The organism is Ruegeria sp. BC1 (genome assembly GCF_056539305.1).
This window is the reverse complement of record NZ_JBQFUT010000015.1, coordinates 1-55,970: the sequence shown is the minus strand read 5'-3', so window position 1 is coordinate 55,970 and position 55,970 is coordinate 1. Positions and strand designations below refer to the sequence as shown.

36 protein-coding genes and 1 pseudogene are annotated in these 55,970 nt (G+C 57.2%); 21 read left to right on the top strand and 16 right to left on the bottom strand.

Annotated elements, in window-relative coordinates:
* Positions 1 to 187: 187 nt before the first annotated feature.
* Genes ACR0IY_RS21365 through ACR0IY_RS21350 form a run of 4 tightly spaced genes read right to left on the bottom strand, consistent with a single transcriptional unit; the run spans position 188 to position 4,499 of the window.
* Complete coding sequence (locus ACR0IY_RS21365; RefSeq protein ID WP_480676951.1) at positions 188 to 1,159, bottom strand: 2-hydroxyacid dehydrogenase; 972 nt, start codon at positions 1,157 to 1,159, stop codon at positions 188 to 190.
* Complete coding sequence (gene sucD, locus ACR0IY_RS21360) at positions 1,159 to 2,046, bottom strand: succinate--CoA ligase subunit alpha (protein WP_480676950.1); 888 nt, start codon at positions 2,044 to 2,046, stop codon at positions 1,159 to 1,161. Before sucD ends, ACR0IY_RS21365 begins: the two co-directional genes overlap by 1 nt.
* On the bottom strand, positions 2,043 to 3,242 hold the full coding sequence (locus ACR0IY_RS21355) for a malate--CoA ligase subunit beta (RefSeq protein WP_480676948.1): 1,200 nt from the start codon (positions 3,240 to 3,242) through the stop codon (positions 2,043 to 2,045). Before ACR0IY_RS21355 ends, sucD begins: the two co-directional genes overlap by 4 nt.
* A gap of 15 nt (positions 3,243 to 3,257) precedes the next feature.
* On the bottom strand, positions 3,258 to 4,499 hold the full coding sequence (locus tag ACR0IY_RS21350; protein WP_480676946.1) for a pyridoxal-phosphate-dependent aminotransferase family protein: 1,242 nt from the start codon (positions 4,497 to 4,499) through the stop codon (positions 3,258 to 3,260).
* Positions 4,500 to 4,717: 218 nt separating this feature from the next.
* Between ACR0IY_RS21350 and ACR0IY_RS21345 the strand changes: the two genes are divergently transcribed.
* The 3 genes and pseudogenes from ACR0IY_RS21345 to ACR0IY_RS21335 form a co-directional block, all read left to right on the top strand.
* Complete coding sequence (locus tag ACR0IY_RS21345) at positions 4,718 to 5,344, top strand: response regulator transcription factor (RefSeq protein WP_480676944.1); 627 nt, start codon at positions 4,718 to 4,720, stop codon at positions 5,342 to 5,344.
* An 87-nt stretch (positions 5,345 to 5,431) separates the two neighbouring features.
* Complete coding sequence (locus ACR0IY_RS21340; protein WP_480676942.1) at positions 5,432 to 5,575, top strand: helix-turn-helix domain-containing protein; 144 nt, start codon at positions 5,432 to 5,434, stop codon at positions 5,573 to 5,575.
* A gap of 9 nt (positions 5,576 to 5,584) precedes the next feature.
* A pseudogene (locus ACR0IY_RS21335) lies at positions 5,585 to 6,145 on the top strand (substrate-binding domain-containing protein); the annotation flags it as partial.
* A gap of 65 nt (positions 6,146 to 6,210) precedes the next feature.
* On the opposite strand, the gene ACR0IY_RS21330 reads toward ACR0IY_RS21335, so the two are convergent.
* On the bottom strand, positions 6,211 to 7,242 hold the full coding sequence (locus tag ACR0IY_RS21330; protein ID WP_480676955.1) for an AbrB family transcriptional regulator: 1,032 nt from the start codon (positions 7,240 to 7,242) through the stop codon (positions 6,211 to 6,213).
* A 110-nt stretch (positions 7,243 to 7,352) separates the two neighbouring features.
* Between ACR0IY_RS21330 and ACR0IY_RS21325 the strand changes: the two genes are divergently transcribed.
* Genes ACR0IY_RS21325 through tcuB form a run of 3 tightly spaced genes read left to right on the top strand, consistent with a single transcriptional unit; the run spans position 7,353 to position 10,496 of the window.
* Positions 7,353 to 8,033 (top strand): GntR family transcriptional regulator, encoded by a 681-nt coding sequence (locus ACR0IY_RS21325; protein ID WP_480676953.1) that lies wholly within the window; start codon positions 7,353 to 7,355, stop codon positions 8,031 to 8,033.
* 11 nt (positions 8,034 to 8,044) lie between these two features.
* Positions 8,045 to 9,439, top strand: coding sequence for an FAD-dependent tricarballylate dehydrogenase TcuA (gene tcuA, locus ACR0IY_RS21320; protein ID WP_480676940.1), 1,395 nt, complete (start codon positions 8,045 to 8,047; stop codon positions 9,437 to 9,439).
* On the top strand, positions 9,429 to 10,496 hold the full coding sequence (gene tcuB / locus ACR0IY_RS21315; protein WP_480676938.1) for a tricarballylate utilization 4Fe-4S protein TcuB: 1,068 nt from the start codon (positions 9,429 to 9,431) through the stop codon (positions 10,494 to 10,496). The genes tcuA and tcuB overlap by 11 nt, the downstream gene beginning before the upstream one ends.
* A 37-nt stretch (positions 10,497 to 10,533) precedes the next feature.
* On the opposite strand, the gene ACR0IY_RS21310 is transcribed toward tcuB, so the two are convergent.
* A complete protein-coding gene (locus tag ACR0IY_RS21310) occupies positions 10,534 to 11,310 on the bottom strand; it encodes a FadR/GntR family transcriptional regulator (protein ID WP_480676936.1) in 777 nt (258 codons plus the stop codon).
* Positions 11,311 to 11,645: 335 nt separating this feature from the next.
* On the opposite strand from ACR0IY_RS21310, the gene ACR0IY_RS21305 reads away from it, so the two are divergent.
* From ACR0IY_RS21305 to ACR0IY_RS21280, 6 genes are all read left to right on the top strand, one after another.
* Positions 11,646 to 12,695: a TRAP transporter substrate-binding protein gene (locus ACR0IY_RS21305; protein ID WP_480676934.1), complete on the top strand. Its 1,050-nt coding sequence runs from the start codon at positions 11,646 to 11,648 to the stop codon at positions 12,693 to 12,695.
* A 118-nt stretch (positions 12,696 to 12,813) separates the two neighbouring features.
* Positions 12,814 to 14,877, top strand: coding sequence for a TRAP transporter large permease subunit (locus ACR0IY_RS21300; RefSeq protein ID WP_480676932.1), 2,064 nt, complete (start codon positions 12,814 to 12,816; stop codon positions 14,875 to 14,877).
* A gap of 12 nt (positions 14,878 to 14,889) precedes the next feature.
* Positions 14,890 to 16,041: an alpha-hydroxy acid oxidase gene (locus ACR0IY_RS21295; protein ID WP_480676930.1), complete on the top strand. Its 1,152-nt coding sequence runs from the start codon at positions 14,890 to 14,892 to the stop codon at positions 16,039 to 16,041.
* Between the two features lie 18 nt (positions 16,042 to 16,059).
* A complete protein-coding gene (dld, locus tag ACR0IY_RS21290) occupies positions 16,060 to 17,754 on the top strand; it encodes a D-lactate dehydrogenase (protein ID WP_480676928.1) in 1,695 nt (564 codons plus the stop codon).
* 419 nt (positions 17,755 to 18,173) lie between these two features.
* Entirely contained in the window at positions 18,174 to 31,493 is a 13,320-nt protein-coding gene (locus ACR0IY_RS21285; RefSeq protein ID WP_480676926.1) for a hypothetical protein, read from the top strand.
* A gap of 18 nt (positions 31,494 to 31,511) precedes the next feature.
* Positions 31,512 to 31,991, top strand: coding sequence for an invasion associated locus B family protein (locus tag ACR0IY_RS21280; protein ID WP_480676924.1), 480 nt, complete (start codon positions 31,512 to 31,514; stop codon positions 31,989 to 31,991).
* A gap of 328 nt (positions 31,992 to 32,319) precedes the next feature.
* Here the strand turns inward: ACR0IY_RS21280 and glf are convergent, their stop codons facing one another.
* The 4 genes from glf to ACR0IY_RS21260 form a co-directional block, all read right to left on the bottom strand.
* Positions 32,320 to 33,477: a UDP-galactopyranose mutase gene (glf, locus tag ACR0IY_RS21275; RefSeq protein WP_480676922.1), complete on the bottom strand. Its 1,158-nt coding sequence runs from the start codon at positions 33,475 to 33,477 to the stop codon at positions 32,320 to 32,322.
* A gap of 72 nt (positions 33,478 to 33,549) precedes the next feature.
* The gene (locus tag ACR0IY_RS21270; protein WP_480676920.1) at positions 33,550 to 34,437 is read right to left on the bottom strand and encodes a hypothetical protein; all 888 of its coding nucleotides are present in this window, start codon (positions 34,435 to 34,437) and stop codon (positions 33,550 to 33,552) included.
* Entirely contained in the window at positions 34,434 to 35,234 is an 801-nt protein-coding gene (locus tag ACR0IY_RS21265) for a glycosyltransferase family 25 protein (RefSeq protein WP_480676918.1), read from the bottom strand. Before ACR0IY_RS21265 ends, ACR0IY_RS21270 begins: the two co-directional genes overlap by 4 nt.
* Positions 35,235 to 35,490: 256 nt before the next feature.
* The gene (locus ACR0IY_RS21260) at positions 35,491 to 36,246 is read right to left on the bottom strand and encodes a sulfotransferase family protein (protein WP_480676916.1); all 756 of its coding nucleotides are present in this window, start codon (positions 36,244 to 36,246) and stop codon (positions 35,491 to 35,493) included.
* A gap of 368 nt (positions 36,247 to 36,614) precedes the next feature.
* Here ACR0IY_RS21260 and ACR0IY_RS21255 point away from each other — a divergent pair, with 368 nt between their 5' ends.
* Complete coding sequence (locus ACR0IY_RS21255) at positions 36,615 to 37,682, top strand: sulfotransferase family protein (protein WP_480676914.1); 1,068 nt, start codon at positions 36,615 to 36,617, stop codon at positions 37,680 to 37,682.
* A gap of 37 nt (positions 37,683 to 37,719) precedes the next feature.
* On the opposite strand, the gene ACR0IY_RS21250 is transcribed toward ACR0IY_RS21255, so the two are convergent.
* Positions 37,720 to 38,775, bottom strand: a complete 1,056-nt coding sequence (locus ACR0IY_RS21250) for a phytanoyl-CoA dioxygenase family protein (RefSeq protein WP_480676912.1) — start codon at positions 38,773 to 38,775, stop codon at positions 37,720 to 37,722.
* Between the two features lie 93 nt (positions 38,776 to 38,868).
* Between ACR0IY_RS21250 and ACR0IY_RS21245 the strand changes: the two genes are divergently transcribed.
* From ACR0IY_RS21245 to ACR0IY_RS21235, 3 genes are all read left to right on the top strand, one after another.
* The gene (locus tag ACR0IY_RS21245; protein WP_480676910.1) at positions 38,869 to 41,727 is read left to right on the top strand and encodes a glycosyltransferase; all 2,859 of its coding nucleotides are present in this window, start codon (positions 38,869 to 38,871) and stop codon (positions 41,725 to 41,727) included.
* Between the two features lie 94 nt (positions 41,728 to 41,821).
* Positions 41,822 to 42,793 (top strand): glycosyltransferase family 8 protein, encoded by a 972-nt coding sequence (locus tag ACR0IY_RS21240; RefSeq protein WP_480676908.1) that lies wholly within the window; start codon positions 41,822 to 41,824, stop codon positions 42,791 to 42,793.
* A complete protein-coding gene (locus ACR0IY_RS21235; protein ID WP_480676906.1) occupies positions 42,783 to 43,919 on the top strand; it encodes a rhamnan synthesis F family protein in 1,137 nt (378 codons plus the stop codon). Before ACR0IY_RS21240 ends, ACR0IY_RS21235 begins: the two co-directional genes overlap by 11 nt.
* Positions 43,920 to 43,958: 39 nt before the next feature.
* Here ACR0IY_RS21235 and ACR0IY_RS21230 read toward each other — a convergent pair whose 3' ends face one another.
* Positions 43,959 to 44,354 carry an LbetaH domain-containing protein gene (locus ACR0IY_RS21230; protein WP_480676904.1) on the bottom strand — a complete coding sequence of 132 codons (396 nt, stop codon included), beginning with the start codon at positions 44,352 to 44,354 and terminating at the stop codon, positions 43,959 to 43,961.
* A gap of 425 nt (positions 44,355 to 44,779) precedes the next feature.
* On the opposite strand from ACR0IY_RS21230, the gene ACR0IY_RS21225 reads away from it, so the two are divergent.
* Both ACR0IY_RS21225 and ACR0IY_RS21220 read left to right on the top strand, forming a co-directional pair.
* A complete protein-coding gene (locus ACR0IY_RS21225) occupies positions 44,780 to 45,901 on the top strand; it encodes a glycosyltransferase domain-containing protein (RefSeq protein WP_480676902.1) in 1,122 nt (373 codons plus the stop codon).
* Positions 45,898 to 46,797, top strand: a complete 900-nt coding sequence (locus tag ACR0IY_RS21220; protein WP_480676900.1) for a glycosyltransferase family 2 protein — start codon at positions 45,898 to 45,900, stop codon at positions 46,795 to 46,797. Before ACR0IY_RS21225 ends, ACR0IY_RS21220 begins: the two co-directional genes overlap by 4 nt.
* Before the next feature lie 56 nt (positions 46,798 to 46,853).
* Here the strand turns inward: ACR0IY_RS21220 and rfbA are convergent, their stop codons facing one another.
* From rfbA to rfbC, 4 genes are read right to left on the bottom strand one after another with little or no spacing between them, the layout of a single operon-like run.
* Positions 46,854 to 47,732, bottom strand: a complete 879-nt coding sequence (rfbA, locus tag ACR0IY_RS21215) for a glucose-1-phosphate thymidylyltransferase RfbA (protein ID WP_480676898.1) — start codon at positions 47,730 to 47,732, stop codon at positions 46,854 to 46,856.
* The gene (gene rfbD / locus ACR0IY_RS21210) at positions 47,729 to 48,580 is read right to left on the bottom strand and encodes a dTDP-4-dehydrorhamnose reductase (protein WP_480676896.1); all 852 of its coding nucleotides are present in this window, start codon (positions 48,578 to 48,580) and stop codon (positions 47,729 to 47,731) included. Before rfbD ends, rfbA begins: the two co-directional genes overlap by 4 nt.
* A complete protein-coding gene (rfbB, locus tag ACR0IY_RS21205) occupies positions 48,577 to 49,638 on the bottom strand; it encodes a dTDP-glucose 4,6-dehydratase (protein WP_480676894.1) in 1,062 nt (353 codons plus the stop codon). Before rfbB ends, rfbD begins: the two co-directional genes overlap by 4 nt.
* The gene (rfbC, locus tag ACR0IY_RS21200) at positions 49,635 to 50,198 is read right to left on the bottom strand and encodes a dTDP-4-dehydrorhamnose 3,5-epimerase (protein WP_480676892.1); all 564 of its coding nucleotides are present in this window, start codon (positions 50,196 to 50,198) and stop codon (positions 49,635 to 49,637) included. The genes rfbB and rfbC overlap by 4 nt, the downstream gene beginning before the upstream one ends.
* Positions 50,199 to 50,584: 386 nt before the next feature.
* Here rfbC and ACR0IY_RS21195 point away from each other — a divergent pair, with 386 nt between their 5' ends.
* The 3 genes from ACR0IY_RS21195 to ACR0IY_RS21185 all read left to right on the top strand — a co-directional run bounded on the left by ACR0IY_RS21195 (position 50,585) and on the right by ACR0IY_RS21185 (position 55,800).
* Positions 50,585 to 52,372 carry an ABC transporter ATP-binding protein gene (locus ACR0IY_RS21195; RefSeq protein WP_480676890.1) on the top strand — a complete coding sequence of 596 codons (1,788 nt, stop codon included), beginning with the start codon at positions 50,585 to 50,587 and terminating at the stop codon, positions 52,370 to 52,372.
* A 534-nt stretch (positions 52,373 to 52,906) separates the two neighbouring features.
* Complete coding sequence (locus ACR0IY_RS21190) at positions 52,907 to 53,623, top strand: Hint domain-containing protein (RefSeq protein ID WP_480676888.1); 717 nt, start codon at positions 52,907 to 52,909, stop codon at positions 53,621 to 53,623.
* 194 nt (positions 53,624 to 53,817) lie between these two features.
* Positions 53,818 to 55,800, top strand: a complete 1,983-nt coding sequence (locus ACR0IY_RS21185; protein ID WP_480676886.1) for a DEAD/DEAH box helicase — start codon at positions 53,818 to 53,820, stop codon at positions 55,798 to 55,800.
* Positions 55,801 to 55,970 lie beyond the last annotated feature (170 nt).

Below are 55,970 nucleotides of genomic sequence, written 5' to 3'. Positions count from 1 at the left end.
CTCGATCTCGTCGCGCTGGCGCCCCAGCTCGGATGTGATCGAGCCAAAAAGCTCAGGATCGCGGTCCGAAAGGGACTGGGTGAAAAAACCGTTTGTACGATGCGGGGCGTTCACGGGGCAAATCTCCTGTATGGCCGACGCAGTCAATCCGGCAGCGTCGGCGTTCTTTTGTTGACGTCTTCCGGGTTCAGATCACTCTGTCCCGGGGTTCGCGGCCTTCGAAAAAGTCGTTCAGGTTATCGAGAACCCGGAAACCCATTGCTTCGCGCGCTTCTTTCGTGGCGCTGCCCAGATGCGGCAGCATCACGAGGTTGTCGCATTGCAACAGGTCCGCGCTGATGCGGGGCTCGCCGTCGAACACATCCAACGCGGCACCGCCGATCATGCCGAACATCAGAGATTGCACGAGCGCGCGCTCGTCGATCACTTCGCCGCGTGCGGTGTTGATTAAAAACGCGTCGGGTTTCATCAGGTCCAACCGACGCGCATTAATCAGGTGCCGGTTTGCGGCCCCTCCGGGACAATGGAGAGACACAAAATCGCTCTGCGGTAGCAGTTCGTCGATTGTGTCCACTTGTGTCGCGTTGCACTGGGCCAGAACCTCCGGAGAGACCCGGCTGCGGTTATAAACGCGAATGTCCATGCCGAACCCGTGATGGGCGCGGCGTGCCATCTCTTGCCCGATGCGGCCATACCCAACGATCCCCAGCGTTTTGCCGCTGACCTTGGTGCCAACCAGATGCGTGGGCCGCCAGCCGGTCCAGTTGCCAGCGCGCAGCTCTCGTTCACCTTCGCCCGCCCGGCGCGCGACCATAAGCAGCAGGGTCATGGCAATGTCGGCGGTGCATTCGGACAGCACATCTGGCGTGTTGGTCACGGTCATGCCCAGATCACGCGCAGACGGCTCGCAGATGTGACTGTAGCCGACACCATAGTTGGCGATAATCTTGGTTTGCGGTCCGGGTACATCCAGTGCTTCGGCGCTCAGCGTATCAGTGACTGTGGGTAATACCGCGTCATATGTTTTCAATGCCTGCCGGATTTCGGCCGGGGACATGGGCTTGTCCCCGGTGTTCAGTACCGCGTTGTAATTCTCGGCCAGCTGCGCCTCGACGGCGGCAGGCCAGCGACGGGTGACAAGGACCGAGGGTTTGACCATCACGCGGCCTCCATCACTCGGGCAATGGTTTCGCCGATGACAGCCGGGTTCTCAGCCACGGTCACCCCGGCGGCGGACAAGATCTCGACCTTTTCGCTGGCGCTTTCACCGAAAGCCGAGATGATCGCACCTGCGTGACCCATCGTCCGGCCCTTGGGGGCGGTCAGGCCCGCGACATAAGCGACGACGGGTTTAGAAATGTGATCGCGAATATACTCTGCGGCTTCAGCTTCCTGCGGGCCGCCGATTTCACCGATCATCGCGATGACATGCGTATCCTCGTCCTCTTCAAACCGTTGCAGAATGTCCTTGAAAGAGGAGCCATTGATGGGGTCTCCTCCAATCCCGACGCTGGTCGAAACCCCGATCCCGCGCTCTTTCAACTGCGCCGCAGCCTCATAGCCCAACGTCCCCGAACGCCCGATGATCCCAACGTGGCCCGGCAGGTAGATATGCCCCGGCATGATCCCCAACAGAGCTTTGCCGGGCGAGATCGTGCCCGCGCAATTAGGTCCGGTCAGAACCATGCGCTTGTCCTTGGGATAGCGGTACATGTACCGCTTGACCCGGATCATATCCTGCGCCGGGATGCCGTCGGTGATGCAGACGCAATAGCGGATACCGGCATCTGCGGCTTCCATGATCGAATCCGCCGCAAAAGGTGGGGGAACAAATACAAGGCTTGCGTCCGCGCCAGTAGCTTCCACGGCTTGTTTCACGGTGTCGAAGACCGGCACGCCTTCAACAGTTTCACCGCCTTTCCCCGGCACGACACCGCCCACGACATTAGTGCCATAGTTCAGCATGTCCTTGGTGTGGAAGCGCGCCATGCGGCCGGTGATGCCCTGCACGATAACGCGCGAGTTACGATCGAGAAGAATGCTCATTGCACGGCCCTCATCTTGGTGCCTTGGGTTAGGTCGTTGCGCCATGCGCCCACGGCGCGTTCTGCGGCTTCCATCAGTGTCGTGGCGCGAATGACGGGCAGGCCGGACTTGGCGAGAATTTTCTGCCCTTCTTCGACGTTGGTTCCCGCCAGACGCACGACGACAGGAATGTCGATATCTAGTTCTTTCAGAGCCTGAACGACGCCTTCAGCCACCCAGTCGCAACGGTTGATACCGGCGAAGATGTTGACGAGGATCGCCTGTACATTGTCATCCGACAGAACAAGCCGGAACGCTTTGGCCACACGCTCGGGCGATGCACCACCGCCGATGTCCAGAAAATTGGCTGGTTCGCCCCCGGCCAGCTTGATCGTATCCATCGTCGCCATCGCCAGACCGGCACCATTAACGATGCAGCCGATATTGCCGTCCAGCCCGACATAAGACAGGCCCCGATCCGCCGCACGGCTTTCACGCGGGTCTTCCTGGCTTTTGTCGCGTAACTCGGCGATCTGCGGGTGACGGAACATGGCGTTGTCGTCAAAGCTCATCTTGGCGTCCAGTGCCAAAACCCGGTCGTCGCCGGTGATGACCAACGGGTTGATTTCAACCATCGTGGCATCCAGGTCGCTGAAGGCCGCGTAGCAGCCTTGCAGGGTACGGACCATCTGCTGGATCAGCTTGGGTTCCAGCCCTAGCTTGAACGCGATTTCGCGGGCCTGAAATTCCTGCAGACCAACCGCCGGTTCAACGATAGAACGCACGATGCTTTCCGGGCGGTCGGCCGAGATGTCTTCGATCTCCATCCCACCCTCGGACGAGGCAACGATCATGACCCGTTGGCTGGAGCGGTCCAGTACGAACCCCAGATAAATCTCGCGGTCGATCGGCACGGCAGACTCGACATAGACACGATAGATGCCTTTGCCTTCAGGACCGGTTTGATGCGTGACCAGCTTGCGGCCGAACAGTTCATCGCAGGCCTCGTAGATTTCATGCTCGGAGTTGCACAGCTTGACCCCACCGGCCTTGCCGCGACCACCTGCGTGAACTTGCGCCTTGACGATCCACTTGTCGCCACCCAGTTCGCGGGCCCGATAGGCCGCCTGTTCGGGGCTATAGGCCAATGCGCCGGAAGGCACATCGACACCGAAATTGGCAAGGATTTCCTTGGCCTGATATTCGTGGATATCCATCTTTTCCGCTCCTGTTTATGCAGCGATTGAAGTGCCGTAACGGCTTTCCAGCAGTGCTTCGATTGCGTCCTGATCGACCTCTCCGCCCAGTTCACGCAGGGCCTCGGCAAACAGGCGCACAATCCGGCTGACGGCTTCTCTGTTCAACTGGTTGAGTATGCCGATGCGCACCTGAACCGGCGCGCTGAGCGTTGGCCATATGCCGAAGCCACGGGCACGACAGTTCTGCACCAGCTCCATCTCACGCCCGGCCAAAGCCGGGGGCAGGTTGAGGACGACGAGGCTGGGCATGTCCGAGGTCACCTCGCATCCCATCTCGGTCACAGCGTCGCGCAGAACCTTTTCGTGGGTGCGGTATGACATTGATCGCTTTGCCAGCCCCTCCTGCAAGGTCAGGCGCAGGGATTCATGGAACGCGGCGACCGCGTAGCCGGAGTGGGTCCGGTGATATGTGCCTTTTTCCACGTCTTGCCCGTCCACGATGCCCCAATGACGGGCCTCGAAAATCGGGTTGTGAACGTAACTATAGGTTCCCGATGTTTTCAGAGACTCGATATAAGCCTGAGTAAAGCTGACCGGGGCATAGGTCAGGGGCAGGCAGCATAGGCCCTTTTGCGGGCACGAGGCCCAACCAGCGATCCCGGGGTAATCGTCGATGGAGAACTCATCGGCCCCCAGCGACGACACCGCATCGATCAGCCCCATCGCATTGTGATGCTCGCACGCATCCGAGAACCCGCGCAGATCATTGACGCGGCCCGATCCGGTTTCCCAATGAGCCATGAATGCCCATTTGGGTTTGTGTTCAGCCAAAGCCGCCGCAACCAGTTCACCCGTCACGGGTTGCCCATGGGGAACCTCGATCACGGTGACGCTGGCGGCCTGAGGATCAAGCGGGTTTGCCGCGTGTTCGTCAGGTGTCGCCGCCTTGATCCGCAGGGTCAGCGCATCGATCCCGGAAAAAGTACCATTGGCAAAGGCCACAACCTTGTCGCCGGGCATGACAGCGGAAAACATCGCGTCCAGGGCGCTCCAGCCGGTTCCGGCAACCGCGAAGGTATAGACGTTCTGAGTGCCCCAGATTTTCCGCAACATGTGCTTGCATTCGATCATGCCTCTGAGAACATCGCCCTGCATATGATCGGCAACGCCGGCATTGGCAAAGGCGTGCAGGACGCGGGGATCGGTATTGCCCGGTCCCGGACCAGCGGCGAGAGTCTCGGGGATCTCGAGCTGGGGGAAAATCTGGAAGGTCATGGTTTGACATCCTCGTCTGTTGGTTGGGCAGCGTCGCCCGATGTGTTCGTTGCGCTCAGAAAACGCGGGCTTGCCTGATGACACAACGTAATTTACTACTGCTTTTGGATGGCTTTATGGGTGGGGAATAACCTACCCGTATTGGTAAAAATACCAAAGTATACTGAAAACTTACCTACCCGTATGGGTGGTTTTTTACAAAATCAGGGCGAAAACAGATGGTTGACACTCCGAAGGCTCCAATTGATGTCATGTTGGCTGACGGCAATCCTCTGGTCCTGTCCGCGATGTCCGAAATCTTTGAACGCGACTCGCGATTCTCACTGGTGGCGACATCAGCCACGGCCGAGGGCTTTTTGGGTGCAGTGATGCGGGTTCCGGTTCAGGTCGGTGTGGTGGACTGGAATATTCCGGTACTTGGTGCCGCCAAACTGATCGAAGTGTTGCGTGAACAGGCCAACGCACCGCGCTTTGTCGTGTATGGCGATGCAACGGCTGAGACCCCTCGATTGGCGATGCAGGCCGGGGCTGCGGGGTTTGCGGCAAGATCGGGAGAGGTTGAAGGATTGCTGAAAACCTGCGCTGACGTTGCCGCGGGAAAAATGGTTTTCCCGTTCATCGACGTTCGGAAAATGCAGCAGGACCCGATCCAAAGCCTGTCCCGCAAGGAACGCGCCATTCTGGACGCCCTGGCGCAGGGAATGTCGAACCGGGATATGTCCAGAGAGCTTCAGATTTCAACCAATACGGTCAAATTCCATCTGTCCAATATTTATGAGAAGTTGGCTGTCAAAAACAGAACCCAAGCCATAGCCTACTATTATTCGTCGCAGCATTCCGGTTGACGAAACAAATGACTGTTGACCGGCAGGCAAAGGGATCTGCAAGGACAAGGTCCATATCCAAAGCGGATCAATCTTGCGGTCAGTTTTATGAATTCAAAAGTCAGCGTTAGACAATTGCAAGCGCTTGAGGCGGTTGTCCGTCTCGGCAGTTTTACTCTGGCTGCCAAGCAACTGGGGGTTTCACAGCCGACTGTTTCCAACCTGATCTACGCGTTGGGAAAACGCTACTAGCGCCGGTTGGTGGATCGTTCGGGAAGCTCGATCAAACCCACCCCTTTGCTTGGTAAAATATTTTGTGATATCAATGCTTTGATCGCGTTGCGGGATAATATCGACTGTCAGCTGGCCTCGCTCGAGCTGTTGCCATTGTTGCATAATGGTGAGTTCGATGCTGGGTTTGTTGCTGCAAAAGATCTGCCGTCGGATCAGTCTGGGCAGAAGGTGTCGGACATGCGCATCGGGCTGGTCGTACCAACGGGTCATTCTCTGGAAGGCAAAGGTATCGCAACCTGGCAGGATGTCGAAGGGCTAAAGCTCATTCAGCTTGAGCCCTCCTCATCATCACGGCGCGTGTTTGAACCTGCGGCCCAGCTGATGCGGGCCAAACGGACGACGGTTCTGGGCCTTGGGTCGCGGGGGTCAATACGAACGCTTATCTTGTCCGGGGCTGGAATTGGAATTGGCTCTGAAAAAGAGTGCAAATGTGTTGCTCCTGTTCGATTTGTTCCGGTTCAGGACAACAACCTGATCGCCTGCCACTATTTGGTCTGTCGGCCGGCCATGCGGCATACCGCGCCGGTCAGTAACTTTTTGGGATCGCAGACGAAATGCGTACGCAAGACGAGGCCTCAACTCAAGCCGTGTAGTCACCCCCGCGGTCTGGACCAGCGCAGAATGAGGTTGGCGGCGATGGGTGCACCGATGATCACCAGCACAATCCGCGTCAGGTGGTGGGTTATGACAAACCCCAGATCGGCCCCTGAAACGATGGCCAGCACCGTCATTTCGGCCTGACCACCTGGTGCGAATGCAAGAAATGCTTCGATGGGGCGGCCAAGGCCCAAGGTAGTGACGACGGCTGTGAATGCCGCAGCCAGAACGGCAAGGACAATCACATAGGCAAACCCGGCCGCGACCACCCGCCGTAACTCGGCCAAGGTGACACCAACAAACTTGACGCCGATCGTACAGCCAATAAAGAACTGTGCCGCCAGTATCGCCTCGCGAGGGGGGCGGGTATGAATTAGATCTCCCAGTGACAAGGCTGCCGTCAGGATCATCGGGCCAAGGATCGACGCACCGAACAACCCAATTCTCTCACCGCCTTTCCAGCCGATGATTGCCGCGGCGATCATCAGAAGCAATTCGTGAACCGGCAGGCTGGTGGCGGGTGCGCCAATGGGGTTGGTCAGGTCGGCTTCGTAAAATACCGTAAGGAACAAGGGGGCGAGTGTGACGATGATCAAAACCCGGGTTCCGTGGATCAGCGACAATGTACGTGGGTCTGCCCCGGCTTCGGTGCCGAAGATGATCATGTCCTGCAATCCGCCCGGCATCGCGGCATAAAACGCGGTCTTGTCGTCAAAGCCCCAGACTTTTTTAAAGAAGGGCACGCCAACCAGGGCGATCAGGACAATAAACAACGGAACCAGCAGGATCGAGGCCGCCATCTTGGGCAGTTCGGCAAACAGGTCTGGTGTGATCGAAGCCCCGACTGCCACACCCAGAATTGTTCTGGAGGCGATTGAGATCTGGCCAAACCCCTCTAGCGGCGCATGAGCCAGAGCTGCAAGCAGGCAGGCGGTCATCGGCCCGAACAGGAATGGAAGCGGCAGGCCTAGCGCCCAGAACAGCGCCGTACCCAGCACGGCAAGGCCAAAGGTCACGCACCTCTTCATATGAAGGGAAGGTTGATTGTCTAGGTTGGGCAAAACTCGGGTTCCATCGCCATTGACTCGATGTGTATCCAAATGTATACAATTGGACGCAAGTTGCAAGCATGAGTGTGATGACCATTCTGGACGACCCGTTTCAGCCCGGCCCGCAAGGCAATTCCGCTTACCAGCAACTGCTGGAGGAAATACGAGGAGGCTCTCTGTTGCCGGGCGACCGCCTGCGCGAGATTGAGTTGTCCGAGAGGTTAGGTGTCAGTCGGACGCCGGTCCGCGAAGCAATCCGGCAACTTGAAGCAGACGGGCTTGTCACGCATGTTCCAAGGCTGGGCGCAACGGTCCGCAGTCTCGACTATGCCGAAGTGATGGAGCTGTATGAGATGCGCGCTGTGCTTGAGGGCACCGCGGCCCGATTGGCTGCAAGGGCAGCGTCGGATGTTGAACTTGGCGAACTCGACGTTCTGAACGACCGGCTGGCCGAGGCGGGTACAGGCCCGGAAGCCGTGCGCATCAACAGAATTTTTCACGCCACACTATTGGATGCGGCCAAGAACCGGTTTCTGTCGAAATCCATTTTGTCATTGCAAAAATCGTTGTTGATCCTTGGGCCGTCGCAACTGCTGGACAGTGACCGGGCCGAGGCGGCGGTGGCCGAACATCGGCGTATCATGGCAACTTTGAAATCACGTGATGGTGCGGGGGCTGAAACAGAGATGCGCACCCATATCGAGGCGGCGCAGCGCATGCGCATACGCGCGCTTCAGGAACGTAACCGTGCGCACGACCCAGGTCAGTAGGGTTTCTGGATATGGCGCTCCAAAAACAAGCTTATGATATTGTGGTTGTTGGGGGCGGGAACGCTGCGCTGTGCGCTGCCATCACGGCAGCTGAGGTTGGTGCCAAAGTTCTGATTTTGGAGGCCGCTCCCAAACCTTACCGAGGCGGGAACTCGCGCCATACTCGTAATTTTCGCTGCATGCACTCCGGTCCAACGGAGCCATTGGTCGAGTCGTATTCCGAAGCGGAGTATCTGTCTGACTTACTGAAGGTGACAGAGGGCAAGACGAATGAGCATCTGGCCCGATTGGTAATCCGCAGATCCGAAGAATGCCTGCCATGGATGGGGGAGCATGGCGTCAGATTCCAGCCGCCGCTTTCGGGGACTTTATCGCTGGCGCGGACGAACGCATTCTTCATGGGCGGCGGCAAATCTTTGGTGAACGCCTACTACCGTGTAGCTCAAGGCTTGGGGGTGGATGTCCTGTACCAAGCCGCAGTGACGCATCTTGAATTGAGCGGGGATCGGATCGAGTGGGTGGATTACACCTACAATGGCCAGTCCCATCGCATCGAGCCATCGGCGGTTATCGTCGCTGCGGGTGGGTTTCAGGCCGACACCGATTGGTTGACCCGCGCCTGGGGGCCGCCGGCGCGAAACTTTTTGATCCGGGGTACGCCCTATAATCAGGGTGTTGTTCTGGCCGATCTTTTGGATCAGGGCGTTGAAAGCGTCGGCGACCCGACCCAGTGCCACGCCGTTGCCATCGATGGGCGCGCGCCCAAATTCGATGGGGGAATCGTTACGCGTCTGGACTGCGTTCCGTTCTCGATTGTCGTGAACAAGGAAGCGGAACGGTTCTATGACGAAGGCGAAGACGTTTGGCCCAAACGCTATGCGATCTGGGGGCGGTTGATCGCGGCGCAGCCGGATCAGGTGGGCTATGCGATTATTGATGCCAAGTCTCTGAACCTGTTCATGCCGTCCGTGTTTCCGCCGGTGAAGGCGAACACTCTGGATGAGCTGGCCGACAAGTTGGGTTTGCCTGCTGACAATCTTTGCGCGACCGTTGCCGCCTTCAACGTGGCCTGCGGAGATACCAGCGGCTTTTTCCCGACCGAATTGGATGGGGTCGCGACCATTGGGCTGACGCCGCCCAAAACCAATTGGGCGCGCCCGATCAAAGAACCACCTTTCTACGGTTATTCCCTGCGCACGGGTGTGACCTTTACGTATCTTGGCCTGAACGTTGACGAGAGGGCTCAGTGTTCGACACCCAATGGGAAGGTCAGGAACCTATGGGCGGCCGGGGAAACCATGGCGGGGTCGATTTTAGGGCAGGGGTACCTTGCCGGGTTCGGTATGACGATCGGAACCGTTTTCGGCCGTATTGCAGGACGTGAGGCCGCCGCATATGCAAACTGATCTTTTGCAAGAGGCGCGCCGTCAGGCCGAAATCTGCAATGCCTGCCGTTATTGCGAGGGGTATTGTTCGGTCTTTCCCTCCCTTCACGCAGAACGTTCTTTTTCTGACGGGCATATCACGCAGCTTGCCAACCTCTGCCACAATTGCCGTGGCTGCTACTACGCCTGCCAGTACACAGCCCCTCACGAGTTTAATCTGAACTTGCCCAAGGTTCTGGCCCAAGTGAGACGTGACAGTTGGGAAAGCTATGCATGGCCGCAGTTTATGGCGCGTCAGTTTCATACACGCGGAGGTGCAGTCGCAATGGCACTGGTAATCGGATTTGCGGCTATGTTCTGGGGCGCGCGGACTATCGGTTCAAGCAGCGGGGCTGGCTTCTATGCCGTTCTGTCCCACGGCACCATGGTCGCGATCTTTGCCCCAGCTTTCCTTCTGCCGTTGTTCAGCATCGGCTTCAGCCTTAGACGGTATTGGCGTGCGGTGGGCGGCCAGCCGATCCGAAGGCGCGATATCAGCACGGCGATCCTGAACGCGAGCAGGATGAGGGATTTGGCCGCCGGTCACGGTGAAGGATGCAATTTCGAGGATGAAGACCGCTTTAGTCAGGCCCGACGGCACGTGCATCAGGCCATAATGTACGGCTTCCTTCTGTGCTTTGCCGCCACTTCGGTTGCGACAGTGATGCACTATGGTTTCGACCTGCACGCTCCGTATGGATTCTGGTCACTGCCAAAGCTGTTAGGGATCTCCGGAGGCATTTTGCTTACCGTCGGTTGCGGGGCCATGTGGCAGTTAAAGCGAAAGTCGGACCGTGACCTCGGAGATAGCGCGGCATGGGGCGGCGATATTGGATTCATACTGTTGCTCGGATTCGTCGGGTTGAGCGGTTTGGCGCTGTATGCATTGGGTTCAACTGTGTTGATGCCAGCGCTGCTGGCGCTGCATCTTGGCGCGGTCTTAACCTTTTTCTTGCTGACCCCTTTCACCAAAATGGCGCACGGCTTCTATCGCTTTGCGGCACTTGTCAGGGATGTGCAAAGAAAAAGAGGGGTCTGAGAACAAACTAGGCGCGCGTCAGAGAAATGCGCTTTAACTATTGCTCCGACAGCAGTCGGCGTTTTTCGGCCATGGCTTCGCGGCGGTTGCGTTCGATTCCCAGCCTGAAGGATTGTTCGACAAAATCTATATGATCGGTTGCTGCCTTGGCGGCACGGGCCTCGTCCCCGTCGATTACCGCCTGACCTAGTTCAATATGCTGGGCCAGCAACTGCTTTCCGGTCCCGTCAATTGTTTTCAGGAAATCGCGGTTATAGAACACACCCCGGCGTGTCAGTTCATAGATCGAGGCCATGATGTGGATCAGGGTTGCGTTCTGACTGGCGTCCACAATCGCAGAATGCAAGGCAAAGTCCGCCTCTTGCGAGGCCTTGGTATCGTTTTCCTGCCAGGCGCGCTTATTTTCGGCCAGGATTTCGGTGATCCTCGCCTTATCCGCTTTGGTCGCCCGACGCGCCGCCAGTCGCGCAGCAAAGCTTTCTTGTTCGCGGCGGTATTCCAGATAGTCGAAAAATGCAGGCTCGTGTCGCTCATACAGATCCAGCAGCGCAGGCATCATCGCCTGACCGGTCAGGGCGGCTACAAAGGTGCCCTCGCCATGTTGGGTTGCGACCAGACCGCGTTCTTCCAGAACCGAAAGCGCCTCGCGTAGTTTTGGGCGCGAGACCTTCAGCATCTCAGCGAGATCACGTTCGGACGGCAGTTTGCGCCCCTGTTTAAGGATACCTGAGGCGATCAGATCCTCGATCTGCGACACCACGGCCTCGGCCAGCGATTCGTGTCCAACTGGTTCAAAAATCGCTGTGGGGCTCATTGCGGTTCGCCTCTGCATGCAGGGAAATCGGGAATTACTGGTAAATAAATATAACCATAATCATCAAATTTTCAAGTGACAGCTGCGGGAAGGAATTCATCAGGCATAGTCATGTTTTAGAAGCATAAATCTCCTTATTTTGTATTACCGTGGCTTCTGGCTTGACGAGTCAGCGGGTGGATTGAGGAGTATGAAAACAACGATCCAATTGCCCAGTGGTAAATAAAGTTGTTGACTGGTTATTATTGGTAAAGTTAATTTACCACCGGAAAGGCGTTGGAGGAGCCTGCGCCGCAAAGTGGGACTGAGTTCCGACTAATCCTGGAGGAAAATTCATGAAAAAGACCCTGACGAGCCTCGCCGTGGCCGCCAGCCTGTTGGCCGCACCAGCTGTCGCCGCTGACAAGCTGCTATTGAAAACCCCGATTGCCTTCTCAACCGAGCTTCCGGGCCTCGGCTCGCCGATTCCGCGCGTTGCTGAGCAGCTGGATCTGATGTCGGGCGGTACGCTGAAGATGAAAGTTTACGAGCCGGGCAAGCTGGTCCCGCCGTTTGAAATTCTGGATGCCGTGTCCACGGGCAAGATCAACTCGGGCTACACCACCGCCGGCTACTGGGCTGGTAAAATCCCGGCCGCACCGCTGTTCTCGGCCGTGCCCTTTGGCCCCGAGGCGGGTGAATACATGGCATGGATGTATTACGGAAACGGCCTGAAACTGTATCAGGAGATGTACGATCAGGCGGGCTATAATGTTCACGTTCTGCCTTGCGCTATTATCGCCCCCGAAACCTCGGGCTGGTTCGCGTCCGAGATCAACTCTCCTGACGATCTGAACGGGTTGAAGATGCGCTTCTTTGGTCTGGGCGGCAAAGTGATGCAGAAACTGGGTGTTGCGACGTCACTGCTGCCGGGCGGGGAGATTTTCCCGGCGCTGGAAAAGGGTGCCATCGATGCGACTGAGTTTTCGATGCCCGCTATCGATGCGCGTCTGGGTTTCCACAAGCTTGTGAAGTTCAATTACTTCCCTGGGTGGCACCAGCAGGCGACCGTGTTCGAGTTGTTGATCAACAAAGACGTCTGGAACGACTCCACCGATCAGCACAGGGCGATCATCGAAAACGCTTGTAAGGCGTCGATGGCCGACAGCTTTGCCGAAGGCGAAGCCATTCAGCACACGGCATTGCTTGACAACGTTGAAAACAACGGTGTCACCATCAAGCAGTGGTCCCCCGAGATGCTGGATACCTTCCGCGCGACCTGGGAAGAGGTTGCCGCTGAAGAAGCCGCGAATGACGCGTTCTTCGCTCAGGTCTTGGCCGATATGGATGAGTTCCGCACTGGTTACGACCTCTGGAAGACGAACGCGTTCCTCCCCCGTCAGTAACCTCCCGTGCTGACGCAACCGGGGCGGCGGCATCCGCTGCTCCGGTTCTTATTTCCTGACCTTCGGAATTTCTAACCTTTCACTGCCCGCAATCCGGGCTGCCGAGCGAGGAATGACCATGACCAAGCAGAACAACCTCAACGATCCGGTCGAAGCCTACGAAGGCATCCTGGAGCATCCCGAAACCGACCGCCAAAAGATCGCCGTTGCGATCGATACAAGCGTCAAGGCCGTTGGCCATTTGGTGATGTGGGCGAACGTACTGCTGATGGGTGCGATTTTCGCCCAAGTCTCGCTGCGGTATCTGTTCAGCCAGAACTATCCCAAGCTGGACGAGATTCAGTGGCATTTCTACGGCATCGTGACAATGATCGGCATTTCCTATGCCCTGATCACAGACAGCCATGTGCGTGTGGACGTGTTGCATATGCAGCTGTCGCGCCGGGCGCAGCGGGTCATCGAGGTGATCGGCATTCTGACCCTGTTGACCCCGTTCATCTACCTGATGATCGACCAGGGCTATGACTATTTTTACGAAAGCTTCCGTGTCAACGAGCGATCGGACAGCCCGACCGGCTTACCCGCACGCTGGGCGTTCAAGGCGGTCATTCCGATCAGTTTCATACTTTTGGCGCTGGCCGCTCTGGCGCGGTTGATCCATGACGGGCATGCGCTGATCTACGGGCCGGAGTCCGAGCGCGAAGGCGCACCTTTGCGGCGGATTCTGCTGGTGCTGGCTGTGTTCGCTGCAGTTTGTGTCGGCCTAACCTTCCTGGTGGAAACCACCGAAGAAAAGCTTGTCATCGCGATGTTCCTGACCTTCATCGCCTTGCTGTTCACCGGCTACCCGGTCGCATGGGTGCTGGCGGGCGTGGGCGTAGCCTATTGCGGTCTTGCCTATCTGTTCGACAACGACCTGATGCTGTGGACCGGGTTGGAAAGCACCTTTACCGGGCTCGATTACCTGACACTGGGCGCTGTGGTGAACCGGGTCTACGCGACCATGTCCAACGCAGTGCTGGTCGCCCTGCCAATGTTCATCTTCATGGGGCTAATGTTGGACGAATCCGGCGTGGCCGAACGTCTGATGTCCTCGATGCAGCGTCTGTTCGGCACCGTGCGCGGAGGTCTGGCGATCACAGTGACCCTGATCGGCATCATTCTGGCGGCTTCGACCGGCATCATTGGTGCGTCAGTAGTTCTTCTAGGTGTGTTGTCATTGCCTTCGATGATGCAGCAGAAGTATCAGCCGACGCTTGCGGCTGGTGTCGTTTCGGCCTCTGGAACGCTGGGCATCCTGATCCCGCCGTCGATCATGCTGGTGATCATGGCCGACCAGATGGCGCTGTCAGTGGGCGATTTGTTCATGGCGGCAGTGTTCCCCGGTGTGATCATCGGCGGTCTGTACCTGACTTACATCTTCATTCTGGCGCTGGTTAACCGCGACGCGGCCCCTGTGCCGGAGGGCGCCAAGGCCCCAGACTGGGCCGCCGTTAAGGACGTGCTCGTGGCTGTCATCCCGACGCTTATTTTGATCCTGGCTGTTTTGGGCTCGATCTTCGCAGGCCTTACCACACCGACCGAAGCCTCGGGCATCGGTGCGCTGGGGGCCACCCTGCTGGCCTTGGGCTATCGTAAGCTGACATTTGCCAAGTTGTGGAACGTGCTGGTATCGACCTTCAACACCACCGCCTATATCTTTGCGATCTTCCTGGGGGCGACCGTTTTCTCTTACGTCCTGCGCGAACTGGGCGGAGACGAGCTGATCGAACACGTGGTCCAGGCCACAGGGTTTGGCGCAAACGGAACCATCCTGTTCATCCTGTTCATCGTCTTCCTGCTGGGTTTTGTTCTGGACTGGATCGAGATCACGCTGATCGTGCTGCCGCTGATGCGTCCCATCGTCAATGGGCTGGGCATCGACATCCCCGGCTTCGGGGTGCTGGATGAACCGGCGCTGGTGTGGTTCGTGATCCTGGTCGCAGTGACGCTGCAAACCAGCTTCCTGACACCGCCTGTTGGCTTCGCCCTGTTCTACTTGAAAGGCGTCTGCCCGCCCGAGATCAAACTGACCCACATCTACAAGGGCATCATCCCCTTTGTGCTGCTGCAGCTGACCGGTTTGGCCTTGGTCTTCCTCTGGCCGACTCTCGCCACCTGGCTGCCTTCGGTCGCTTACTAAGGAGGTGAACGGATGCGTCTGAACCAATGTCATAACTTCCACGACTTCCGGCGGCTGGCCAAACAGCGGCTGCCGGGGCCGATCTTCAACTACATCGACGGCGGCGCGGATGATGAGGTGACGTATCGGGAAAACACCAACGCGTTTGACCGTTGCGATCTGCTGCCCTCGGTCCTGCGTGGAGTGTCGGATGTTGATATGTCGGTCACCGTGATGGGCCAAAAGCTGGACATGCCGGTTTATTGCTCACCCACCGCCTTGCAGCGCCTGTTCCACCATCAGGGGGAGCGCGCGGTTGCGGCGGCGGCCGAGAAATACGGGACGATGTTCGGTGTGTCCTCATTGGGCACGGTGTCGCTGGAAGAATTGCGGAAAAAGCATAAGAACCCGCAGGTTTATCAATTCTATTTCCACAAGGACCGCGGATTGAACGCCGCAATGATGCAGCGCGCCAAAGAAGCTGGCGTCGAGGTGATGATGCTTACCGTCGACAGCATCACCGGCGGCAATCGTGAGCGTGACTTGCGGACCGGTTTCTCGATTCCGTTCCGGCTGACGCTGGGCGGTATGATCCAGTTTGCGATCAAGCCGATGTGGGGGATCAACTATGTCACCCACGAGAGATTCCGCCTGCCGCAACTGGAAGAGCACGTGGATATGGGCGGCGGAGCCAGTTCAATCGGCGGGTATTTCACCGATATGCTAGACCCGTCGATGAATTGGGATGACGTGGCGCAGATGGTACAGGACTGGGATGGCCAGTTCTGCCTCAAAGGTATCATGACCGTCGAGGATGCCCGCCGCGCGGCTGATATTGGATGTACGGGCATTATTCTTTCCAACCACGGTGGCCGTCAGCTGGACGGTTCGCGTACGCCCTTTGATCAACTGGCCGAGATTGTCGATGCGGTTGGCGACAGGCTGGACGTGATGATGGACAGCGGCATTCAACGCGGCACCCATGTGCTTAAGGCCCTTTCGCTGGGGGCTAAGGCGGTGGGCGTCGGACGGCACTATCTGTATCCGCTCGCCGCTGCGGGGCAGGCGGGGGTCGAGCGCGCGCTGGGACTGATGCGGGCCGAAATCGAACGGGATATGAAATTGATGGGCGTGACCCGCATCGACCAACTGAACAACAGGAATGTCCGGTTTCGCGACGCATAACTCTGACGAGGAAGTGACATGACCAATGAAGAATTGATCAAAACGTTCCGTTCAATTGTCGGATCGCGTCACGTCCTGACCGGAGAACGGGCTACGGAACGATTTCGACGCGGCTTTCGCTCGGGTGAGGGTGAGGCGCTGTGCGTCATTCAGCCGGGCTCGCTTTTGGAACAATGGCGCGTGCTTCAGGCCTGCGTAGCCGCCGACAAGATCGTCATCATGCAGGCCGCCAATACCGGCCTGACCGAGGGCTCGACCCCTTCGGGCCGCTATGATCGCGATGTAGTTCTGATCAACACCCGCAGGATGGATACGCTGGTGCCGTTGAATGGCGGAGAGCAGATTGTCAGCTTTCCCGGCGCCACGCTGTTTGCGCTGGAAAAGCTGCTCGCCCCGCTGGGACGCGAGCCGCATTCAGTAATCGGATCGTCCTGTATCGGGGCGTCGATTGTGGGTGGTGTTTGCAACAACTCTGGCGGGTCTTTGGTAGAGCGGGGGCCAGTTTATACCGAACTGTCGGTTTATGCGCGGATCACCGAAAACGGCGAGCTAGAGCTGGTGAACCATCTGGGTATTGATCTGGGTGAAACGCCCGAGGATATTCTCACCAATCTGGATGCCGGGACATTTGAACGAAATCCGGGGGGCACGAACAAACGCGCGTCGGCCAGCGACTACGCGCGGATCGTGCGCGATGTGGATGCGGAAACGCCCGCGCGGTACAATGCGGACAAAGGCAAGCTTTTTGAATCCGCCGGTTCAGCGGGGAAACTTGCGGTCTTTGCCGTGCGTCTGGATACCTTTCCCAAAAACGAAGCCGAACAGGTGTTCTACATCGGGGCCAACGACCCCGACGATCTGGCCGCTCTGCGTCGTCATATTTTGTCCGAGTTCAAATCCCTGCCGGTTTCTGCCGAGTACATGCAGCGCGAGGTTTTCAACATCACAGCGCGCTACGGCAAGGACACGGTAGTGATGATCGACAAGCTGGGCACCGACCGGCTACCGATGTTCTTTGCGCTGAAGGGTGCCGTTGACGCACGGCTGCGCCGAATACCGATCTTACGGAATTTCACGGACCGCTTCATGCAATTAGCGGTCACTTTGTGGCCGCGTGTTCTACCTGCCCGGATGGTCCGGTTCCGCGATCGTTATGAACATCATCTAATCCTGAAAATGAAGGATGACGGGATTGACGAAACCGCGGCATGGCTGCCGGGCTTTCTGAAGGACAGAGACGCCGATTTCTTCGAATGCACCCCGCGCGAGGCTAAAATCGCCGGGTTGCATCGTTTTGCGGCGGCGGGCGCGGCTGTGCGGTACATGGCCATCCATGCGGATGAGGTTGAAGACATCATCGCGTTGGACGTCGCGTTGCGCCGCAATGATCAGGATTGGTTGGAAAAACTGCCGCCGGAAATTGACGACAAGATAGTTCACAAACTCTATTACGGCCATTTCATGTGCCACGTGATGCATCAGGATTATGTGGTCAAAAAAGGCACAGACCCCAAAGCCCTAAAGGCCTCGATGTTGAAGCTGTTTGATGAACGTGGCGCGGAATATCCGGCCGAGCACAATGTCGGCCACCTGTACAAGGCCAAGCCAGACTTGGCCGCACATTACAAATGCTGCGACCCGACCAATTCCTTCAACCCTGGAATTGGCAAAATGTCCAAAGCGCGCAATTACGCTGAAAAAAGCGCCAACTAGTCAACGGTGTATCAAATAGGCGAATGTTTTTTGGACAACCGCCCGACAAGACTTTTGGTGTGAAATCCATCGAAATTTGCAAGACCGGCTCTGGTGGGAATGCAGGATCGGACAGAAACTGTCGTGCTGGTCGAATGCTGCGACTTCACCGTTGTCGTACAAGAATGCCGCGGGAAGATCAGGAAAACTGAAATACCGCCTCGAACGTCTTGAGGTATCAAAGTGATGCTAACCTGTTGCAATTACGCAATGATATCGGCCAAACCCGCTAAGAACGAGTTTTGTCACCTCAATCTCCTTAAAATTGCGCTTATCTTGCTTGAAATGGTGATGGGGAGACCTTGAAGTGCAGGCTGTTGCTCTTCGGGACTGAACCTTTTTGCCGTGCGTTTTGGCTGGATCGGTTGCGAGGTTCGAGGGTGATAAAGAAATCAAATCTGCTTTTGGCAGCCTCATTTTATGTTTTGATTTCAAGTTCTTTGCACGCAGCACCAACGGCCACATCCAAGGTCGGCGATACGGTGACAAACCCGGTGACCGGCCTTGATACTACCGTAAGCGCGCTGATTCTTGACCCGGCTTCGACACCGACAGCCGGAACAACGGCCTTTGTGGAAACGGCAGATGGCTACGTTTTTCTGGTCAAAAGCGCAGGCGATACCATTTACAATTCGGACAATCCTCCGCTTGCTTTTGATATTGTTTCAATAACCGGAACAACAGCGCAAATCAGCAGCTCGGGCGCAACCGGCACGTCCAGCTTGTCGACGCAGCTGACGCAGTCACAATACAACAGCAGCTTCAACAGTTCCGGTACGCCAGGGGCAGTAACGCCGCCAGTGGACGTCTCGGGGCCAAATGGGGTCAGTCAGGTTGTCTATGGTCAGGATGGAAGTAATGGGCGTGATGGCGCGCTGTTCGTGCCGCCAAGTTCCGGCGGTGACGGCGATGATGGCCCAACTCAGACCAAAACCCTGAGCAGCGATGTAAACGCCACCAGCAATGTTGGATGGGAGGTTGGCAGTGTCGGCGGCGACGGCGGCAATGGCGGCGACTCATACCTGAGTTTCTGGGATGGGCGCGACGGTGGCGATGGCGGCAAGGGCGGCACGGTTAACGCGACCCAGTCCACCAGCAGCACAATCCAGACCTCCGGCAGCAACAACGACGGTATCTTCGCGTTCAGCCGCAGCGGCGAGGCTGGCAACGGCGGCAGTGGTTATGCCGCACCGGGCGGTGGCACCGGCGGACACTCGGCCGATGGCGGTAACGTGACCGTCAATCAGAGCGGCACGATTTCGACCTCCGGAGACTCAGCCGACGGTATCTATGCATTGAGTGTGTCGAACAATGGCGGCAATGGCGGCTCACAGTGGGGGCTGGTCGGATCGTCCGGTGACGGTGGTTATGGCGGCAGTGGCGGAACAGTCGCTGTCAACACAACGTCATCCGGAAGCATCCTGACAACCGGTGATTATGCTAACGGCATTTATGCTCAGTCTATCGGTGGGTCCGGCGGGTCTGCCGGGACCAGCGGCAACCTGTTGGTCTCGCTGATCGGCGGCGCAGACAACGGGGGCAACGGCGGGCAGGTTTCGGTGTCGCATGGTGGGGCCATTGAAACGCGGGGCGATTTCTCGCGCGGGATCGTCGCTCAGTCCATCGGCGGCGGCGGTGGATCGGGCGGAACTGCGGGGGGGCTGGTATCTCTGTCGTTGGGCGGTGTCGGGTCGAATGGTGGCAGTGGTGACACTGTCAGCGTTACCGTGCTGGGGTCCGGCAGCATCCTGACCTCGGGCGCAGGGGCCGATGGGGTGATGGCGCAATCCATTGGCGGCAGCGGCGGCACCGGAGCGAACTCCTATGGTCTGGTTGCAATTGGCGGTACCGGGTCAAGGGGTGGCACTGGCGCAGCGGTCAGCGTCAGCAACTATGGAAGCATCGTGACCGGAGGCGACGGTGCTCGCGGCATCATCGCACAATCTATTGGTGGCGGTGGCGGAGATGGCGGCTCGTCCGGTGGCATGGTGTCGGTTGGCGGCAACGGCAACGGCGGGGGCAGCGGATCGACAGTTACCATTGTGAACGACGGCATCATCACCACAACCGGAAACGACGCAATGGGCATTCTGGCCCAGTCCATTGGCGGCGGCGGCGGCAATGGCGGCTCGTCTGGCGCTGTAGGAGCTTTCGTTGGGGTTGCCATTGGTGGCGAAGGCGGCGCAGGCGGCACCGGAGGGGATGTGAATGTCACCCTGTCCAATACCGACAACAGCCAACCTTCGGCGATCCAAACCTCAGGTGATCGCTCAGCGGGCGTGTTCGCTCAATCGGTAGGTGGCGGTGGCGGTAATGGTGGCGGAGCCGTATCGGTTGCCGTTGGAGCCTTCGGCGCGGCGTCGGTATCGGTTGGGGGGTCGGCAGGAAATGGCGGCGACGGCGGCGACGTGACCTTACGCGGCAGTGGTTCGGCTTCGGTGCAAACCGGTGGAGACGATTCCATCGGCGTGATGCTGCAATCCGTCGGCGGTGGCGGCGGCAACGGTGGATACGCTGTTTCGGTCGCGGTCTCTGGCGGCCCGGTTTCCGGTTCTCTGGCAGTAGGTGTAGGCGGAGACGGCGGTACAGGCGGCAAAGGCGGAGACGTCACGGTCGGACAGTTCAGCAGCGGCGGCGTTGCCACGGCCGCTGGGTTTGATGGCACGGTCATCACAACAGGAAACCGGTCGACGGGTATGCTGTTCCAGTCCGTCGGCGGCGGCGGTGGTAACGGAGGTTTGGCCGTTGCGGCGACCGGTGGCGCGTCAGCGCTGTTTTCCGGCAACGTTTCAGTGGGGATTGGCGGTCAGGCCGGTAGCGCCGGGGATGGCGGGATCGTTCAGGTCTACACCAATGCTGATGTGACCACGACGGGGACTAACTCCAGCGCGATCATAGCGCAGTCCGTCGGTAGCGGCGGTGGCAATGGCGGCGGCAGCATCGCCGCCGGTATTAGCGCAAGCGGCGTGGCCGCAGTTGGAATTAATGTAGGCGTTGGCGGAGACGGCGGTGGCGCAGGGATCGGGGGGGATGTGACTCTGGTCGCGGGGGGTTCGTCGATTGCGACCAGCGGCGCATTTTCCAGTGGCGTCGTCGCGCAGTCTGTTGGTGGCGGCGGTGGAAACGGCGGCTACAGCATCGGTGCCAGCGCCGATATCGGAGGCGCAGCGGCCGGGTCTGTCAGCGTGGGGCTGGGCGGAAAATCCGGCGGCGGCGGAGCGGGTGGAACCGTTACCGCTCAGGTCGATGCAGATGTCACGACGCGCGGGGACGACTCTGGCGCTGTCGTCGTGCAATCCATTGGCGGTGGCGGTGGCAATGGTGGCTTCAGCGTTGCGGCTGGTCTGGCGGCGGGCGGCGCAGGCGCGGGGACCATCGGTGTTGGCCTTGGCGGCGATGGAGGCAGCGGAGGCGTTGGCGGTACCGTCACGGGTGTCCGTGTCAACGGAGATATTCGGACCGAGGGGCTGCGCTCCAGTGGGGTGGTGATCCAATCCGTCGGCGGCGGTGGCGGTAATGGTGGCTTTAACGTCACCGCAGGTGTTGCCGCAGCGGGGGCTGGGGCCGGGACAATTGGCGTAGGTTTGGGCGGCAACGGTGCCACCGGCGGCGATGGCGGCGTAGTGGAAGGTCAGGTTGCAGGAAACGTCACAACTTTGTCCGATAATTCAAGCGGCGTGGTGTTTCAGTCGATTGGCGGAGGTGGCGGAAATGGCGGTTTCAATGTCACAGCCGGGATCGCGGGGGCAGGGGCAGGCGGCGGTGCCGTCACAGTTGGCCTTGGCGGTGACGGCTCGGGTGGTGGAATCGGGAAATCGGTCACCGGTACGACCAGTGGAACTGTCAGCACAAGTGGAGCGGATTCAACAGCCGTATTAGCGCAGTCTGTCGGCGGCGGCGGCGGTAACGGTGGCTTCAACGTCAGCGCGTCCGTGGCAGGTGCCGGAGTTGGCAGCGGCGCCGTCAGTGTGGGACTGGGCGGCAATGGCGGCACTGGCGCAGTAGGTGGGTCGGTCAACCTGACCACGTCGGATGCTATCGTGACGGCGGGCGATCGATCTTCCGGAGTGGTTGCGCAATCGATTGGTGGCGGTGGCGGCAACGGCGGCTTTAACGTCTCTGGCACGGGAGCCGGTGCGGGCGTTGGCTCTGGCGCGGTCAGCGTCGGGCTGGGCGGCACCGGAGACGGTGGCGGTGATGGTGGAACAGTTTCCCTGACCGCAAACGGCACGATCCTCACGCAGGGCGATTCAGCTACGGCATTTCTGGCGCAATCCGTTGGCGGCGGCGGTGGCAATGGCGGCTTTAACGTCAGCGCGGCGGTTCAGGGATCGGGAACCGCAGGGGCTGGAGTGTCCGTTGGGCTGGGCGGCAACGGTGCAGGGGGTGGCGATGGCAACACTGTTATCGCCACATCCAACGATGCGGTAGAAACGCGTGGTGATCAGTCTTCGGGCGTCGTGGCGCAATCCATCGGCGGCGGCGGCGGTAATGGCGGCTTCAACGTGGCACCCGTGCTGTCGGGCGCAGGTACAGCCAGCGGTGCAGTCAGCGTCGGCCTCGGCGGGTCGGGCGATACGGGCGGGCAGGGTGGTAACGTCACCCTGACTTCGAACGGAACCATTTTGACGGACGGGTTTGCCTCAAGCGGATTTGTCGCGCAGTCCATCGGTGGCGGTGGCGGCAATGGCGGCTTCAACGTGGCTCCCACAGTATCGGGTGCGGGTACGGGCGCAGGTTCGGTTTCTGTGGGCTTGGGCGGCACGGGTGCCGGGGGTGGCAATGGCAGCTTGGTCACCGCAAACACGACGGCCAATGTGGTCACAAAGGGCACTGCGTCGGTTGGTATTCTGGCGCAGTCCGTCGGCGGCGGTGGCGGAAACGGCGGCTTTAACGTCTCACCGGCACTTGCGGGCGCGGGCACTGGCGCAGGCGCAATCAGCGTTGGGCTGGGCGGCTCGGGCGGCAGTGGTGGCACTGGCGGTATTGTCGGCCTGACGGTTGAAAATGACGTTCAGACCGAGGGCGCACAATCCAGCGCAATCGTCGCTCAATCCATCGGCGGTGGCGGCGGCAATGGTGGCTTTAACGTCTCGGCATCCGTAGGTGGTGCTGGCACCGGATCCGGCGCGGCGGCTGTGGGTCTGGGTGGTCGGGGGAGCGGGGGCGGCGACGCCTCGGCGGTCACGGCAAATGTCACCGGGAATATTGTGACATTGGGTGAAACCTCAAGCGGCCTGTTGGCGCAATCCGTCGGTGGTGGCGGGGGCAATGGCGGTTTGAACGTGTCGGTCGCGGTGGCAGCGGCAGGCACGGGATCGGGCGGCGCCTCGGTGGGTCTTGGCGGCGCGTCCGGTACAGGTGGTAGCGGCGGCACAGCCGAGGCCACTCTAACCGGCAATGTTTCGACGCAAGGTGGCGACTCCGGCGGCGTCATCGTTCAGAGCCTTGGCGGAGGTGGTGGCAATGGCGGCCTGAACGTCTCGGCGACAGTCACGGTTGCCGGAACCGGCAGCGGGGGGGCGTCGGTTGGCCTGGGTGGCAGCGGCGGCGATGGTGGTAACGCGGATACAGCCACCGGCACCGTTATCGGGAACGTCACTACGGTGGGCGACAACTCGGGCGGTGTTCTGGTGCAATCCGCTGCAGGCGGTGGCGGCAACGGAGGGCTGAGTGTCTCGGCCGCCGTCAACATCTCGGGCACCGGCGGCGGTGCGATTGGTGTCGGCATCGGCGGATCCGGTGGTAGTGGTGGGAACGCTAGCACGGCAACGGGTTCGGTCACAGGCGACGTCGCCACAGGCGGCGAAAACGCGACCGGCGTTCTGGTGCAATCTGTCGGTGGCGGTGGCGGCAATGGTGGCGTCAGCATCTCGGGCGCGCTTAGCATAGCGCGGACCGGATCAGGCGCGGCAGGTATCGGGGTGGGCGGATTTGGCGGCAGCGGCGGCACCAGCGGCGTGGTGGACAACACATTTGTGGGCAATGTCAGCACGTCGGGCACACGCTCGGCGGGGGTCGTCGCGCAGAGCCTCGGTGGCGGTGGCGGCAACGGCGCCACGAACATCTCGGGTGCGATTTCGGTGGCCAGCAACTACTCTGGTGCTCTTGGGATTGGCGTTGGCGGATTTGGTGGCAGCGGCGGTGCGGCGGATAACGTCACGCAGCGCGTCACTGGCACCGTCACGACGTCGGGCGACTATTCCGTCGGGGTTCTGACGCAGAGCCTTGGTGGCGGCGGCGGCAATGGCGGCACGAACATCTCGGCCGCTCTGTCGCTGTCCCGCTCGGCCAATGCGGCGGTGGGGATAGGCCTCGGTGGGTTTGGCGGTGGCGGCGCGGATGCCGGTGCACTGGTCCAATCGACCGTCACGGGCGGCGTCACAACCAGCGGCGACCGCAGCACGGCTATTCTGACGCAGAGCCTTGGCGGCGGTGGCGGCAATGGCGGTACGAACATTTCGGCCTCGTTGGGTATCAGTCAGGAAAACGGTGGTTCCATCAGCCTGGGCGTCGGCGGCTTTGGCGGCGGTGCAGGCAATGCGGGTAATGTGACCAGCACCCTAGGGTCCAGCACAAGCAGCAGCGGAACAACCTCGGTGGTCACCACTGGTGTGGATAGTATCGGTGTCATGGCGCAATCTGTCGGTGGCGGCGGTGGCAATGGCGGCCTGAACGTCTCGGGCGCGGTGAGCCTGACGGGTAAATCCGGTGCAGCGGTGGGCCTTGGCCTTGGCGGCTTTGGCGGCGGCGGCGGAGATGCCGGAACAGTGACTCTGGACGTTCAAAGCGACGTTGCAACCGCTGGAGACGGATCGCACGGCCTGCTCGCCCAGAGCCTTGGTGGCGGAGGCGGCACCGGCGGTGTGAATATTTCGGGCACGCTGTCGCTGACCAAGCCCTCGGGGTCTGATACGATATTCTCAGTCGCGGCGGGTGTCGGCGGATTTGGAGGGTCGGGCGGCAACGCAAGTGCGGTTGATCTGGATTACACCGGGACCCTGCAGGCGGTGCCGATGGTGCAACAGTCGGACGGAACCTTTGCCGTTGATCAGAGCAAAGGCGCCAGCGGCATCATCGCGCAATCGCTGGGTGGTGGTGGCGGCAATGGCGGCACCAATGTTTCCGGTGGCATCGCCATCAGCGGCAAGCCCGGGGCCGGGCAAACAGATAGCAGCAAATCTTACGCTGTTGTCGTGGGCGTCGGTGGCTTTGGCGGAGGCGGCGGGGATGCCGCGAATGTGGATGTCAACATCGGTGCAGGCAGCTCGATCACGGCGCATGGCACAGGGCAATCCGGCCTGCTGGCACAGTCGGTTGGCGGCGGAGGGGGCAATGGCGGCCTGAACGTCTCGGGCGGGATCGTGTCCGACAGCTCTCTGATCGTTGGCGTTGGTGGTTTCGCGGGCAACGGTGGCAAAGCGGGTGACGTCACTGTCACCTCACAGGCCGATATTACGGTGACAACAAACCCCGACGATATCTCGATCCCAGACACCACCACTTTCGAGGACAAGCTGCGCGATTTCTTGGGCGATACTATCGTGGACGACACCCAGGAACTGGCCTCGGACTTCGGGCTGGAGCGTCTGTTCATCGACATGGGGGTCTTCAACGAAGACAAACCAGACACTGACGGTTCGGCCGGTCTGCTGGCGCAATCCATTGGCGGCGGTGGCGGCAATGGCGGCCTGAATGTATCGGGTGGTATTGCCCTGAGCAAAGACGGCAAGATCCCTTCGGTTACATTTGGGGTCGGCGGATTTGGCGGCAACGGCAATGTTTCGGGTGATGTGACGGTGGATCACACCGGTTCGGTGTCGGTTGCGGGCAACTGGAAGCACGGCGTTCTGGCCCAGTCCATCGCAGGCGGTGGCGGTAACGGCGCGCTGAACGTGACCGGACAGCTGAATTATGGCGATTCCAACAGTTCGGACGGAGCGACGGACCTGAGCATCGTTGGCGGTCTTGGCGGGCACGGCGGCACCGGGGCGGACGCCGGAAACGTATCGGTTACGCAAACCGGTGACATATCGACAAACGGCTATCACGCGCGCGGCATCTTTGCCCAAAGCATCGGCGGCGGTGGCGGTACCGGCGGGATCAACGCGACCTTTGTTGGCACCAAGGATAGCTCGCCTATTGCCATGGGCATCGGTGGCTTTGGCGGCGGTGGTGGAGACGCAGGGGATGTCACCGTAGCGCGGGGCAACGCAGTCGCAGCGGCGGGGACCATCACGACCGATGGCGTTGGGTCGCACGGGATCGAAGCATCCAGCATCGGTGGCGGTGGCGGTGATGCTGGGATCAACGCGGTTGTCGGTATCAGCAAGACGACCGGCAGCAAAAGCAATGGTGGAACTGGTGATTCAACCAACCGTAAGACACCCACCAATACAGGCGTGGATGACTCGGTAATCGCCAATTACAACGCTGTTTTGGATGAGCTTGAGGGCAAGGTGAATCCGGCGGATTCCTCAGGCAGTAAAACCGGCGTATCGGCTGTGGTTGCCATCGGTGGCAGTGCCGGAACCGCTGGCGACGGCGGCACGGTAGACATCTATCATTACGGCGATGTGATCACCAAACAGGACAGCAGCCACGGCATCTTTGGTCAATCCATTGGCGGCGGCGGCGGTAACGCGGCCCTGAACCTTGGCATGACCTACGAACTGGCCTCGGACGCGACCAATAAAGGCTTTGGCCTGGCTGTTGGAGGCGGCACCGGGGACGGCGGCATCGGTGGTTCGGTTGATGTGCGCAATACCGGTGACATCACCACGCTCGGGGCAGATTCCCACGGCCTGTTCGCCCAGTCCGTCGGTGGTGGAGGTGGCAACGCGGGCTATAACTCGGCCTCTACGTCAGTAGATGGCGGCAACGTCAACATTCAGATCGGCCGCACCGGAGGCACCGGTGGCAGCGGTGGCGATGTCTATGCAAACTCGAACGGGATCATCAGCACCACAGGCAATCGCTCGTACGGGTTCTTTGCGCAGTCCATCGGTAATGGTGGCGGCAATTCGTCCTCGACATCAGTCAGCATCGGCACGCCGAAAACCGGCGATAGCAAAGGCAACAAGGCCAGCCTGTCGGTCGGACTTGAAGGCGGCACCGGCGGAGAGGCGGGCGATGTTACCTCGGTTGTGGCTGGCACTGTGGTTACGCAAGGCACGGATGCGCATGGGGTGTTTGCCCAGTCCGTAGGCGGCGGTGGCGGCAATGGCGGCAAGGCCAGCAACTCGGCCGGTAAGGGTACGTCTATTGCGCTGTCCATTGGCGGCACCGGTGGCACCGGCGGTCTTGGCGGCAAGGTTGACGTCACCAGCACCGCGCGAATTGCAACCTTTGGCGATCGTTCGAACGGCCTGATGGCACAGTCCATCGGCGGAGCAGGCGGCACCGGCGGCATTGTGCAGGCGGGTCAGTCGAACCTCGACACGATCAAAGCCGTGGTCAATCCGTCCACAGTTGGAACCACGGCGTCGATCAATATCGGCGGCACGGGCGGTGATGGCATGACCTCGGACACCGTTACCGTGGACAGTGATGGGATCATTACCACCGAAGGTTCTATGTCGCACGGTATCTTCGCGCAATCCGTCGGTGGCGGTGGCGGCATGGGCGGTTCGGTTGAAAACCGGATCATCAGCCTGCGCAAGGACATCGGCAACACCGCAACCCTGTCCATCGGGGGCAATGGTGGCACTGGTGCGACTTCGGCTGCGGTATCGGTTATAAACCGAGACCTGATTCAGACCACCGGTGATACGTCCGTTGGCATTTACGCGCAGTCCGTAGGTGGCGGCGGTGGTGATGCGCAACAAGTGCGCAACATTATCCTGGGCCGGTCCTCGGAAGGGTCAACCACAAACGCCATTCTGATCGGCGGTAGCGGCGGCACCGGTGGGGCTGGTAGCACGGTGACCGTTGTGAACGACGTCGATGGTACGATCCTGACTACCGGCAAGGAAAGTCACGGCATCTTTGCGCAATCCGTTGGCGGTGGCGGCGGCACGGGCGGTTCGACCATCTCGGTCGATGGGCGCTATGGTGGGGCCGAGGCGACCACGCGGCGTGCCTTGCAGTTCGGGCTGGGCGGATCGGGCGGCACCGGCGGTACCGGCAGTACCGTCTCGGTGACCAATGCCGGGACCATCGTAACAACCGGTGCAGGCGCGCATGGTATCTTTGCGCAGTCCATCGGGGGTGGCGGCGGCAATGGTGGCAGCTCGATCACCGGTACGCTGCGCCTCAAGACCGGGGACAGCAGCTCTCCTACAGCGCAGTTGAATATTGGCGGATCGGGCGGCACCGGTAATGTCGCGGGCAACGTAGTGGTCACCAATAGCGGCGACATTCAGGTAGATGGCGCCAGCGCCTATGGTATTTTTGCCCAATCGGTGGGAGGTGGCGGTGGCAATGGCGGGCTGGCCGTTGCCATGGATGTGAATGACCTCAAGAACACCATGACCGGAAAATCCTATTCCAAGATTGCCATTGGCGGATCCGGCGGATCGGGTTCAGACGGTGGAGACGTCACGGTAAACCACACCGGCACCATCGTCGTTAACGCGGAAAACGGGTATGGCATTTACGCCCAGTCCGTCGGAGGCGGCGGCGGCAACGCAGGCTATTCGGTGTCCTCTCCGCTGGTTTCGGCGCTGGACTATGTGATCTCGCAGGCGCTTGGCGCCCGCACAGGGGCGACCGGATCGGTCGGCACCGTGACCGTCAACACGACCGGAGACATTCAGGTCAATGGCGCAGGCAGCGAGGCGGTGTTTGTCCAGTCGGTGAACGGCGGTGGCGGTAATGTCGATACCTCTGTCGATTTCACCACCACGACCTCTGGTGAGACCGGCAGCATTGTCAGCAGCGATATCGCCCTAGGCGGTGATGATGTATCGGGCACGGCTGGTAATCAGGTTGCGCAGGCCCACACAGGAAACATTGCTACAACGAGCGACCGCTCGACAGCCCTGTTACTGCAGAGCGTGGGCGGCGGTGGCGGAACCGCAGCAACCACGGTGGATGTTCAGGAAGGCGACGGTATTGACCTCACCGCGCGTCTGGGTGCGATCAACACCGATAACGCCAGTGGCGGCGACGTGGACGGCAGCCGGACGGGTGACGTCGGAACCGACGGCGCGTTTTCTTCGGCGGGCACTTCGCAGTCCATCGGCGGCGGTGGCGGCAAGCTTGTGCTGAACAGCAATGGTGCGGCGGGGGCGGAAAAGGCCGCCTCGGTAATCCTCGGATCAGATCCAAGTTTCAGAAACGATGGTGGTGATATCGACCTGTCGCTGGATGGTGATGTGTTTACCAGCGGCGACCGGTCCTTTGGCCAAAGCGTTCAGAGTATCGGCGCGGGCGGTGGAGAAGTTGTCATATCCGGTCTCGGCAGCGCCGACGTGACACTGGGCGCGCAGGACAACTCGACTGGCGATGGCGGTAACGTCGATTTCGCTAATGTTGGCGATGTCACCACCAACGGCAAGGGTTCGCACGGCTTTGTCATCCAAAGCATCGGCGGCGGCGGCGGTCTTGTATCAACTGACATGGCCAAAGGCAGCATCACCGTGAACCTTTCTACTGCCAATGGCGGTGACGGCGGTGATATCGCGTTTTCGCAAACCGGGAACATCGTGACTACCGGTGACTCTGCCATCGGAGTCGTAGCGCAGTCTCTGGGTGGCGGCGGCGGCATGGTGGACTCGGTCTTCCGTGGTTCCGCAGGCGGCGCAGGCTCTGGTGGTGCGATCGACATGGCATATAACGGAAATATCCTGTCGGTTGGCGAGGGCGGCATCGGCGTTCTGGCACAGTCCGAAGGCCGTGACGGGGCTGGTGCAATCACGCTTGGGTTGGACGGCGTTGTCATGGGCGGGACCGGTAAAGCGGATTCGGTTGCCTCGATCGTTGTGGACGGAGGCACCAACAACGCCCTGACGCTGTCAGCAAACAGCGTTTTGCTGGCCGGAAACAACCAGTTGATGAATGGTGGCGATGGCAACGATCAAGTTTCACTTTCGGGATCGGCCCTTGGCAATCTGAACCTTGGCGCGGGCGCCAACAGCCTGACAGTTGAGAACGGTGCGTCCTTCTATGCGCTAGATACAGTCGATCTGGGCGACGCCGGTTTTATGCAGGTGAACGGTGATTTTGTTCTGGGCGCCAACTGGGGGTTGGATACGGATCTGACATCCTCGGTGCAGGCCGGAGATTTTGTCTTTACCGGCAATGTAAGCCAGACCCTCAACCTGACCGGAAGCCTCGCCTTTGGTGCAACGGCAAATTCGACCTTCGATGTGTACTTCCTGACATCGGGCGCTTCGGGCGGTCAAAGCGATCTGGTCAATGTCTCGGGTGACGCCACGATGGGCGGTACATTGACGCCGCAGCTGAACACGCTACAACGGGCCTTGCCGCTTGTCATCATCAACCCGGATGGAACCGCCGCAGATGCGGGTACGACCATTCAGGACACCGTGGTGCTGGATTACTTGATTGGCTTGAACGGCTCGACCTCGGACGGTAGTTCGATTGATCTGGTGATCACGCCGGATTATTCGACTCAGGGGATGAACGCCAACCAGGCCGCCATCGGTGACTATATCAATCAGGTTCTGAACGGGCAGGGATCGGTTGCGCAGGGCGAGATGTTTGCGTTGATCGGTAACATGCTGTCCGAGGCTGACGTGATCGCCGCGATCGACAGTTTCTCAACAGCGGATTACGCAGCCGATGCGGTAGATGCCTATTACGGAACCCGGGTATTCGCCGACACACTGCACAATTGTGAACGGTTCACCGATTATCGGGCAGGCGATGATCCTCGCAATTGTATCTGGTTCTCAGGGGGCAGGTCGTTCTACGACCGCGATCAGACCGGCATTTACGATGAGTTGGACATAAACAGTACCAACCTGTCAGCCGGTGTTCGCATACCGGTGGGCGATGAGCTGTTTGCTGGCTTCGCTTTGGGCCACGATCAGATGAGCCTGCGCAACGGATCGAACTACAACGCAACGGGAGACCGGTTCAATCTGGGTGCATCGCTGACCAAATACGTAGGCGCCTGGGAATTCGGGGGCATGCTGTCAGCCGGATGGTCGGATTATGACTCGCTCAGCGCGGGCGGAATCAGTGGCGTGCTGCCTAACGGAAATGTCGTGAATACCGTCGGTGTCAGCGAGATTACCCATAAGATGAACCATCAGAACCTGCGGCTGAGTTTTGCCTACGACCACAGGTTCGCCGGTGGCAGCTCTTACCTGCGGCCCGAGGTTGCCTTGGACGCAACGCGTCTGGCAACCGAAAGCAATGGCGATGCAACTCTGTCGGGGATTGTTTTGCAGGACGAGAGCGAGATGATCTACTCCTTCACGCCATCGCTTGAAATCGGCACAGAACAGATCCAGAGCGCCTCGCAGAAACTGCGCGCCAGCTTGCGGATCGGTGCGATCCTTTCGTCAGATGATACCGTCTCGGTGTCTGCTGGGTTTGCCGATGCCAGCGCCGCCGATGGTGGATTTTCCAATACCAGCTTTATTGGAGACGCCCACGGTTTGGTCTCGGCCCAGTTGGGGCTGTTCGCGCTGGATGACAGCCGCTTTATCAACCTGAGTCTCGACCATATGTTCGGTGACTCAACTGAGGCCCTGCAAGTTGGGCTTGGCCTTGGAATACAATTCTAATCTATGAGGAACAGCAGAATGAAAACTTGGATGGGCGCCTTGGGTGTTTCACTGGCAATGGCCCTGCCTGTCACCGCGCAGGAGAACGCAGCACCGAAGTGGTCGGTCAATTGCAGTAATCTGGTCGACGGGTCCCAGCTGATTTGTGAGATGACCCAAAGCATCGTGCTGACCGAGAACAATCAAAGGCTTACCGCTATCGCGTTTGTGAAACCCGCTGGCAAGCCCGAGGTCGAAACCGTGCTGACCCTGCCGTTTGGCTTGCTGTTCTCAGAAGGTTTGATCGCAAAGGTCGATGGCACTGAAGTAGCCCGCCTTGAGTTTCTGACTTGTGAAGCACAAGGTTGCTTTGCACGTTCACCTGTGTCGCAGGACTGGTTGTCAGCAATGCGCGCCGGGAATCAGTTGACGATCGAAGGAAAGAACAGGGTCGGAGACCCGATCTCATTTGGGTTCGACCTGACCGGGTTCAGCAAGGTATCCGATCTGCTGCCCTGATACCATGAGCGGTACCCCATGCTGGGCTTGATTGATGAATCCAGGCCTTCGGTGCCGACTGTCGAGACCACCTGCACGCCAATGGTGTGCATCTCACCTGTTAAGCGGTGATGATGTCTGCGCCAAGGGCTTGCAGGCGAGAACCAGATCGGTTGTGCCTCTGTGGGCTCGACCGTATGACCCGAACAGTGGCCCCCTAATTTTTTATTTCTGCCGGGCGTCTTCTTTTTCGGTCCGGGTCACACGGTTGCATCGACCCGACGGGATTGCAGATCAGACATCGAGGCTTAGATGGTCCGGCTTAGCTAAACTGTTCCCGGTTCGGGCGTTAAATGCTGTTATTCATGAACGGCTTTGGGGGCGTTCCGGTGGACAATGCGGCAAGTGCCATTTTCGCAGTATCCAGGGCTTCGCGGATCGTAACGTCCATATCCAGATACCGATAAGTGCCTAGGCGTCCGACAAAAGTGACGTTCTGTGTTTGCTGAGCTAGGTCAAAATACTCACCAAGCAGAGCTTTTTCCTTCAATTGGCGGATCGGGTAATAGGGAATGTCTTCCGCCTCGGCGGCACGAGAGAACTCACGATAACACACTGATTTTTCGTGTGTTTCCCAGGGCGCAAAATGCTTGTGTTCAGAGATACGCGTATAGGGGATGTCCTTATCGCCGTAGTTCATCACCGCGCAGCCCTGATAGTCCCCGTCATAGGTGAATTTTTCAAAGTCCAACGTGCGATATCCTAGCCGGCCCAGACTGTATTCAAAATAACCGTCCAACGGACCGGAATAGAATACATGATCAAAACCTGTGGCCATGAGGCGGTCGAACGTCGTATTCAGCTGAACCGAAATAGAGTCATGATCCAGAATATTCGCAATCAGATCGGTGTATCCGTTTTCAGGCATGCCCTGAAATTTGTGAAAAAAGTAATTGTCGTCGTAATTGAATCGGACAGGCAGACGTTTGAGGATAGAGGCAGGCAATTCAGAGGGATGACAGCCCCATTGCTTCATTGTGTAGCCCTTGAAAAAGGCTTCGTACAAATCCTGGCCGATATATCGCAGCGCTTGCTCTTCAAAGCTTTGAGGATCTTGAATTGAGGTGTCTGCCTGTTCCTGAGTGATGAAAGCGCGGGCTTCGTCCGGTCGCATTGCCTTGCCGAAAAACTGGTTCAGCGTATGCAGATTGATCGGCAATGAGAACACCTGCCCACGCGAGGTGGTCTTGACCCTGTTTGTGTAGGGCCGAAATGCCGAGAACCTATTCACATAGTTCCAGACCTCTGTGTCGTCGGTATGAAAGATGTGGGGCCCGTAGACATGCACCATGACTCCGGTTTCGGCGTCTCGCTGCGTGTGACAGTTTCCGCCTATATGGTCGCGGCTGTCTACAATGGTGACTTCATGACCGTGCTCTGCCAATTCACGCCCGATCACAGCGCCCGAGAAGCCGGCGCCAACCATCAAGAAACGACCCTTTTTCATATAAGCACCTTCTGTTTCTGCAGCTCTTTTTCGCGGTGCTGACCTGTGGGGCAGTTCAACCGGATCAGACTGTCACATTGTTCGGTTGAAGGAAATTGTAGTCATGTCCAAGGGTTTGCTTAACTGACGTCGGGCAATCTTGAATATCCCGGCGCGCGCCTCGCTGGTACTACGAAAGCTGCCGAGCACCGAAAGCCAGTTACGGCACATGCGCCACCCGACCTGAACGCGGCCCGAAATCGGTTGCCCACCCTGTAATATCCCGGCGTAGACCAAAGGAACCGTGCGTCGACGCAAATCAAACATTTCTTTAAGGATTTTTTCTTCTTCTTCAGAAGTGGGCCCGCCCGCTTCGACCATGGCTGTTTTCAGGTTTTTGCCCACAGGCCTTGTATGATGCATGGAAATTTGGTCCAGGATAGCGGCCCGAAACGCGCCGGCCTCGGCCCAACGGCACCAGATGTAGTCCAGTCCGTAACCGCTCATCGTGCCCTGAAATAGGGGTAATGCCTTTGTGAGGACATCGCGGTGCAGGCAGGGGGCCATGATCTCGATATAATTGGTATAGCGCAGAACAAAACCGGGGCAGTGGCTGAATACAAAGTGTGAAAAATAGCTGTCCGGGCTAAGCGAGGGTTGTGCAATGCACAGGCCATGTGACCGCATGGATTCAAACAGCTTGTTCACATCCTCGGCGCTGATGTCGAGGTCATCGTCCGGAAGCCAGACATATTCGTATTGATCGAGTTTCCGGTCCGCAAGCGTTGCATATAGCCCATCCCATTTGCCGCCCACGACCAGAACCGCTTCGACGCCAGGTTCGGCCTCGAACTGAGAATATGCCTCTTCAGAAAAATAACTGACCAGCAGATCATAGTTGCGGTCTTCGTAGCTGATCTCTTGCCAACGTTTGTGCAAAGAGGCCGCTCCGGCGCGGACAACGACTAGGTTCTTTTTCATACAGAACCCCGGTCCGAAAATTGCTCCGACAGCAGAGGGGCCAATTCTTCGATTCTATCTGGTTTCAACGGGTGGCTTAGTCGCCCCCCGGTGTACTGAACCTGATACTTGAGATTACGAAGGAACCTGTGAAGCGAAGATCCGCTTTTGCTTGCGCGGCGGCTGGATTCGATATTGCTGGCGGTTTTCTGGCGCTCGGACACCATAGATTCCCCAAGCGTCAGGATTGGAACTTTGTGTTCCCAAAAGAACTTCAGGTCGATATCAATCGGGCGGGCGATCTGTGTGTTAGCAGACAGCATTCGTTCCGCGGCGCGGCGGCCAATTATATACCCCGTGGTGCGCGGTGGCAGGTGATTGGACAAAATCAAATCTTGACCGGCAACTGTATTTATGACTTGCCCGCTGTTGCGCGACACGCCATTGAGCTTGACCATAACATCCTGAAAAACCTCTGAATGCCGGGACATTGCGTCAAGTAACTTACGGGGATCGTGGGCAAATGTTGCATCATCTTCCAGCACAATCCAGGCATGTTCATCTGCGGCTGCGATGTCCTTCCAGATTGCACGATGTCCAAGCGCACAGGCGATTTCGTTGCAGGTCAACGGGCGCTTAAATTTTCTATTGTTCGCTGCCTCGTCGTAGACATTTCGCCGGTCACCCTGGCTAAGCTGATCGCCGGCAATCGCATCGTGGAATACGTGGGCAATGCCCAGGTCCGAAAGCTCATCCGTGCAGTGAGCCCGCCGTTCGACATCTTTTGGCAGACTGAGAATTATGGCTTGGATTGACACTTCCACTTACCCGAAAAAATCTTTTTCAATTGAGATTTAATGTTTTGAGCCTGTTCGTTTCCTGAGTTTCGATCGTTTTGAGACCGAGGGCTAGACGCAGTCACTATCATTGAAATGCAGGGCTTTGCAATTCCATTGTGGGGGGTGTGGCTTTAGCGCCAAGGTGCGGGAAATCACTGTTAAGCTGCAGTCTTTGCAGAGGGTGAAATCAGGTTGCTAGCCTGTCAGATCAGGAACCAATCCGGTGTGGCTTTACCTACGCATTCACCAGCCAATGCATGACGTCAAATTGCACCAGTTTCTGCAACCTGGTCGTATCTTCCCGATAAAATTCAATCAGTTCGGATTGAAGCCTTGAGGTAAGGCGTGGCGTTACGGGCCAGCCCGATTTTTGCACCTTACGTGCGCTGGTATGCACAGGCTCAGCCAGAGCGGCCAAGTCGATATCACACGGGATATCAAGTGCGCAAAACACGTTGGTCAGCAACGCGCCCGGTTTTTCCATAAGGTCATCGTACGAGTAAACCAGCATGTCCGGGAAAACGCTCTGCCAATGGGCCAGAATCCGCCCATACATACCTGTCGACAGCATAATCTGATCGTCGGTCATAACGTCGATTTCAGGCGTGTAATCCAACCGGCCCTTCTGCATGTGGTGGACATACGCGGAACGATACCGATCCACTGGGTTGCGCAAGATAACAATCGGACGGACATCCGGGATCGCCCCTTTGATCTGATTTGCGATGTCCACAAAGATATTCGGCGCGTGAAAGTAGTGCGGCGTGCTTTCCAGAAAATACCTGGCAGTGGGTTTTGCATTCACAGGAAAATGCGCGCGGTATTCGTCAAGGCGTGACAGATCAGCTGATCTGCCCCAGAAGTTGACCTCTTTCTTGTCGGATCCGAAGATATGCTGCGACGCAGACAATACCTGATGCAGCCAGGTTGTTCCCGATTTCTGAACGCCGACCAAAAGCAGGTTCGGCAATCGTGTATTAGAAGCGTTCAAGAAACCCTCGTTTTTCAAAACCGCCCGCAGAAAACTGAGGGTATCGCAACTGTGTCTTAATGCCTTGGCTCAGGTTGTTTTTGCGAAAGCCGGTACATCGGCGGGCTCGAAAAGGTAGCCTGAATCGGTTACCCCACGTCTCGCACATCCGCCCTACTTGATCTACCCGAGTATTGGTGATTATGGTTTGCCGTCCCTTCAAGGCGGGCGCTTCAGACCGCGCGACCCACGCAGGAAGGGCAGTCTTGGGTGGTAAGTTATACAAGCATGAAATTCGTTTTCCACACTTCAGGTTTTGAATCCGGACCTGCTTATCATCAAGTCAACCGCGCACTCGAAACCCGAAATTCCACGCTGGTTTGTTAAGAATGACTGATACTCCGCTTCCCTCTCACATTGTCCTTGTTTTGGGGATGCACCGCAGCGGAACCTCGACGGTGGCACGCTCGCTCAGCATTCTGGGGTATGAGCTTCCTAAGACCCTAATAAAAGGAAACGCGTCCAACCGGCGCGGCCACTGGGAAAGCCAACCCGTTGCGCGATTGAACGACCGGTTTTTAAATGGTGCTAACTTGACCTGGGCTGATTGGGTTTCAGGTAAACTCAAAACGGTTGACGCTGAAACCCGGCGTGATTTTGAGGAAGACATAAGGGCAATCGTTTCAGACGAATTTCCGGCCGGGCAAGAGGTGGTCCTGAAAGAGCCGCGCATCTGCCGCCTGGTGCCATACTATCGGTCTGCTCTAGAGGGCCGGGTTCCAATCAGTGTTGTCGTGACTGTTCGCAACCCGCTTGAGGTGATTGCATCGTTGGTAAAACGCAACGGAATGTCCGAGGCCAATGCCGGCCTGCTCTGGCTGCGGTATATGCTGGATGCGGTCACTGAATCGAACGGACTTCGTCGGGCTTTTGTGGCCTACGAAAATTGTATCTCGGACCCGGTCCAGGCCCTAAGCGCGGTGAGCGGACATGCGCAATTGTCGTACCCAAACGCGCTTGAGACTGTCGCGCCGGACATCCAAGAATTTCTAAGCGCCTCATTGCGCAATCACGCTCAGACGCCTGAAGATGTTTTGCAACATGACCTGACACATGGATGGGTCAGTGATGTCTACGAGGCGTTGCGGGTGCTGACACGTGACCCCGACGCGCCAACGGCATTTGCGACCATCGGTCGGGTTCAGCGCGAGTTCGACGCAGCCAGCCCGATGCTGGGGTATATAGTTGGTGACTACGACGACAAGTTGCGCGAATTGAGCCGACGCGTCGCATCCCTGACCGCAGCCGTGGATCTGAAAACCGAACAGGTCAAACTTTTGCGGTCCGATGCAAAGCCGGTTGTCACGCATCTGAACCAATCAGGGAAAAAGTCGCTTCGAGACCGCTTCAGAAAGATCAGGCAACGCGTCAAGGGCGGCAGAAAAACTGCCAAATAGTTGCTTTTTCTACTCAGCCTGCCTGAAGAACTCTTTATTACCAAAATACCGGCAGCTGGTTCTTTGCGCACCGAGACTTGGAGAAAAACCATGTTTCTATCGCGTAGCGCGGTTGCGTAAAGGCCGGATCAGACGATGTCGCATGCAGATTGAAATGGTCAAAGAACAGCGCGTCTCCAGCCCCGAAATAGGGTCGGGCGGGTTCAATTTCGGGAAAAGTCTCGGCAACTGTTGCACCTGATACGGACCAGTGAAAGATGGCCCCATTAGTGCCAGTTTCAAGAACTCTGGTCAGGCGCTTTGGGATCAAATCCATGCCAGGGCTTTCTGTGCCGTCACCGCAGTCGGTCAAGGCAACCCAGACGTTCAGGCTTTGAATGCCTTTGTCCATAAACGCGCCATCCTGATGCCATTCCGCCTTGTGGGGCAGGGGCTCGGCCCGCCGCAGGACGCATTTCTGGAAAGACACGCAGGGTTCATCCTGAAAATACTTCTGCAGAATACCCCGCAATCCGACACGCTCAAAGCTATCCAGCAATTCCTGAGACACCTTGGGTGACAAAAAGGTTTCAATTGAACCGCTGCTGCCAAGAAAGACGTGCGCTTTTTCTCTTTCTAACCCGGCTTTTTGGGTGATCGGCATGAAGTACGATTTCTGCGTTGTGTTCCGATCATCGGGACCGTCATCCGCGACCGCTTCGGCATAGGCTCTGGCAGACGCCATGACCCGATCAATATCCTGTTGAAACCCCAGGGCTCTGGCCGGATCAAAAAAGTTTCTAACAATGATAGCGCCATAGTAATGCATCGCGCTGATGACGGCTTCGCTGGTCAGATCGCGAATATCGATTTCAGGAATGCCTGTCGGACCCAGATCGAATAATCTATCAGGTGCCTTAGCGCGTCCAAGGTTCCAAGATGTGAAAAGATCTTTTTTCTTCGCGTGTTTACCGGCCATAACCCGCGCGTCGCGCAGACGGACAAGATCCCCGATTTGGCCACCTTTTCGAAAGGTCTCGGTGGCCTGTGAAACCTGTGCGACCAGTTCCTCATTGAGTGCGGATTCATGCTGGAACGTTGCGTTCTGTGTCATAAAAGTATCCGATCTACTGATTCGCGTAATTGCATTGGGTTTCCTACTCAATTACCACTCTGTGATGCCAGCGGAACTCAAAAAGGTCAGGCGATGTCCCAAGCTAAAAAAGCACAACGTCGTGAAGAACAGTTGCTGCGCCACATCAAAGCGCTTGAGGATGAACGTGACCGGTTGAAAGAACGTGACCGGTACTATCAGGCGACTTTTGACAGGGTCACAGATCGTCTGGTGTCCGAGCGGCCTGTTCATTCCGCTGTGCAGGGTGAATTCAATGGGCTATCCATAGTTATTGCCTATTACGATATACCCCGGCAGATCGAGCGCACCTTGATAAGCTGCTCGCCGGAATATCAAAAGGTTCCAGCGGAAGACATTGAAGTCATCATCATCGACAATGGCTCAAAAGAACCACTGCCTGAGGGAATTCAAAGCCGGTTCCCTTTTGCAAGCCGGATCATCCGAGTGGACGGCCATCCATCGCCCGTTTTTGGGCTGAACCAGGGCATTGCAGCCGCTCGGTTTGAGATGATCGCATTGATGATTGATGGTGCGCATATGCTGTCCCCGGGCGTTGTGCGCAATTCTCGTGAGATCTACCAAAGGTTCAGCAACCCGGTTATCAACGTGCCTCAGTATATTTTGGGTGCCGAGTCGCAGAACCTGACCCAGCAGGGTGGAGCCTTCGAGCGGGAAACCGAAGACCTGAAGAAACTGGGCTGGCCCGAGGATGGTTATCGCCTGTTTGAATACGCCGTGTATCCGGGCGAAAACTATCATCGTAGTTATGTCGAGGCCGTCGAAACGAATTGCCTGATCACTACCCGTAGGGTTCTTGAGGAATGCGGTGGTTTCGATGAGCGTTACAGTGAACCCGGTGCAGGCTTTGCAAATCTCGAGATTTTCACGCGCCTTATCCATGAACCGAACAACAGTTATATAACCCTGTCCGGCGAGGGTACGTTCCACCAGGACCATAGCGGGGTCACAACTCGGAAATCCCCAGAGGATCGAAACCAATTGGTTGCCGAGTACAAAGACCGCCATGAAGAGGTGGCCGGAACCAAGGCTGTCGTGAACGCGCGCAGCCCGATATTGTACGGCAAGACCCGTAGGATGACGCAGCGTGTACCTACTATTTCCACCCAGTTCGGCAGGGTCAGCAACAAGATTCTTAAGCAGCTGGCGGATATATACGTTAATCGGATTCGGAGTGGTGTAACCGATACGTCCGAGCCTGCCTTGACCGTCGGCATTGTACCGGATGAACGGCGTGCCCGACCAATGCTGGCACCGCTGGGCATGTTGTCAGAGGCGGCGCGGCGCAATGGGGTGGAAGAAAAAAAGTTGAGCTATTTGAATAGCTTGCGCCAGGTCCACCGCACAGTCGAGCCAAAAACTTATTTCGAGATTGGTGTAGATACCGGCGCAAGCCTGAGCCTTTCAAGATGTCCCAGCGTCGGCGTCGATCCGGCTTTTACGCTGTCCAACCAAATCTCGGCCCCGGCGCGGCTGTTTCGCGAAAAAAGCGATGATTTCTTCGCCAATGAAGCCCGGTGCGAAGCGTTGTTCCCCAAAGGTATTGATCTGGCTTTCATCGACGGCATGCATCTGGCGGAATATGTCGTACGGGACTTCATCATGACCGAGAAATGGATGAACCCCTCGGGGGTCATTCTGATTGACGACGTTTTACCGGACAAGATCGAGATGCTGGAGCGCGACCGCCGGTTCAATGCGTGGTGTGGCGATGTTTTCAAAATTGTTCCGATTTTGCGGCGCTTTCGACCGGACTTGTCTATCTCGGTCTTTGAAACCTTCGTTGGACCCTACCGCAAAGGTCTGGCAGTTGTGTCCGGCCTGAATCCTAAAAGCGACGTGCTGAGCCGTAAATATGCGGAAATCGAAAAGGGGATTTTGGGCGGAGCTTACGACGTCAGCTCGGTCAAGGCCTTGGACAAGGTCATGAAACCCGAACCCATTTCCGGGTTGGGCGCCGCGACCGGCCATTCGCCGTCACGCAATCTGACCGCCTGTCTGGCCAACAACGTTGCAGCGCCCGAGACAAGAGGGGCAGGTGTCCCGACAAAGCCAAAGCTCTCCGCTGTTGTAGTTGCGCATGAAATGGGACGGGAACTGCCGCGCACGTTGCGCACACTATCAGCCAATATGCAGCAAGGCATTGACGAGCAGGCGTACGAAATCATTGTTGTCGACAACGGGTCCAGTGATCAAAGCGACCACAATAGCTGGGTTGAAATCGCACCCAACGCGCGGGTTATTTCTTTGCCTGCGGGTAATGTCTCGCCTTGCCATGCAATCAACGTAGGTATCGCTGCGGCCAAGGCGGAAAAGATCGGCGTATTTATCGACGGCGCACGCATGGCGTCCCCTGGTATTCTGGCTAAATCGCTGAAGCACCTGACTGGCAACAAGCGGGCCATTGTCGGAACTTTCGGGTTCCATCTTGGTCATGAAGTTCAATCTGAGGCGGTGCGCAATGGGTACAACGCCGACAAGGAAGACGCCCTTCTGAACGGCGTTGCCTGGGAACAGGACGGATACCAGCTTTTTGACATCTCTGTCTTTTCAAAGTCGTCTGGCAAAGGCTGGAAAGTTCTGCCGTCAGAATCGAATGCTGTGTTTATGCATCGCGATCTCTGGGTTGAACTTGATGGGTACGAGGAACGATTTCAATCGCCGGGCGGCGGTCTGGCCAACCTTGATCTTTGGAAAAGGGCTTGTGAGCATTCGAACGTTCAGGTCCACATGCTGCTAGGGGAAGGAACCTTTCACCAAATTCACGGAGGTGTTGCCAGCAATTCGCCTGTATCGCAGCGCCCCGGTTTTGATGCAGAATATGAAAGCATCCGCAAAGCGGCCTACCATCGACCGGAAACGCCAGCTATTTTCCATGGTTCAGATCGTGTGACAGCAGATGCGGTCTCATAAACGCGAGGCATTGATGTGTGTTCTGCAGTCAGAGGAAACAATCGCGCAACAGCCACAGCGCACGGAAATGAATTTCGCGATTAGGCACCTATAAATGGATATGACGACGCACGGAACATCTACTGCCAGCGCCAGGCCCGTACAGCAAATGTCGGGTCTTAGGGATGACGTGGTTGAGGTCTGTCTGGCCTTTGACGGAAACTTTGTCCAGCACGCAGCTGTAACGCTGTTGTCGGCGACGCAAGCGATGAACGCAAAGGAACGGCTCAACGTTCATATTCTGTACCCCGGCGATATATCCTCGGAAGATCGCGACCGTCTTGAAAGCCTTGTACCGTCAGCGACGCTGAATTGGTACGACGTCGATACCGAAAGGTTCGCCGGTCTGCCAAACAATCGAAGCCATGTATCGATGGCGACGTATCTCAGGCTGCTGATCCCCGAGACATTGGGTCATGTGACATCACGTGTGATCTACCTGGATTGCGATACTATTGTGCTTGATAGTCTGGGTTCGCTTTGGAGAACCCCGATCGGCACTGCCCCTTTGGCTGCCTCACCTGACGAAGGAGGCAATACACAGGCCAAAAGATTGGGGCTGCTTTCCCCCGGGTTTTACTTCAACGCCGGTGTTTTAATTTTCAATCTGGACGAAATTGATGCCCGTGCGTTTTCTAATCGGGTCCAAAGTATCGCAGCGGACGAAGCAACCGTACTGGAGCTTCAGGATCAGGATATTCTGAACCTCATTTTTGCCGGGCAAGCGTATAGGCTGGACCTAAGCTGGAATGTCAGCACGCGTCTTTTCTCGCGCAATCTTCTTGAGCCTGCTTATACGGTGCAAGAGGCTGAAAGCGCACTGAAAACACGTGGAATTCTTCACTTTACGGACAAGCGCAAACCCTGGAACGGCAATTGCAATCATCCAATGCGTGAATTGTATTGGAACTTGCGCAACCAAACTCCATGGCGCGAAGGCGTACGCCACAGGCTGTGGCGTTATCTGGAAAACGGCCTGAGAAATCGTTTCAGCAAGTCCCGGAAGGCGATGAAACGTGTCGACTAAGCCGTCGGCGAAGCTGGGCAGAGAATTGGCGCGGCCTTTCCGACAATTGGGACGCCTCGTCTATCGCTCAGCTTCAAGGGTTTATTCTCCGTTCATCTATGACACGACCCAGAAATGGAAAGTCAGGGTTTCTCCCGGTGCTTTGCCTTTGATGGATCATGTCGGCATATATGTGATCGCGCCTTTTCATGGGGTGTGGCCGTCCCACATGGTGGCGCTGGAGTATATGCATCAGTCGGGTGTCTCACCCATTGTCACCTCGAACCTGCCCCTGTCAGCCAGCGAAAAAGCCTTAATTTCCGAGCGGTGCTCGGTTGTGATTGAGCGCCCAAACCAAGGGTATGATTTCGGGGCTTACCGCGAAGCCTGCTTGCACCTCAGCGATCGGTTGGAAGGGTTATCACGGTTGACCCTTTTCAATGATTCCACATGGTTTCCAGCGCCGGGCTCCCGTAACTGGTTCAGGGAACTGAACCATAGCGTCGCCGGACTCACGGGCGCGACATCCAATTTTGGCGGTTCGCGTGTCGTGCCGCGGAAGTTGGTAAAGGAACCGTGGTACTACGGGCCGGATGGCTTGGATTTCCATCTGCAATCCTTTGCATTGTCCTTTTCGTCTGATGTGCTTCGAAACCAGAGCTTTCGTGATTTTTGGAAAAAGTACCCGTTGGTAAATGACAAGGATCTGACAGTGGCACGTGGAGAAATTGGCCTTTCAAAGTGGGCTTTCAAACAAGGCTGGCCAGTAGCGTCTACATATCAGATTGAACGTCTGAATGAACTGTTGATGCCTCTTTCGGCGGCGCGTCTGCGTGAGATTGCAGAGAAAACAATAGTGTTAGGGAACCCTCGGTTTGTATCCCTGAAGCGCGATGTTTTGGCAGCTACACCCGGTGAAGATACGCTTCGGCTGTTTATTTTGGCTGCCGCGCGGTGCCTTGGTGTCAGTTATGCCTTGCCCGAGTTAAACCTCCGAGAATTGCGCTTTCCCTTTCTCAAGAAATCCCCAATCTGGCATCAAAAAGAGGCTTCGGACATAACTTTGGATATTATCCGCTCTTACGGCGGTGAATGGGGTATCGAAGACGAAGCGGAATATCTCCGCCGGTTATTGCTGACGCAGTAAGGAACTGGCCCTACCTGCAAGCCCCTGACCCTGCGCGTACTAGTTCTTTGGCGGGAAGTCAGAAGCCACGACAGCGTTGGCTTTTATGCGGGCCCCTTTTGCCACGGTAACGGGGCCTATGATTTTGGCTCCGGTCCCGATGCTGACCCCTTTTTCTATTGTTGGCCCGACAAAGTTTCCATCGCGCAGGCCAATTGTGACAAAGGGCCGGATGATAGCACCAGAGCCAATCTGAACCAGTCCGTCGATCACCACCTGACCATGGGGCAGGACAATGCCAGGTTCCAATATCACCGGCGCGCCTATATGTACCTGCGCAATCAAGATGGACAGGCGGCGCAGAATAGTTGGCAAGACGGGAACCCCATACGCCCGCAAACGTGCGGCCGCGCGGATCATGACAAGAGCCAGATAACCGTCTGCCTCCCAGATCATTCTCAAGACCAGGTAGAGACGTGGCCATTCAGCGGGCTTTCCCCCACCATGCATAGAGGCAGCGGCGACCTTTGCATCTGCAATGATTGCAGGAAAAAAAGGCGGATTTGCGCGCCCACGTTCCCGGAGAAGTTCCTTGGGTGTCATGCTCTTATCCTCAACCCTCTGCCCATTCGCCGTTTGGCGTCGTAAAGTAAGCAGCAAACGTTCAGGCCCGCGCCATTCGGGCCGTCACGATAACTTGCACACCGTCTGGGCAACACACAAGACAACGCCAAGCGTAACCAGCCTGAGCGGCCCTTGAATTGCCATGGTCGTCCTCTTAGAAGGCTTAACGCTCGCAGTTTGTTCAGAACAAGCGTGGTGGTGAATTTCGGTTCTACCGGAACAGTATCGCGAGCACGAAAGCGGTTGGAGATGGATGAATGGGTTTAACCAGTTCAGTAAAGCGCAGGATGGCTTTGGCGCAGGGTGAGGAACTCAGCACCGCGTTAAAAGTCCTGTTCGCGGACCGCAAAACCCGACGCCAGTTTGAACTTGAAAAATTTGGGCGTTATCTGACTGAAACGCAGTTCGGCCAGACCGGTGGCACGGTCAATGAAATGGTTGCTTCTTCGGTCTGGGCCTTCCTTGATCAGGACTGGTACGCGCAGGTTCACGGGCTTGCGTCTCCGAAAGAAGCTTTGGCCCACTACAAGTCCGAGGGCATCAAATTTGCACTGGCCCCATTTCCAGAACTAGCTGCCGAGGATGGCAAATCCCTGACGATTTGGGGTGTCGAGTACCTGGTTCGCATGGGGTTCCCTGTCGGTGATACCGGGGCCAAGGCACTGCTGCCGGATGACCGCCGTGCGATTGACCCATTTGCAATCTCTAACGCTGGCAATAAGCGTATTGCCGTTGTAACGGCTATTTTTGGTCAGTTTGACTCTCTCCTCCCGATTGATTCGGACTGGAATTCCACCGCGGACTTTTTCGTCTTTTCTGACAGGGCATACGACGCAACCGGCGGTTGGCAGCAGGTTCATGCGCCGTTCCATCATGAAGACACGCGCCGCAAAGCCCGCTTCGTAAAACTGAATCTGCCGGCGTTGTTTTCAGACTATGAATGGGTGATCTGGATCGATGGCAATGTCATGATGTGTCAAAACCCCGAAGACTTCTTGAATGGAATGGAGCCGGAAACCTTCGACTTTACGACCTTCAGTCATCCTGACCGACGGGGGCTTTTGGCCGAAGCTGCAGAATGCGTGAAATTGTCCAAAGATGATCTTCTCACCATGGCGGACCATTTGCGTCAGAACCAATCCCATCCTGCATTTCGCGATTCAGATCTCTATGAGACCATGGTTATGGCTTTGCGTCCTGGTTCAGCCGCGGTTCAAAACATGTGCAACAGCTGGTGGCGGATGCTGGCGCGGGGTTCCAAGCGCGATCAGGTGTCTTTGCCGCTGGCAATTGCAGAAACACCCGATCTGCGCGTAAAGCCCTTGCCCAACAATATTTCAATGTCTCCCCACTTTGCCCGGACGAAGCATCGCACATGAGTCATCCGTCAAAACCGCCGCGCGCCGACGTTATTGTTTGCGTTCACAACAGCTATGATGATGTCCGTGCTTGCATCCAATCGGTGCTGGAAACCCTCAGGCCCGGTGATCTGCTGATCATTGTCGACGACGGGTCTGCCGAGGACACGCAAAAGCTGTGTGAAGATTTTGCAACGCGTCACCCCAACAATTGCCGTTTGATCCGCCGGCCGCAGGGGTCCGGTTTCTGTAAGGCGGCCAATGCGGGGATGCGGTCATCCTCGGGTGACATGGTCGTCTTGCTCAACAGCGATACCATCGTAACCGGCGACTGGCTGGATCGGTTGGATGTCTGCATGAACTCGAATTGGAAAATCGGGGTGGTGGGACCGTTGTCCAATTCGGGGGGGTGGCAATCCATTCCGTTCCTTCCCGGGTCCGCGGCAAACCAAAGCGAAATTCGGTCAGATGACGACGCCCTGAGCTTGATTCACTCCTATTGCGGCGGGTTCTCCAGTCGTTTCGGGTACCCTGTAGTCGAGCAACTCAACGGATTCTGCATCGCAATCAACCGCTCTGTATTGGATACGATCGGCCTGTTCGACGAAGAGCGCTTCCCGATGGGGTATGGGGAGGAAAGTGACTTTGTTCTGCGCGCTCAGGATGCTGGATTTCTGTGTGCGGTCGCAATCGACTGCTTTGTTTTCCACGCTAAAACAAAAAGCTACACGTCCGAACAAAGAGCGAAATACAATGCGGCGGGGCAGAAGAACCTGAAATCCCTGCACGGCGAAAGACGCATTCGGGATGCTGTTTCGGGAACCCAAAACCACCCGGTGCTGGTTGCGATCCGTGATGAGACCCGCAAGGACTTCAAGCAAAACGGATGGCTGTTGCCAGTCCCGGAAGACGCGTAAAGCTGACTGGGTACAGCCGTTTTGTTGCAGTCAACTTTTGCACGAAGGTTGCTGTATCAGGCGTTATCAACAACCCGTTTCATGTACTGACCATAGTCGTTTTTCTCAAACGCCTGGGCCCGTTCCAAAAGCTGTTCCCGGCTGATCCAGTTTTGATCGAAGGCAATTTCTTCGAGACAACCAACCTGCTGGCCCTGCCGCTCGGTGAGCGTACGGACAAAATTCCCCGCATCCAGAAGGCTGGCATGCGTTCCCGTATCCAGCCAGGCAAAGCCACGGCCCATGCATTCAACGGATAGTGATCCCTCATCCAGATACATCGACAACAGCGTGGTGATTTCAAGCTCGCCGCGGTTGGAAGGTTTCACCTGAGCCGCGCGCTGGGGGGCTTTACCATCCAGAAAGTACAACCCGGTGACGGCGTGATTTGACGGTGGCACCTCAGGTTTTTCAATTATTTCAGTCACTTGTCCGTCCGCATCAAAGCCAACCACACCATACCGTTCGGGATCAGCCACCTGATACCCGAATACGGTGCCGCCTTGGGTTTTGCGGGATGCATTGCGCAACATGTCGGGAAGCCCGTGTCCGAAAAAGACATTATCACCCAAAACCAGGGCAGAGGCGCTGCCTGCCAAAAAATCCTCTGCCAGAATATAGGCTTGCGCCAAACCATCGGGTGAAGGTTGGACAAGCCACGTCAGCGATAGCCCCCATTGACCACCATCCCCCATCAGGCGTTGGAATTGCGCTTGGTCCTCAGGTGTTGTGATAATGGCAATCTCGCGAATACCAGCCAACATCAACACCGAAAGCGGATAATAGATCATGGGTTTGTCGTAGATTGGCAAAAGCTGTTTCGAGACCCCCATCGTAATGGGATAAAGCCGCGTGCCTGACCCGCCTGCGAGGATGATACCTTTTCTTTCGGTCATGATCGAAGCTCCATATCTTTCAATACGTCGGTCAGTGCGCTTTTCCAGTCGGGACGGTTGATACCGAATACTTCTTGCGTCGTTTGGCAGTCGAGACGCGAGTTCGCCGGTCGCTTGGCCGGGGTGGGGTATTCATCCGTTGTGATCGGCGTGATGTGCACATCCCGTCGGGCTTGCTCGAAAATCTCTGAGGCAAACCCGCACCAGTTGATGTCGGGCGCGCCGCTGAAGTGGTAGGTTCCCGATTTGGATCGGTCATGCGCAAGTTGATTGGCAATCGCAAGGCTGGCTGCCGCGATTGCTCGGGCTGGGGTGGGGCCGCCGATTTGATCCTCAACCACGCTTAACGCGTCGCGGGTTTCAGATACCCGCAACATGGTTTTGACGAAGTTGTTGCCAGTCGCCGAGAAAACCCAGGAGGTCCGCAAGATCGCGAACCGCCCACCTGCGGCGCGCACACCATTCTCACCTGTCAGCTTGGACCGTCCATAGGCATTACCTGGGGCCGTTGCATCCTCGGGTCGCCACGCGCGGGTGCTGTCGCCTGAAAAGACATAGTCGGTCGAGATGTGGACGAAGGGTATATCCAACTTTGCGCAAGAGCGCGCCATTTCGGTCGGCGCTGCACCGTTGATCAACGTCGCCAGTTCCTCTTCCTCTTCGGCGCGGTCTACTGCTGTGTACGCGGCTGCGTTGATCACCGCGTGGGGGGCATGTGCCCTGATCGCGGCGGTGCAGGATGCGGGGTCGGTCAGGTCTGCCTGATCGCGCCCCAGTGCTATGACATCGGCAAGCTGCTGCAGTTCCCTTGCCACTTGCCCTGTGCGGCCAAAGACTAGAATACTCATGCCGAACGTTTGTCTGAGAGCCCTTGCCGTTTTCCCACGCCATCGCGTGAGAGCAGGGGCCGCCACCAGGCTTCGTTACTCAAATACCAGCGCACAGTCCGTTCCAACCCTTCTTCGACCGTAACCGACGGACGCCAGCCCAGTTCCTCGCGAATGCGCGTTGAATCGATCGCATAGCGCGCGTCATGGCCAGGGCGGTCCGCAACAAAGGTAATAAGATCGGCATAGCTGCCCAGACTACGGGGGCGTATCTCATCAAGGATTTCACAAATCGACTGAACCAGAGACAGGTTGCTCCGTTCATTTTCGCCTCCGATATTATAGCTGCGCCCGATCTGGCCCTGTTCGATTACCAAAAGCAGCGCATCGGCGTGATCTTCGACATACAGCCAGTCCCGGATGTTCGAGCCATCGCCGTAGACAGGCAGAGGCTTGCCCGCCAATGCATTCAAAATAATCACAGGGATCAGTTTTTCCGGGAAGTGGTAGGGGCCGAAATTGTTCGAGCAATTGCTCAACACAACCGGCAAACCATAGGTCTCGTGCCAGGCACGCACCAGATGGTCAGAACTGGCTTTGGAGGCTGAGTAGGGGCTGCGCGGATCATAGGCCGTTTCTTCAGTGAACATGATTGCGGGATCTGCAGGCAGCGAACCAAACACCTCGTCTGTCGAGATATGATGGAACCGGAAATCCTCGGGTTTACCCTTGGCATGCCAATAGGCGCGCGCGGCCTCAAGCATGTTGTAGGTTCCGGTGATATTGGTCTCGATGAAACTCCCTGGTCCGTCGATCGACCGATCGACATGAGACTCTGCGGCCAGATGCATTACGACGTCGGGTTGGTGGTTGGAAAAAATTTGATCCAACACAGAACGGTCCCGGATGTCAGCATGTTCAAAGAAATAAAGCGGGTTGTCGGCAACTGGGGCGACGTTATCAAGACAGGCCGCGTAGGTCAGTGCATCCAGATTCACCACCGAATGGCCTCTCTCAACGGCCAGACGCACAACCGCAGAGCCTATGAAACCTGCGCCGCCGGTCACGAGAATTTTCATGTGGGCTCTCCTTCAAACTGAAAGGGGCTTTGAAATTCACTCAAAGGGATGGCGTTTACATCTTTGTCCGACAAAACGGGCGCTGAAATGCCCCAGTCAATACCGGCACTGTCCCACCGAACCGATCCGTCACATTCAGGAGCGTAAACGTCGGTGCACTTGTACTGAACCTCACAATCCTCGGTCAGGGTCAGAAACCCGTGCAGGAACCCTTTGGGCACGAAAAGCTGGTTGCCGTTTTGTGCAGACAACTCCACCGATGCCCATCTCCCGTAGCATGGTGATCCCACGCGAACATCAACCGCGACATCCAAAATAGCACCGCGAGAACAGCGCACCAGTTTGTCTTGCGCGCGTGGGGGGCTTTGAAAATGTAACCCGCGCAACGTTCCACGCTGCGCCGAAAAGCTGTGATTGTCCTGGACGAACTCTGGCAGGGTAATTCCCTCGGCCTCCAGCGCCGCTTTGTTCCAGGTCTCGGTGAACCAACCCCGATCATCCCCGAACCGGCGCGGGGTAATCAACAAAAGATCGGGAAGGGTCAGTGTATTAACTTCCATTGATGTCTCATAAATTCACAAGAACGCCTTGATCCTTTGAATATATGCAAACCAATGCGACCGATAGGGTTGATTAAGCCCGACGAGCCCAACTGACACCTCGGAAAACGGCAAGACGTTACGTCCCAAGGCTTTATTGTGGTCCTCAGTCCGAAAAGCTGGAGGGCAGGGATGCCTGAAGATTTTTCCGTCGGGGCCATAAAGTTGCCCCCAAACGCGGTAATGTATCGAAAACGAGTAAAGATGTGCGACCAAGGCCCTCGCAACTCCACGCAGCAAAATGTCGCGCAAATAAACCGTTGTAGCTTCCAATTAATGTCAGCCCTTTTGCCCTCGGCAAATATAACATACTTGTGCACGCAGTGCGTCGCAATTTGGAGATGGCAATGATCAAACGCGCCTGGGATAACTGGCGATCTGGCTATATGGGTCGACTCATCGGCGAGAGCTTTTACGCTCAGGGTGGTCTGTATGGCATTGCCGTTTTCGCGATGATTATTGTTGCCGTAACGACGGCTGGCGCGGCTTATATGATGGAATACATCGTTGATGCCATGACCAGCCCCGAAATGCGCGGGTGGGCCCATCTGATTGCCTTGGGTGTTATCGGCTTGTTCCTTGCCAAAGCGGTCGCGTCCTATGTTCAGGCCGTGTTTCTGGCAAGGGCCGGCAACCGGATCGTGGCGGCACAACAAGAAAAACTGTATCGCAAACTGCTTCGCCACGGGGTTCAGTTCTTCAACGATTATGAATCGTCCGAACTATTGATGAAAACAACAAACGGCGCAAATGCTGCGCGGCGATTGATCGATGTGCTGGTTACCGGCTTTATCCGCGATGCGCTGACGCTGGTGGGGCTGGTTGTCGTGATGGTGTACCAGCAACCGGTTTTGTCAGTCATGTTCTTCGTGGTCGGCCCTGTTGCCCTGCTGGGGGTGCGGTATCTGCTGAAAAGCGTTCGTGCGATCATGCAGGCCGAGTATCAGTCCCTCGCCGAAATTATCCGTGTCCTGCAGGAAACATCTCGCGGCATCAAAGTGATCAAGGTCTTTTCGCTTGAGGACAAAATGGCCACGCGCATGTATTCGGCGATCACTCAGGTCGAGGCGCGCGCCAACGACATTGCCAGACTGCAATCGATTGCCAGCCCGCTGATGGAATTTTTGGCTGGGCTTGCCGTCGCAGGGGTTTTGATTGTCAGCACGATGGGCATTGGTGGCAGCGAACAGCCCTCGGCCGGGCAGCTGATGTCGTTCATTACAGCTTTGCTGATGGCTTATGAACCAGCAAAACGTCTTTCCAAAATGCGCGTGCAGATCGAGACATGCATGGTCGGTATCGGTATGCTTTTCGGACTGCTTGATACAGAAGATACGATGCACGAAAGCGCTGAGGCCCGCGATCTGACAGAAGGGCCGGGTGAAATCAAACTCTGCGATCTGGATTTCGGGTACAAGGGTGCCGATCCGATTATACAGGGTCTCAACATCACCTTTGAAGCAAAGAAAACCACGGCGCTGGTTGGACAGTCCGGTGGCGGCAAGTCGACCATTTTCGCTTTGATCATGCGGTTTTATGATCCCATCAAAGGAAGGGTTGAAATTGACGGGCAGGATATTCGCGGCATTCGTTTTTCGTCGCTGCGGCGCAAGATCTCTTTTGTCGGACAGGATACGTTTTTATTTGCCACCTCGGTGATGGAGAACCTGCGTTGCTCCGCTCCGGAAGCTACAGACGAAGAGGTTATCGCCGCAGCCAAGGCGGCCCATGCGCATGATTTCATCCTTGGTTTGCCTAACGGATATGATACCGCCGTGGGCGAAAACGGTGCGTTCCTGTCCGGCGGCCAAAAACAGCGCATTGCCATTGCGCGTGCGATCTTGCGAAAAGCTGAAATCCTGCTTTTGGATGAAGCCACCAGCGCTTTGGATGCAGAGTCCGAGTCATTGGTCAAACAGGCTTTGGATGCGCTGACCAAAGATGTAACCGTGCTTGTGATTGCGCACCGCCTGTCAACCGTTCTTGAGGCGGACAAAATTGTGGTCATCGAAGATGGCGCTGTTGTCGAACAAGGCAACCTGGATGAGTTGATGAAAAAAAATGGCAGCTTCCGAAATCTGTTCGACCAGCAATTCAAAAAGCCAAAAACAGAACCCGAAGGCGAAAAAACCTGAAGTCAGTATATTCCGGTTGGCAGAGACAGGGTCGAGGTAGATACCGACTATTAAAGCTGGTATTTCTACCCGCAGACGAGACCGTGTGCCCAAGCATCATTTTCATGTAATGCGATGTTTCGTGCTCTTACTGCACGGGCATTACTCACGGGGTGCCAACGCCCCGTCTGGTTTCGCTGACAGCAGAAGGTTTGTGCTGTACCAATCTTATCACTGAGGCGGAATGCACATCTTGGCGGTCATCCCTGATCTCTGGTTGTTTTTTCATCCGCTCGGGTACGTCCAGCCCAACCCCCGTTTCTGATTTTCAGTGCAAGTTGGGTCTAGATAAATCCGGCGAGGTCACGATGAACACGCTTCTCATGCCGGTCAGGATTTCGAGCTGATTTTGAATTCCTTCAGCACCGAAACGCTAAAACAGATCGTTAGAGAAAACCACTACCAGCTTGTGAGCAGAAGAAGCCCGGCCTCCACAGAAGAGGGGTACTACTGGGTTTCCCCGACAGCATCTTACCCGCCGATACCGACCTGACGGTGGGATCGATTGTTGAAAACAACGCATCCTTCACGCATGCCAGCCTTGGGGCGCAGGTTGTTTGCTTTTGCGCCGGTACGCTTATTGCCACATCCAACAGAGCTAAAGCAGTCGCAAAGCTATCGGCGGTCGAAACCAAAGGGCACGGTCTTCAACCAATATGTTGGATTGGCCACCGCACGGTTTCCTTCAGGCGATCAGAATATGCAGACGACACATTTCGACCTATCCGCATCACAGCCGGGGCTCTGGGGCTGGGGTTACTGGATCGTGACTTGTCGGCATCACGCCAGCACCGAATGCTGGTTTCACCAGCTATTTCCACAAGGATGCTCGGACAACCAGAGGTCTTGATTTCGGCCGTCAAACTAACCGAACTTCCAGGAGTATTCCCAGATTCTGACATCGGATCGGTCGAGGATTTCCATGTATTGATTGACCGCCACGAGATCATCTTTGCCGAAGGTGCCCCTACAGAAAGCCATTTTGCCGGGCCTGAATCCCTGAAGGCTGTTCCATACGAGGCGCGCACGGAAATCCTATCGCTGTATCCCGAGCTCAAGGATATGGATTACACTCTTGAACCCGTCTGTGTGATCCCAACCGGAAAGATTCAGAAAAAGTTGATCGCACGCCACGCGAAAAATCGGAAAGAGGTTCTTGAACGGTTTGCGCAACAACGGGGTTGGCGCTCAGAAAACTGGTACGGGTTGTGAAGGCCCGCTGGTTTCCCATCGTCAGGTGCCGCAGGGACGCAGGTTGGCGGATCGCGTCATTTTCCGCGGCAATCGGACAACCGTGCCTATACAAATCCCGCGTGACCCGGTAGAGGGCTTCCTTTAATCTCGGATCATGCGCTCACTGCAAGCCTGCACACCCGCACAGTCTGTCCCAATCAGAGAACCCCGCCGTGAAAAAAACTATCGCAGATGCGCTTGCCCGTAAGGGCTATGATGCTTTGACCCCTGTTCAGCAAGCGGTCACCCAATCTGAGCTTGAGGGCCGCGACCTTCTGGTTTCGGCGCAAACCGGATCAGGGAAAACGATCGGTTTTGGGCTGGCAATCGCCCCCACGTTGTTGGGCGAAGGGGAAACATTCGGTGAGTCTGGTGCGCCTCTGGCTTTGGTCATAGCACCGACACGGGAACTGGCTTTGCAGGTAAAGCGTGAATTGGGGTGGCTTTATTCCGACGCGGGGGCATATCTGGCATCGTGTGTGGGCGGCATGGACATGCGAGATGAACGTCGGGTTCTGGCGCGGGGATCGCACATCGTTGTTGCTACTCCGGGGCGGTTGCGCGACCATATCATGCGCGGATCCATCGACCTGACACAGGTGCGTGCAGTCGTTCTGGACGAAGCCGATGAAATGCTGGATCTGGGCTTCCGCGAGGACCTGGAATTCATCTTGGATGAAACGCCTTCCGACCGTCAGACATTGCTGTTTTCTGCCACGGTTTCGACCGCAATCGCAAAGCTTGCCAAAAGCTATCAGCGCGATGCGGAACGTATCTCGACGATCAATGAAAAAGCCCAGCATGCCGATATCGACTACCGCGCGATGATGGTGGCCCCGCGCGACGGTGAAAATGCAATCATCAATGTTCTACGCTACTACGAGGCACCAAACGCGATTGTGTTCTGTAACACCCGCGCGATGGTATCGCGTCTGGCTGCTCGGCTGTCGAACCGCGGATTTTCGGTTGTGGCCCTGTCGGGTGAACTCACCCAAAGCGAACGCTCCAACGCGCTGCAGGCAATGCGCGACGGGCGCGCGCGGGTTTGTGTTGCAACAGATGTCGCAGCGCGAGGCATTGACCTGCCCAATCTTGATCTGGTGGTCCATGCCGAGCTGCCAAACAGCCACGAAACCCTCTTGCACCGGTCAGGTCGAACAGGCCGAGCGGGGCGGAAGGGCGTGAGTGCACTGGTTGTTGTGCCATCTTCCCGAAAAAAGGCAGAGCGCATTTTGAAATTCGCCAAACTGAATGCGGATTGGGGCACTGCACCGTCGGCTGAGGCTGTAATTGAACGCGATCAAGCACGTATGCTGGCCGACGAAGACTGGCAGGCCGATATTACCGACAGCGAACATTCGGCGGTGAACCATTTGGTTGAGAAATTCACGCCCCAACAGCTGGCAGCGGCTTATTTGCGCCAATACAAAAAACGCCACTCCGCGCCTGAGGAACTGGGGGCGGTTCATGTCGATAAACCTAGGGCCAAGGCGGATTTCGGCCCCAGCGTCTGGTTCTCATTGTCAGAAGGGCGCAACCAGAATGCGTCCCCGCGCCATTTGCTGCCTATGGTGTGCAGGGCGGGCAATATAACAAAGGATGATATCGGTGGTATCCGCATCGCGGATGATCTGTCCTTTGTCGAAATTCGCGCCTCTGTCGTTGACGGTTTTCTGACAGCCATTGGTTCCGACATGAAGATCGAAGGGACAAAAGATATCGTGCGTCTGGAGGCAGCGCCGGACATCCCGGCCTTTAAGCACCCGAAATCTGATCGCGCACCTAAGGGCAAGCCGCGCCATCGCAAAACGGATGCGTCGCCAATTGATTGGAACGACGCTCCCGAGCCCCGCCGCCGCAAACCGAAACCCGAAGACCGCAAATCCCAAAAGTCGGCGAGCCCGAAGCCAAAGGTGAAGGATGGCGAAGGTTTCGTAGCAGCACCATTGAAAAAAAAGAAACCCGCAGCGGCGAAGCCTAGGGACAAATCGAAAGCTGAAGCCAAAACTGGTAAAGATGCGTCCACCAAGCCTCGCAGCAGCGGCGCTAAAGGCCCTCCGCCCCCTAAGGGCAAGCCCAATAGCAAGAAGAACCGCGCCCGGGCAGCTGCTGTAAAAGCGGCCAAAGGCGGGAACGCGATGCCAAAGCGGCGGTGATGACCGCGAGGTTTCCATAACGCGAAAGAGACTTTGCCCCAAAAAGAAACTGAGGCGGCTCTGGGTGCAACAACAAAGGAAAGGCCCGCGCGTTGGCGGGCCTTTTTTTGGAGTTTGTTGGAAAACCGGTTGTTGTGATCAGCCGAGTTTCTCGGTCAGTTCTGGGACGG

Coding starts and splice junctions, on each gene's coding strand:
- ACR0IY_RS21365 (WP_480676951.1), bottom strand. CDS start 1,159: ATGGTCAAACCCTCGGTCCTTGTCACCCGTCGCTGGCCTGCCGCCGTC.
- sucD (WP_480676950.1), bottom strand. CDS start 2,046: ATGAGCATTCTTCTCGATCGTAACTCGCGCGTTATCGTGCAGGGCATC.
- ACR0IY_RS21355 (WP_480676948.1), bottom strand. CDS start 3,242: ATGGATATCCACGAATATCAGGCCAAGGAAATCCTTGCCAATTTCGGT.
- ACR0IY_RS21350 (WP_480676946.1), bottom strand. CDS start 4,499: ATGACCTTCCAGATTTTCCCCCAGCTCGAGATCCCCGAGACTCTCGCC.
- ACR0IY_RS21345 (WP_480676944.1), top strand. CDS start 4,718: ATGGTTGACACTCCGAAGGCTCCAATTGATGTCATGTTGGCTGACGGC.
- ACR0IY_RS21340 (WP_480676942.1), top strand. CDS start 5,432: ATGAATTCAAAAGTCAGCGTTAGACAATTGCAAGCGCTTGAGGCGGTT.
- ACR0IY_RS21330 (WP_480676955.1), bottom strand. CDS start 7,242: ATGAAGAGGTGCGTGACCTTTGGCCTTGCCGTGCTGGGTACGGCGCTG.
- ACR0IY_RS21325 (WP_480676953.1), top strand. CDS start 7,353: ATGACCATTCTGGACGACCCGTTTCAGCCCGGCCCGCAAGGCAATTCC.
- tcuA (WP_480676940.1), top strand. CDS start 8,045: ATGGCGCTCCAAAAACAAGCTTATGATATTGTGGTTGTTGGGGGCGGG.
- tcuB (WP_480676938.1), top strand. CDS start 9,429: ATGCAAACTGATCTTTTGCAAGAGGCGCGCCGTCAGGCCGAAATCTGC.
- ACR0IY_RS21310 (WP_480676936.1), bottom strand. CDS start 11,310: ATGAGCCCCACAGCGATTTTTGAACCAGTTGGACACGAATCGCTGGCC.
- ACR0IY_RS21305 (WP_480676934.1), top strand. CDS start 11,646: ATGAAAAAGACCCTGACGAGCCTCGCCGTGGCCGCCAGCCTGTTGGCC.
- ACR0IY_RS21300 (WP_480676932.1), top strand. CDS start 12,814: ATGACCAAGCAGAACAACCTCAACGATCCGGTCGAAGCCTACGAAGGC.
- ACR0IY_RS21295 (WP_480676930.1), top strand. CDS start 14,890: ATGCGTCTGAACCAATGTCATAACTTCCACGACTTCCGGCGGCTGGCC.
- dld (WP_480676928.1), top strand. CDS start 16,060: ATGACCAATGAAGAATTGATCAAAACGTTCCGTTCAATTGTCGGATCG.
- ACR0IY_RS21280 (WP_480676924.1), top strand. CDS start 31,512: ATGAAAACTTGGATGGGCGCCTTGGGTGTTTCACTGGCAATGGCCCTG.
- glf (WP_480676922.1), bottom strand. CDS start 33,477: ATGAAAAAGGGTCGTTTCTTGATGGTTGGCGCCGGCTTCTCGGGCGCT.
- ACR0IY_RS21270 (WP_480676920.1), bottom strand. CDS start 34,437: ATGAAAAAGAACCTAGTCGTTGTCCGCGCCGGAGCGGCCTCTTTGCAC.
- ACR0IY_RS21255 (WP_480676914.1), top strand. CDS start 36,615: ATGACTGATACTCCGCTTCCCTCTCACATTGTCCTTGTTTTGGGGATG.
- ACR0IY_RS21250 (WP_480676912.1), bottom strand. CDS start 38,775: ATGACACAGAACGCAACGTTCCAGCATGAATCCGCACTCAATGAGGAA.
- ACR0IY_RS21245 (WP_480676910.1), top strand. CDS start 38,869: ATGTCCCAAGCTAAAAAAGCACAACGTCGTGAAGAACAGTTGCTGCGC.
- ACR0IY_RS21240 (WP_480676908.1), top strand. CDS start 41,822: ATGGATATGACGACGCACGGAACATCTACTGCCAGCGCCAGGCCCGTA.
- ACR0IY_RS21230 (WP_480676904.1), bottom strand. CDS start 44,354: ATGATCTGGGAGGCAGACGGTTATCTGGCTCTTGTCATGATCCGCGCG.
- ACR0IY_RS21225 (WP_480676902.1), top strand. CDS start 44,780: ATGGGTTTAACCAGTTCAGTAAAGCGCAGGATGGCTTTGGCGCAGGGT.
- ACR0IY_RS21220 (WP_480676900.1), top strand. CDS start 45,898: ATGAGTCATCCGTCAAAACCGCCGCGCGCCGACGTTATTGTTTGCGTT.
- rfbA (WP_480676898.1), bottom strand. CDS start 47,732: ATGACCGAAAGAAAAGGTATCATCCTCGCAGGCGGGTCAGGCACGCGG.
- rfbD (WP_480676896.1), bottom strand. CDS start 48,580: ATGAGTATTCTAGTCTTTGGCCGCACAGGGCAAGTGGCAAGGGAACTG.
- rfbB (WP_480676894.1), bottom strand. CDS start 49,638: ATGAAAATTCTCGTGACCGGCGGCGCAGGTTTCATAGGCTCTGCGGTT.
- rfbC (WP_480676892.1), bottom strand. CDS start 50,198: ATGGAAGTTAATACACTGACCCTTCCCGATCTTTTGTTGATTACCCCG.
- ACR0IY_RS21195 (WP_480676890.1), top strand. CDS start 50,585: ATGATCAAACGCGCCTGGGATAACTGGCGATCTGGCTATATGGGTCGA.